51 protein-coding genes and 1 tRNA gene (2 of these 52 running past the window's edge) are annotated in these 54841 nt (G+C 70.5%); 24 read left to right on the top strand and 28 right to left on the bottom strand.

Going from position 1 to position 54841, the window contains the following annotated elements; genetic code table 11:
• A protein-coding gene (locus ACFSC0_RS09960) for a coiled-coil domain-containing protein (protein ID WP_377283092.1) crosses the window boundary here: on the top strand, positions 1 to 136 show its 3' portion. Its footprint begins 989 nt before the window's first position; only the last 136 of its 1125 coding nucleotides appear in the window; its start codon lies off the left edge, out of view; the stop codon is at positions 134 to 136.
• Between the two features lie 63 nt (positions 137 to 199).
• On the opposite strand, the gene ACFSC0_RS09955 is transcribed toward ACFSC0_RS09960, so the two are convergent.
• The 4 genes from ACFSC0_RS09955 to ACFSC0_RS09940 all read right to left on the bottom strand — a co-directional run bounded on the left by ACFSC0_RS09955 (position 200) and on the right by ACFSC0_RS09940 (position 4531).
• Positions 200 to 289: transfer RNA gene (locus tag ACFSC0_RS09955), tRNA-Ser, on the bottom strand.
• A 272-nt stretch (positions 290 to 561) separates the two neighbouring features.
• A complete protein-coding gene (locus ACFSC0_RS09950) occupies positions 562 to 2250 on the bottom strand; it encodes a putative bifunctional diguanylate cyclase/phosphodiesterase (RefSeq protein ID WP_377355140.1) in 1689 nt (562 codons plus the stop codon).
• Positions 2251 to 2513: 263 nt separating this feature from the next.
• Positions 2514 to 2984, bottom strand: coding sequence for a ribonuclease E activity regulator RraA (rraA, locus tag ACFSC0_RS09945; protein WP_377283094.1), 471 nt, complete (start codon positions 2982 to 2984; stop codon positions 2514 to 2516).
• Complete coding sequence (locus ACFSC0_RS09940; RefSeq protein ID WP_377283095.1) at positions 2981 to 4531, bottom strand: class I adenylate-forming enzyme family protein; 1551 nt, start codon at positions 4529 to 4531, stop codon at positions 2981 to 2983. The genes rraA and ACFSC0_RS09940 overlap by 4 nt, the downstream gene beginning before the upstream one ends.
• A gap of 178 nt (positions 4532 to 4709) precedes the next feature.
• Between ACFSC0_RS09940 and ACFSC0_RS09935 the strand changes: the two genes are divergently transcribed.
• The 3 genes from ACFSC0_RS09935 (at position 4710) to ACFSC0_RS09925 (ending at position 8029) form a co-directional block, all read left to right on the top strand.
• On the top strand, positions 4710 to 6182 hold the full coding sequence (locus ACFSC0_RS09935) for an AMP-binding protein (protein ID WP_377283096.1): 1473 nt from the start codon (positions 4710 to 4712) through the stop codon (positions 6180 to 6182).
• 234 nt (positions 6183 to 6416) lie between these two features.
• Positions 6417 to 7604, top strand: coding sequence for a thiolase domain-containing protein (locus ACFSC0_RS09930; protein ID WP_377283097.1), 1188 nt, complete (start codon positions 6417 to 6419; stop codon positions 7602 to 7604).
• Positions 7605 to 7606: 2 nt separating this feature from the next.
• Positions 7607 to 8029, top strand: a complete 423-nt coding sequence (locus ACFSC0_RS09925; RefSeq protein WP_377283098.1) for a Zn-ribbon domain-containing OB-fold protein — start codon at positions 7607 to 7609, stop codon at positions 8027 to 8029.
• Positions 8030 to 8119: 90 nt separating this feature from the next.
• Here the strand turns inward: ACFSC0_RS09925 and ACFSC0_RS09920 are convergent, their stop codons facing one another.
• Entirely contained in the window at positions 8120 to 8707 is a 588-nt protein-coding gene (locus ACFSC0_RS09920) for an AAA family ATPase (RefSeq protein WP_377355178.1), read from the bottom strand.
• Positions 8707 to 9933, bottom strand: a complete 1227-nt coding sequence (locus ACFSC0_RS09915; protein ID WP_377283099.1) for a CaiB/BaiF CoA transferase family protein — start codon at positions 9931 to 9933, stop codon at positions 8707 to 8709. The genes ACFSC0_RS09920 and ACFSC0_RS09915 overlap by 1 nt, the downstream gene beginning before the upstream one ends.
• Before the next feature lie 96 nt (positions 9934 to 10029).
• Here ACFSC0_RS09915 and ACFSC0_RS09910 point away from each other — a divergent pair, with 96 nt between their 5' ends.
• Together ACFSC0_RS09910 and ACFSC0_RS09905 are read left to right on the top strand one after the other, a co-directional pair.
• Positions 10030 to 11196: an acyl-CoA dehydrogenase family protein gene (locus ACFSC0_RS09910; RefSeq protein WP_377283100.1), complete on the top strand. Its 1167-nt coding sequence runs from the start codon at positions 10030 to 10032 to the stop codon at positions 11194 to 11196.
• A complete protein-coding gene (locus ACFSC0_RS09905; RefSeq protein ID WP_377283101.1) occupies positions 11193 to 11978 on the top strand; it encodes an enoyl-CoA hydratase/isomerase family protein in 786 nt (261 codons plus the stop codon). The genes ACFSC0_RS09910 and ACFSC0_RS09905 overlap by 4 nt, the downstream gene beginning before the upstream one ends.
• A gap of 137 nt (positions 11979 to 12115) precedes the next feature.
• Here the strand turns inward: ACFSC0_RS09905 and eda are convergent, their stop codons facing one another.
• The 5 genes from eda to pyk form a co-directional block, all read right to left on the bottom strand.
• Positions 12116 to 12739 (bottom strand): bifunctional 4-hydroxy-2-oxoglutarate aldolase/2-dehydro-3-deoxy-phosphogluconate aldolase, encoded by a 624-nt coding sequence (gene eda / locus ACFSC0_RS09900; protein WP_377283102.1) that lies wholly within the window; start codon positions 12737 to 12739, stop codon positions 12116 to 12118.
• Positions 12736 to 13710, bottom strand: coding sequence for a glucokinase (glk, locus tag ACFSC0_RS09895; RefSeq protein ID WP_377283103.1), 975 nt, complete (start codon positions 13708 to 13710; stop codon positions 12736 to 12738). The genes eda and glk overlap by 4 nt, the downstream gene beginning before the upstream one ends.
• Positions 13707 to 15521, bottom strand: a complete 1815-nt coding sequence (gene edd, locus ACFSC0_RS09890) for a phosphogluconate dehydratase (protein ID WP_377283104.1) — start codon at positions 15519 to 15521, stop codon at positions 13707 to 13709. The genes glk and edd overlap by 4 nt, the downstream gene beginning before the upstream one ends.
• Before the next feature lie 18 nt (positions 15522 to 15539).
• Positions 15540 to 16223 carry a 6-phosphogluconolactonase gene (gene pgl, locus ACFSC0_RS09885; protein WP_377355139.1) on the bottom strand — a complete coding sequence of 228 codons (684 nt, stop codon included), beginning with the start codon at positions 16221 to 16223 and terminating at the stop codon, positions 15540 to 15542.
• Between the two features lie 104 nt (positions 16224 to 16327).
• Positions 16328 to 17746: a pyruvate kinase gene (gene pyk / locus ACFSC0_RS09880; RefSeq protein ID WP_377283106.1), complete on the bottom strand. Its 1419-nt coding sequence runs from the start codon at positions 17744 to 17746 to the stop codon at positions 16328 to 16330.
• A gap of 150 nt (positions 17747 to 17896) precedes the next feature.
• Here pyk and ACFSC0_RS09875 point away from each other — a divergent pair, with 150 nt between their 5' ends.
• Entirely contained in the window at positions 17897 to 19693 is a 1797-nt protein-coding gene (locus ACFSC0_RS09875) for a glycoside hydrolase family 15 protein (RefSeq protein ID WP_377283107.1), read from the top strand.
• 34 nt (positions 19694 to 19727) lie between these two features.
• On the opposite strand, the gene ACFSC0_RS09870 is transcribed toward ACFSC0_RS09875, so the two are convergent.
• Positions 19728 to 21230: an MFS transporter gene (locus ACFSC0_RS09870; protein ID WP_377283108.1), complete on the bottom strand. Its 1503-nt coding sequence runs from the start codon at positions 21228 to 21230 to the stop codon at positions 19728 to 19730.
• 210 nt (positions 21231 to 21440) lie between these two features.
• Here ACFSC0_RS09870 and ACFSC0_RS09865 point away from each other — a divergent pair, with 210 nt between their 5' ends.
• The 5 genes from ACFSC0_RS09865 (at position 21441) to ACFSC0_RS09845 (ending at position 25007) form a co-directional block, all read left to right on the top strand.
• The gene (locus ACFSC0_RS09865; protein WP_377283109.1) at positions 21441 to 21959 is read left to right on the top strand and encodes a DUF2267 domain-containing protein; all 519 of its coding nucleotides are present in this window, start codon (positions 21441 to 21443) and stop codon (positions 21957 to 21959) included.
• A gap of 223 nt (positions 21960 to 22182) precedes the next feature.
• The gene (locus ACFSC0_RS09860) at positions 22183 to 22395 is read left to right on the top strand and encodes a hypothetical protein (protein WP_377283110.1); all 213 of its coding nucleotides are present in this window, start codon (positions 22183 to 22185) and stop codon (positions 22393 to 22395) included.
• Between the two features lie 74 nt (positions 22396 to 22469).
• Positions 22470 to 23942, top strand: coding sequence for an MFS transporter (locus ACFSC0_RS09855; RefSeq protein WP_377283111.1), 1473 nt, complete (start codon positions 22470 to 22472; stop codon positions 23940 to 23942).
• A gap of 64 nt (positions 23943 to 24006) precedes the next feature.
• A complete protein-coding gene (locus ACFSC0_RS09850) occupies positions 24007 to 24651 on the top strand; it encodes an SRPBCC family protein (protein WP_377283112.1) in 645 nt (214 codons plus the stop codon).
• Positions 24651 to 25007, top strand: coding sequence for an ArsR/SmtB family transcription factor (locus ACFSC0_RS09845; protein WP_377283113.1), 357 nt, complete (start codon positions 24651 to 24653; stop codon positions 25005 to 25007). Before ACFSC0_RS09850 ends, ACFSC0_RS09845 begins: the two co-directional genes overlap by 1 nt.
• Before the next feature lie 3 nt (positions 25008 to 25010).
• Here ACFSC0_RS09845 and ACFSC0_RS09840 read toward each other — a convergent pair whose 3' ends face one another.
• The 3 genes from ACFSC0_RS09840 to zwf are packed head-to-tail and all read right to left on the bottom strand — an operon-like array spanning position 25011 to position 27256.
• Positions 25011 to 25451: an NUDIX domain-containing protein gene (locus ACFSC0_RS09840; protein WP_377283114.1), complete on the bottom strand. Its 441-nt coding sequence runs from the start codon at positions 25449 to 25451 to the stop codon at positions 25011 to 25013.
• A gap of 4 nt (positions 25452 to 25455) precedes the next feature.
• Entirely contained in the window at positions 25456 to 25770 is a 315-nt protein-coding gene (locus ACFSC0_RS09835) for a hypothetical protein (RefSeq protein ID WP_377283115.1), read from the bottom strand.
• Between the two features lie 16 nt (positions 25771 to 25786).
• Positions 25787 to 27256, bottom strand: coding sequence for a glucose-6-phosphate dehydrogenase (gene zwf / locus ACFSC0_RS09830; protein WP_377283116.1), 1470 nt, complete (start codon positions 27254 to 27256; stop codon positions 25787 to 25789).
• A 161-nt stretch (positions 27257 to 27417) separates the two neighbouring features.
• Between zwf and otsB the strand changes: the two genes are divergently transcribed.
• Genes otsB through ligD form a run of 3 tightly spaced genes read left to right on the top strand, consistent with a single transcriptional unit; the run spans position 27418 to position 32250 of the window.
• Entirely contained in the window at positions 27418 to 28167 is a 750-nt protein-coding gene (gene otsB / locus ACFSC0_RS09825) for a trehalose-phosphatase (protein ID WP_377283117.1), read from the top strand.
• Positions 28164 to 29564 (top strand): alpha,alpha-trehalose-phosphate synthase (UDP-forming), encoded by a 1401-nt coding sequence (gene otsA, locus ACFSC0_RS09820; RefSeq protein ID WP_377283118.1) that lies wholly within the window; start codon positions 28164 to 28166, stop codon positions 29562 to 29564. Before otsB ends, otsA begins: the two co-directional genes overlap by 4 nt.
• A 31-nt stretch (positions 29565 to 29595) precedes the next feature.
• Positions 29596 to 32250 carry a DNA ligase D gene (gene ligD, locus ACFSC0_RS09815; protein ID WP_377283119.1) on the top strand — a complete coding sequence of 885 codons (2655 nt, stop codon included), beginning with the start codon at positions 29596 to 29598 and terminating at the stop codon, positions 32248 to 32250.
• Positions 32251 to 32392: 142 nt separating this feature from the next.
• Here the strand turns inward: ligD and ku are convergent, their stop codons facing one another.
• The 5 genes from ku to ACFSC0_RS09790 all read right to left on the bottom strand — a co-directional run bounded on the left by ku (position 32393) and on the right by ACFSC0_RS09790 (position 40890).
• Positions 32393 to 33334, bottom strand: a complete 942-nt coding sequence (ku, locus tag ACFSC0_RS09810) for a non-homologous end joining protein Ku (RefSeq protein ID WP_377283120.1) — start codon at positions 33332 to 33334, stop codon at positions 32393 to 32395.
• Positions 33335 to 33382: 48 nt separating this feature from the next.
• Positions 33383 to 34900 (bottom strand): carboxylesterase/lipase family protein, encoded by a 1518-nt coding sequence (locus ACFSC0_RS09805; RefSeq protein WP_377283121.1) that lies wholly within the window; start codon positions 34898 to 34900, stop codon positions 33383 to 33385.
• A 226-nt stretch (positions 34901 to 35126) separates the two neighbouring features.
• Positions 35127 to 38354, bottom strand: a complete 3228-nt coding sequence (locus ACFSC0_RS09800; protein WP_377283122.1) for an error-prone DNA polymerase — start codon at positions 38352 to 38354, stop codon at positions 35127 to 35129.
• 150 nt (positions 38355 to 38504) lie between these two features.
• Entirely contained in the window at positions 38505 to 40175 is a 1671-nt protein-coding gene (locus ACFSC0_RS09795) for a Y-family DNA polymerase (RefSeq protein WP_377355138.1), read from the bottom strand.
• Complete coding sequence (locus ACFSC0_RS09790) at positions 40093 to 40890, bottom strand: ImuA family protein (protein ID WP_377283124.1); 798 nt, start codon at positions 40888 to 40890, stop codon at positions 40093 to 40095. The genes ACFSC0_RS09795 and ACFSC0_RS09790 overlap by 83 nt, the downstream gene beginning before the upstream one ends.
• Positions 40891 to 41098: 208 nt before the next feature.
• Between ACFSC0_RS09790 and ACFSC0_RS09785 the strand changes: the two genes are divergently transcribed.
• Genes ACFSC0_RS09785 through ACFSC0_RS09775 form a run of 3 tightly spaced genes read left to right on the top strand, consistent with a single transcriptional unit; the run spans position 41099 to position 42023 of the window.
• Positions 41099 to 41467, top strand: coding sequence for a hypothetical protein (locus tag ACFSC0_RS09785; protein WP_377283125.1), 369 nt, complete (start codon positions 41099 to 41101; stop codon positions 41465 to 41467).
• The gene (locus ACFSC0_RS09780) at positions 41464 to 41739 is read left to right on the top strand and encodes a DUF5985 family protein (RefSeq protein ID WP_377283126.1); all 276 of its coding nucleotides are present in this window, start codon (positions 41464 to 41466) and stop codon (positions 41737 to 41739) included. The genes ACFSC0_RS09785 and ACFSC0_RS09780 overlap by 4 nt, the downstream gene beginning before the upstream one ends.
• Positions 41736 to 42023, top strand: a complete 288-nt coding sequence (locus ACFSC0_RS09775) for a DUF5985 family protein (protein ID WP_377283127.1) — start codon at positions 41736 to 41738, stop codon at positions 42021 to 42023. Before ACFSC0_RS09780 ends, ACFSC0_RS09775 begins: the two co-directional genes overlap by 4 nt.
• Positions 42024 to 42266: 243 nt before the next feature.
• Here ACFSC0_RS09775 and ACFSC0_RS09770 read toward each other — a convergent pair whose 3' ends face one another.
• The 3 genes from ACFSC0_RS09770 to ACFSC0_RS09760 are packed head-to-tail and all read right to left on the bottom strand — an operon-like array spanning position 42267 to position 43968.
• Positions 42267 to 42884, bottom strand: a complete 618-nt coding sequence (locus ACFSC0_RS09770) for a DUF1190 domain-containing protein (protein ID WP_377283128.1) — start codon at positions 42882 to 42884, stop codon at positions 42267 to 42269.
• Positions 42885 to 42891: 7 nt separating this feature from the next.
• Positions 42892 to 43305, bottom strand: coding sequence for a DUF350 domain-containing protein (locus tag ACFSC0_RS09765; protein WP_377283129.1), 414 nt, complete (start codon positions 43303 to 43305; stop codon positions 42892 to 42894).
• Positions 43306 to 43320: 15 nt separating this feature from the next.
• Complete coding sequence (locus tag ACFSC0_RS09760) at positions 43321 to 43968, bottom strand: DUF2491 family protein (RefSeq protein ID WP_377283130.1); 648 nt, start codon at positions 43966 to 43968, stop codon at positions 43321 to 43323.
• 111 nt (positions 43969 to 44079) lie between these two features.
• On the opposite strand from ACFSC0_RS09760, the gene ACFSC0_RS09755 reads away from it, so the two are divergent.
• The 4 genes from ACFSC0_RS09755 (at position 44080) to ACFSC0_RS09740 (ending at position 47980) form a co-directional block, all read left to right on the top strand.
• Positions 44080 to 44739: a YjfI family protein gene (locus tag ACFSC0_RS09755; RefSeq protein WP_377283131.1), complete on the top strand. Its 660-nt coding sequence runs from the start codon at positions 44080 to 44082 to the stop codon at positions 44737 to 44739.
• Between the two features lie 14 nt (positions 44740 to 44753).
• Positions 44754 to 45521, top strand: a complete 768-nt coding sequence (locus ACFSC0_RS09750) for a PspA/IM30 family protein (RefSeq protein WP_377283132.1) — start codon at positions 44754 to 44756, stop codon at positions 45519 to 45521.
• Positions 45522 to 45690: 169 nt separating this feature from the next.
• Positions 45691 to 46854 carry a glutathionylspermidine synthase family protein gene (locus ACFSC0_RS09745; RefSeq protein ID WP_377283133.1) on the top strand — a complete coding sequence of 388 codons (1164 nt, stop codon included), beginning with the start codon at positions 45691 to 45693 and terminating at the stop codon, positions 46852 to 46854.
• Positions 46855 to 46909: 55 nt separating this feature from the next.
• Positions 46910 to 47980, top strand: coding sequence for a hypothetical protein (locus ACFSC0_RS09740; RefSeq protein ID WP_377283134.1), 1071 nt, complete (start codon positions 46910 to 46912; stop codon positions 47978 to 47980).
• On the opposite strand, the gene ACFSC0_RS09735 is transcribed toward ACFSC0_RS09740, so the two are convergent.
• The 5 genes from ACFSC0_RS09735 to ACFSC0_RS09715 form a co-directional block, all read right to left on the bottom strand.
• Positions 47977 to 48330, bottom strand: coding sequence for a hypothetical protein (locus ACFSC0_RS09735; protein WP_377283135.1), 354 nt, complete (start codon positions 48328 to 48330; stop codon positions 47977 to 47979). The two genes, ACFSC0_RS09740 and ACFSC0_RS09735, sit on opposite strands and share 4 nt — an antisense overlap.
• Positions 48331 to 48559: 229 nt before the next feature.
• Positions 48560 to 50140 carry a phosphoglycerate dehydrogenase gene (gene serA, locus ACFSC0_RS09730; protein WP_377283136.1) on the bottom strand — a complete coding sequence of 527 codons (1581 nt, stop codon included), beginning with the start codon at positions 50138 to 50140 and terminating at the stop codon, positions 48560 to 48562.
• A gap of 92 nt (positions 50141 to 50232) precedes the next feature.
• Entirely contained in the window at positions 50233 to 51417 is a 1185-nt protein-coding gene (locus tag ACFSC0_RS09725) for a phosphoserine transaminase (RefSeq protein WP_377283137.1), read from the bottom strand.
• A gap of 108 nt (positions 51418 to 51525) precedes the next feature.
• Positions 51526 to 51855 carry a hypothetical protein gene (locus ACFSC0_RS09720; protein ID WP_377283138.1) on the bottom strand — a complete coding sequence of 110 codons (330 nt, stop codon included), beginning with the start codon at positions 51853 to 51855 and terminating at the stop codon, positions 51526 to 51528.
• Between the two features lie 158 nt (positions 51856 to 52013).
• Complete coding sequence (locus tag ACFSC0_RS09715) at positions 52014 to 52355, bottom strand: hypothetical protein (RefSeq protein ID WP_377283139.1); 342 nt, start codon at positions 52353 to 52355, stop codon at positions 52014 to 52016.
• Between the two features lie 153 nt (positions 52356 to 52508).
• Here ACFSC0_RS09715 and ACFSC0_RS09710 point away from each other — a divergent pair, with 153 nt between their 5' ends.
• Together ACFSC0_RS09710 and ACFSC0_RS09705 are read left to right on the top strand one after the other, a co-directional pair.
• On the top strand, positions 52509 to 54410 hold the full coding sequence (locus ACFSC0_RS09710; RefSeq protein ID WP_377283140.1) for an ATP-binding protein: 1902 nt from the start codon (positions 52509 to 52511) through the stop codon (positions 54408 to 54410).
• Between the two features lie 130 nt (positions 54411 to 54540).
• On the top strand, positions 54541 to 54841 hold the 5' portion of the coding sequence (locus ACFSC0_RS09705; RefSeq protein ID WP_377283141.1) for a hypothetical protein. It continues 119 nt past the right edge of the window; 301 of the gene's 420 nt are visible here — the first part of the coding sequence; it begins with the start codon at positions 54541 to 54543; its stop codon lies beyond the right edge, outside the window.

The following is a 54841-nucleotide window of genomic DNA, read 5'->3' as shown; positions in this document are numbered from 1 at the left end:
CGCGGAACGCGCCGACCTCGACATGCGCTTCGACCGCCTGCAGGCCAACTTCCGCGCCTCGCTCAACGCCTCCAGCTACGGCTACGGCTACGGCGAAGCGCCCAACCTCTTCGACTACCTCTTCGGGCTCCGCTAGGCGCGGCGTGCGGGCGGCGCAGAGGCGTCGCCCGCCGGTTTCACGAGATCATCCGGTGCGGAATGGCGGAGAGGGAGGGATTCGAACCCTCGATACGGTTACCCGTATGCCGCATTTCGAGTGCGGTGCTTTCAACCACTCAGCCACCTCTCCTCAGGGCGTCTGCGAGGCCGCGCGAGGGCGGCCGCTGAGCGAAGGCGCGGAACCTAGCCATGAGGCCCGCCCCGCGCAAGTGTTCTGGAGAGTCGCAGGGTTAACGGCTTCCCTCCCCTTCAGGGGAGGGTGGCCCGGAGCGCAGCGACGGGACGGGTGGGGGAGTCCGGGACCTGCGAGGCGGTGGTGGACCAGCGTCTGGGCGGCGCGTCCCTTCCCCACCCCGGTCGGCTGCGCCGACTCGGCCCTCCCCTGAAGGGGAGGGAAGGGATCTAGGCCGCCGCGGAGGTCTTGCGGCGGGTCTTGAGCAGGGCGTCGATGTCCTCGGGCTCGCCGGGGCGGCCGAGGAAGTAGCCTTGCAGCTGGTTGCAGCCGGCGCTGACCAGGGCGGCGTGCTGGTCGGCGGTCTCGACCCCTTCGGCGGTGACCTCCAGGTCGAGGGCCTGGGCGAGCTGGATCATCGCCCGGACCAGTTTCTCCACCTCGGCGTTGCCCAGGTTGGAGACGAAGGAGCGGTCGATCTTGATCCGGTCCACCGGATAGAGGTGCAGGTAGCTCAGCGACGAATAGCCGGTGCCGAAATCGTCGAGGGCCAGGGTGAAGCCGAGCTCGCGCAGGGTGCGCAGGAGGCTCTGGGTCTTCTCGTCGTCCTGCAGCAGGGCGCCTTCGGTGATCTCGATCTCCACCTTGTGCGGGTCGATGCCGGCCTCGGCCATGATGGCGCAGGTGCGCTCCAGGAAGTCCGGGCGCGACAGCTCCACCGGGGAGACGTTGACCGACAGGATCAGCTCGGGCCAGCGCCGGGCGGCCGTGCGGCAGGCCTCGCGCATGATGAACTCGCCGATCTCGTGGATCAGGCCGCTCTCCTCGGCCAGCGGGATGAACACCGCCGGCGAGACCATGCCGCGCCGCGGGTGGTTCCAGCGGGCCAGGGCCTCGACGCTTTCCAGGCGGCCGTCGGCGGCGAACCTGGGCTGATAGTGGACCTGCAGCAGCTCGTCGGACAGCGCCTCACGCAGCTCGACCTCCATCTGCTGACGCAGCCGCGCCTTCTCGTCCATCTCCTCGCCGTAGATGGTGTAGCGGCCGCGGCCCTCCTCCTTGGCCCGATAGAGGGCCAGGTCGGCCTGGCGGATGGCCTCGTCGGAATCGGTGAAGTCGTCGTCGACGATGGAGACGCCCACCGAGCAGGACAGCACGGCCTGGCCCCCGGCCAGCTCGAGCCGGCCGGAGAGCGCGTGGACGATGCGGTCGGCGAGGATCTGAACGCCTTCTCGGCCCTCGGCGCTGGGCGCGACGATGGCGAACTCGTCGCCGCCCAGCCGGGCGACGGTGTCGGTCTTGCGGCAGCAGGCGGCCAGCCGCTGGGCGGCCTCGCGGATGAACTCGTCGCCCGCCTGGTGGCCCAGGGTGTCGTTGACCTGCTTGAAGCGGTCGAGGTCGATGCAGAACACCGCCACCACCCCGCCGGAGCGGGCCAGGTTGTTCATGGCCATCGACAGGCGGTCGTGGAACAGCGCCCGGTTGGCCAGGCCGGTCATCGGATCGTGCAGCGACAGATGCTGGGCCTGGGCCTCGCTGGCCACCAGTTCCTCGGCGACGCGGCGGGTGCGGCGGTACATCCAGTAGCCCCAGCCGGCCAGGAAGCCGGCGATGCCGGCGACCAGCGGCGCCATGCGGGCGAGGACGTCGTAACCCAGGGTGGAGGAGCGCCAGGTGAGGTATTCGCCCGGCGCGATGGCCGCGGCCAGCCGCCCCGGCTCCGGCCGGTCGGCCAGGCGGGCGTCCTTCAGCGCCGGCTGAACCGCCTGGGGCGGCGCCGCGCGTACGGCCGTCTCGACCAGCCGCTGTTCGCGGCGGTCGGCGGCGTGGTTCACGGCCAGCCCGAGCACCATCGTCGCCCCGAACAGGGCGACGATGGCCAGGACGCTGGCGCCGAGCAGCGGCGCCAGAAGGGTCATCCCGGCCGAGCTGGAAGTGCGCGCCTCATGCGCCATCCAAAGGGTCTCCCCTGCCCATGGCGCGTTTGTGGACCAGACGAGCTTAAGGAACGTCTAAAGAATCGCGGACGCCTGCGACTCTTTGTGCACTCCGTTAGTCATGGGCTCGGGCAAATACTCAAAAAGTGGAAGGAGTTGATACCTCCTTCACCTCAGAGTTCGTTAGGGTAAACGCGGAGATAATCTCCAGATCAGCGACAACATTCACCGGTGTTGCTTTAGGCTTAGTCGGCCGGCAGCACGGCGACTCCGTCGGCATCGGCGTAGAGCATGTCGCCCGGCACGAACACCACGCCGCCGAAGGCCACCGGCGTGTCGATCACGCCCTCGCCGCGCTTGATGCTGCGCTTCGGATTGGAGCCCAGCGCCTTGACCCCCAGCTCGATGCCGGCGAGCACGGAGGCGTCGCGGACGCAGCCGTTGACGACCACGCCGGCCCAGCCGTTGGCGGCCGCGTCGGCGGCGATGGCGTCGCCCACCAGGGCGCAGTGCATGGACCCGCCCCCGTCGATCACCAGCACCTGCCCCAGGCCCGGCTCGGACAGCACCTCCCGCACCTTGGAGTTGTCCTCGTGGCAGCGGACGGTGCGGATCGGGCCGAAGAAGGCGGCCCGGCCGCCGAAGTCGCGGAACGGCGCCACGCAGACCTCGATGGCGCCCTCGTGCTCGTCGCAGAGATCGGCGACGGCCTTCACTGCGCGCCCGCCTTGGCCTGGTACTCGTCGCGCAGCTCGCGCTTCATCACCTTGCCGATGTGGCTGCGCGGCAGGCTCTCGACGATCTTCAGGTCGGCCAGCCGCTGGGTCTTGCCGAGCCGGCCGTTGACCCATTCCAGCAGGTCCTTCGCCGCCACCTCCTGGCCCGGTTTCAGCGCCACGAAGGCCACCGGCGTCTCGCCCCAGCGCTCGGAGGCCACGCCGACCACCGCGCTCTCCAGCACCGCCGGATGCTGGGCCAGCTCGGCCTCCAGGTCGGACGGGTAGATGTTGAAGCCGCCGGAGATGATCATGTCCTTCTTGCGGTCCATGAGGGTCAGGAAGCCGTCCTCGTCGAAGCGGCCCACGTCGCCCGTGCGGATGTAGCGGAGCCCCTCGGGGCTGAACCACTCCGTCTCCTTCGTCTTCTCAGGCTGGTTGTGGTAGCCGACCATCATCGCCGGCGAGCGGCCGACGACCTCGCCGATCTCCCCTTGCGGGACCTCCTTGCCGTCCTCGCCGATCAGCCGGATGTCGTGGCCCGGCAGCGGCCGTCCCACGGTGTGCAGCTTGTTGGGGAACTCGTGGGCCGCCAGCATGCAGGACCCGCCGCCCTCCGTCATGCCGTAGAACTCGATCAGCCCGCCCGGCCAGCGGCGCAGCACCTCGGCCTTCAGTTTGGCGCTGAACGGGGCGCTGGTGGCGAACTTCAGCCGGTAGCTCGACAGGTCGTACTTGTCGAAGTCCGGGTGGGCCATCAGCCGGCGGTACTGCACCGGCACCAGCATGGCGTGGGTCGCCCGGTGCTTCTCCGAGAGCTTCAGGAACTCGTCGGCGTCGAACTTGGGCATCAGCACGGCTGTGCCGCCCTGGGCCACCGTGGGCAGGAAGCTGACCAGCGTCGTGTTGGAGTAGAGCGGCGTCGAGATCATCGTCACCGACTCCGCATTGTAGTGGCCGCGGCGGATCTGGCTCCAACGCATCCGGTGCGGCTGGATGATCCCCTTGGGCGCGCCGGTGGTGCCCGACGAGTAGATGATGTTGAAGCCCTGGTCCGGCTGGATCTCCACCGGCTCCGGTTTCGCGCCCTCCGGCGCCAGCCACTCGGCGAACGGCTGGCCGGCCGAGGAGCCGTCGAGGGCCACGCGCTTGACCGTGATCTTGTCCGCCACCGGCTCCAACAGCTTGGCCACGCCCTCGTCGAGGAAGAAGACCTTGGCCCCGCAGTCCGTCAGCATCATCGCCAGGCTCTCGGGCGTGGAGGACGGGGCGAGCGGCGCGACCGCGGCCCCGGCCCGCAGGGTTCCGAGGTAGACCGCGCCGTATTCGATGGAGGTGGTGGCGCAGACCGCGGCGACGTCGCCGTTCCTCACCCCGTCCCGCTGCAGGGCCGCGGCGATGCGGTCCATCAGGGGATCGAGCTCGGCGTAGCTCAGCTGGCGGCCGGTCTGCACCAGGGCCGGGTGGCCGGCGCGCTCCTTGGCCTGTTCCCGGATCACGTCCGGAAGCGTGCCGAAGTCCTGGGCGAGAAGGTCCTGAAGCGACATGGAAACTCCGCGGGCTGACGTCGCGGCCCTCTTAGCGAAGGCGGGCCGGAAGGCCAAACGGCGCTTGCGGCAGGCGCCCTCCCCCAGGGTAAGGTAGCGCCGGCCCGATCCATTGCGGGCCTCTAGTGCAGATTCATGCGTTCGCGGGACCACCGCGGCATTGGGACGGGAACGATTGATGTCCGAAGAGATGATTTCGCTCGGCGCGAAGTTGAAGCAGACCGCCCTGGAACAGCCCGACAAGCCGGCGGTGAGCTGCGGGAGCGCCAGCCTCACCTACGCCGAGCTGCACCGGCGGACCAACCGCCTGGCGCGGGGCCTGAAGGCGCTGGGGGTCAAGCACGGCGACCTGGTCACCCTGGGCCTTCGCAACAGCATCGGGTTCGTGGAGGCCAGCTGGGCGATCTGGAAGGTCGGCGCGACGCCGCAGCCGGTCTCCTTCCGCTCCCCCAAGGCCGAGCTGCAGGCCATCGTCGAGCTGGCCAAGAGCCCCATCGTGATCGGCGAGTTCGGCTTCGAGCTGGACCGGCCGATGGTCACGGTGGCCGACATCGCCGCCAGGTCCGACGATGACAGCGACGTGCCGGACGAGACCGCGCCCTGCCTGAAGGCGCCGACGTCCGGCGGCTCCACCGGCCGGCCCAAGCTGATCCTGGCCGGCCAGCCGGGCGTCGCGGCCAAGGTGAGCCCCGAGGTCGGCGGCTGGCAGCTGACCCGCGAGTCCATCGCCCTGTTGCCCGCGCCGCTCTATCACAACGCCGGCTTCGGCATGATGATCAGCGCCATCAACATGGGCGCGCATCTGGTGTTGATGGAGCGGTTCGATCCCGAGGCAACGCTGGCCGAGATCGAAACGCGGAAGGCGACCTGGGTCTACCTCGTGCCGACCATGATGAACCGCATCTGGCAGCTGCCGGAGGAGGTCCGCCGCAGGCACGACATCTCCTCGCTCAAGACCCTCTGGCACCTGGCCGCCCCCTGCCCGGCCTGGCTGAAGGAGGCCTTCATTCGCTGGGTCGGCCCGGAGGTGGTGATGGAGCTCTACGCCGGCACCGAGGCCCAGGCCTCGACGGTGATCTCCGGCGCCGAGTGGCTCGAGCACCGCGGCAGCGTCGGCAAGGTGCGGATGGGCGAGATGAAGGCCTTCGACGAGGCCGGCAATCCGTTGCCGCCGCGCGAGATCGGCGAGATCTACATGCGCCGGCCGGAAGGCGCGCCGCCGTCGTACAAGTACGTCGGGGCCACGGCCAAGACGCTGCCCGGCGGCTGGGAGAGCCTGGGCGACATCGGCTGGTTCGATGAGGACGGCTACCTCTATCTCGCCGACCGGCGCACCGACATGATCCTGGTGGGCGGCTCCAACGTCTATCCGGCCGAGGTCGAGGCGGCGCTGGAGGAATTCCCCGGGGTGCTGGGCTGCGCGGTGATCGGCCTGCCGAACGACGACCTCGGCAACACCGTCCACGCCATCGTCCACGCCCGGCCCGAGGTCACCGAGGAAGCGCTCCGCGCCCACCTGAAGGACCGGCTGGTCACCTACAAGCAGCCGCGCTCGTACGAGTTCACCGACGAGCCCCTGCGCGACGACGCCGGCAAGGTGCGCCGCACCGCCCTGCGCGATGCACGCATCAAGAAGACGGAGGCCGCGTGATCTTCCCTCCCCTTCAGGGGAGGGTGGACGCAAGCGCAGCGAAGCGGACGGGTGGGGGAGTCATGGATTGCAGGAGCTGTGGTCGGCAGGCGCCTCGCCGGCGCTCCACTCCCCCACCCGGCCCCTTCGGGGCCACCCTCCCCTGAGGGGAGGGAAAGACTGACTTTACTTCCGCCCCCCACGGGCTAAGCCGTACGCCATTCAAAGCCGTCGATAATTCAGGGAAGGGATTTCATGAGCATAAAGGGCAAGGCCTACATTATGGGGGCCTTCGAGCATCCCCTACGGGACGCCCCCAACCATTCCACGCCGCAGCTCCACGCCGAATGCGCCAAGGGCGCGCTGGAGGACGCGGGCCTCACCAAGGACGACATCGACGGCTACTTCTGCGCGGGCGATGCGCCCGGCTTCGGCGGCATGTCGATGATCGACTACATGGGCCTGAAGAACGTGCGGCACATGGACTCCACCGAGACCGGCGGCTCGTCCTACCTGATCCACGTCAACCACGCGGCCCAGGCGATCGCCGAGGGCAAGTGCAAGGTGGCGCTGATCACCCTGGCCGGCCGGCCGCGGCAGGCGCAAGGCGGCCGCTGGGGCGGCGGCGGCGGCGGCGGCGGCCTGACCGACGGCCCGCCCGAGAACGGCTTCGAGAACATCTACGGCGGCTCGACGCACAACACCTACGGCATGTGCGCCATGCGCCACATGTACGAGTACGGCACCACCAGCGAGCAGCTGGCCTGGATCAAGGTCGCCGCCTCGCACCACGCCCAGTGGAACGAGCACGCCATGCTGCGTGACGTGGTCACCGTCGAGGACGTGCTGAACTCGCCGATGATCGCCGACCCGCTGCACCGGCTGGACTGCTGCGTCGTCTCCGACGGCGGCGGCGCGCTGATCATGACCACCCCGGAAATCGCCAAGAGCCTGAACCGCCCGAAGGTGAAGGTGATCGGCGCCGGCGAGGCGCCGAAGGGCCCGAAGGGCGGGCGCGACCTGGACCTGACCCACTCCGGCGCGGTCTGGTCGGGGCCCATCGCCTTCGAAGAGGCCGGCGTGAAGCCGTCCGACATCAAGTACGCCTCGATCTACGACAGCTTCACCATAACCGTGCTGATGCAGCTCGAGGACCTGGGCTTCTGCGAAAAGGGCCAGGGCGGCAAGTTCGTCGCCGACGGCAACCTGATCTCGGGCGTCGGCAAGCTGCCGTTCAACACCGACGGCGGCGGCCTGTGCAACAACCACCCCACCAACCGGGGCGGGATCACCAAGGTCATCGAGGCGGTCCGCCAGCTGCGCGGCGAGGCCCATCCGAAGGTCCAGGTGCCCAACTGCGACCTGGCCATCGCCCACGGCACCGGCGGCTCGCTCGGCACCCGCCACGGCTCGGGGACTGTCATCATGGAACGGGAGGCCTAGGAATGACCGACGCGACCACCAAAGAGCGCCCGGCCACGCTGGGCCGCAAGATCCCCGCCCCGGCGGTGACCATCGAGAGCAAGCCCTTCTGGGACGCGGCCAAGGAAGGCCGCTTCCTGCTGAAGAAGTGCGCCGAGTGCAACCAGGCCCACTGGTATCCGCGGGCGCTCTGCCCCTTCTGCTTCTCGGACAAGACCGAGTGGGTCGAGAGCCCGGGCGAAGGCGTCATCTACACCTACTCGGTGATGCGCCGCTCGCCGACCGGCCCCTACGCCATCGGCTACGTCACCCTCGACGAGGGCCCGGCGGTGCTGACCAACTTCGTGGACGTCGGCCCCGACGACCTGAAGATCGGCATGCGGGTGAAGGTGAAGTTCCAGGACACCGACGGCGGCCCGCCGGTGCCGGTGTTCCGGCCGGTCTAGGGGGCGAGCGCCCCCTCCACCGCCTTCGGCGGTCCCCCTCCCCCGCTGCGCGGGGGAGGATCTGAACGTCCTCGCTCCTCCCCCGTAGCGTCAGCGTACGGGGGAGGTGGCTCGGCGCGTCGGCGCCGAGACGGAGGGGGCGCTACTCGCCAGTTCCCTGACCAACGCCTCCGCCTGAGCCGGCCGCGTCAGGCGATGCACCGTCAGGTGCGACCACTTCGGATCGGAGATGCGCTGCGCGTACTCGCGCTTGCGGCGGTGATACGTCGACCAGGCCCAGCGGATGGGGTGCTCCGGGCTGAGCCACATGCGCCAGTTCTCGCGGTTGCCGGTGCCGGGCCAGAGCTCCTTGCCGTCCAGCGCGCGGACGATCGAGCGGCGGATCACCCGGCGCATGACCACCCCGCGCGGAAGATCGAGCCAGACGAGGTCGGTGGCGCGGCTCCAGACGGCGTCGCGCACCGCCCCGTAGTTGCCGGCCAGCACCCAGGCGTCGGCCGCGATGGCGGCGTCCACGCGGCGCTTGAACTCGGGCACGTCGGTGGCGTTCAGCCCCACCCACCCCGGCTGCCAGTTGATCGCGTCCAGCTCGATGAAGGGCACGTCCAGGGCGCCGGCCAGCCGCTCGGCCAGCGTCGACTTGCCCGAGCCGGACGTGCCCACCACCGCGATGCGCATCACTCGGCCGCGGGCAGCTCCGCCTCGATCTCCGCCAGGACCTCGGCGGTGTGCTCGCCGAGCCTGGGCGGATGCCGGCGGATGTTCGACGGGGTCTTCGAGAACTTCACCGGCGGCTTCATCTGCTTGTAGTAGCCGACCTCCGGGTGGAGGTACTGCTGGAAGAAGTCGACCGCCTTCAGGTGCGGGTCGTCTTCAAGATCATCGAGCCGGTTCAGCTTGCGGACCGGGATGCTGAGCGGCTTGAGCATCGCCAGCCACTCCTCGGTGGTCCGCTCGACCGTCACCGTCTCGACCAGGGCGTATAGCTCGCGCGTGTGACGGGCCCGCGTCGCCCAGTCCGCGAAGCGGGGGTCCTTGGCGACGGTCTCGCCCCAACCGGCGATCTCGAAGAACTGGTCCCACTGCGCGTCGGTATACGGAAGAAGCCCGATGTAGCCGTCCTTGGTCTTGAACGGGCGGCGGTTCGGATTGACCACCCGGGTGTAGCCCCATTGGCCGATCGGCGGCTCGAACACCTGGTCGTAGTAGTGCTCGACGAGGGTGAAGCTGGTCATGCACTCCAGCATCGGCACCTCGACGAACTGGCCCTCGCCGGTGCGCTGCTTGTGGAACAGGGCCGCGGTGACCGCCTGGGCCATGAACAGGCCCGAGGCCTTGTCGGCCACCAGGGTCGGCAGGATGCGCGGCTCGGGGTTGCCGTCGGTGCGGCTCAGGAGGTCGCCGAGGCCGGACGCCGCCTGGATCAGGTCGTCGTAGGCCGGCTCGCCGGCGTAGGGCCCGTCCGAGCCGTAGCCGGCGGCATGGACGTAGACGATGTCCGGCTTGATCTGCCGGACGCTGTCGTAGTCGAGCCCGAGCCGCTGCAGCCCCTTGTAACGGACCGAGGCGGCGATCACGTCGCAGCTCCTCACCAGCCGCTTGATCTTCTCCACCGCCTTGGGATCGCGCAGGTCCAGGAAGACCGAGCGCTTGTTGCGGTTGATGGTCAGGAAGATGGGGCCCATGTCGCGCGGGGCGTCCCCCGGCACGTGGCCGGCCCAGCGCATGATGTCGCCGCCGTCGCCACGCGAGGAGCCCGGATCTTCCAGCTTGATCACCTCGGCGCCCTGGTCGGCCAGGATCTGGGTCGCATAGGCCCCGAACACGACGCTGGTCATGTCCAGGATGCGAACGCCCCGTAGCGGGCCTGTGGCCTCCTCGGCCAATTCCTTCTTTGCGACCACTAACTCCCTCCCATTGTACCGGCCGGTCTGGCGCCGGCGCTCGTCATGGCTACGATGCCGCAAAGACCGGCTCAAGCCGCAAACGGAGGGTGCCCCTTGGACTTCGAACTTTCCGAAGAACACCGGATGCTCAAGGACTTGGTGGCGCGGTTCGTCCGCGACGAGCTGTTGCCGCTCGAGCCCAAGGTCCTGGAGCGCGAAGCGGCCGGCGGCGGCCTGGGCCTGGGCGAAGCCGAGCGCAAACGGCTGGACGAGGTCTCCCGGGAGCTCGGACTCTGGGGCCTCGACGCGCCCCAGGACATCGGCGGATCCGACCTGCCGGCCGTCGCCATGGTCGGCGTCAACGAGGAGCTGGGGAAGTCGGTCACCCCCTACACCCTGCCGCCGGACAGCCCGAACCTTCGGATGATGATGGCCACCGTCACCGAGCGGCAGCGGGAGGCCTATCTCGCCCCTTACGTCCGCGGTGAGACCATCTCGGCCATCGGCATCTCCGAGCCGGGGGCCGGGGGCGATCCCATGAGCATGAGCACCCGGGCGGTGCGCGACGGCGACGACTGGGTGATCAACGGCCGCAAGATCTGGATCAGCCGCGCCGAGGAGGCCGACTTCACCATCCTGATGGCCATCACCAACAAGAGGGAGGGCGCCCGGCCGGAGATCTCCGCCTTCCTGGTCGACCGCGACAACCCGGGCTTCAAGGTGCTGCGGCGCATCCCGATGATCGGCGGGGCGGCGACCTACGAGGTGGCGCTGGAGGACTGCCGGGTCGAGGGCTGGAAGCTGCTGGGCCAGGAGGGCGCCGGCTTTGCGCCGATGCAGATCCGCCTCGGCACCCGGCGGATCGAGATGGCGAGCTGGTCCATCGGCATGGCCCAGCGGGCGCTCGACATGATGATCGAGTACGCGCCGCAGCGGAAAACCTTCGGCGTGCCCCTATCCGAGCGGCAGGCGATCCAGTGGTGGGTGTCGGACGCGGCGACCCAGATCCACGCCGCCCGGCTGATGACCTACCACTGCGCATGGAAGCTCGACCGCGGCCAGGACGTGCGTAACGAGATCTCGATGATCAAGGCCTTCGCCACCGAGATGGCCTACGAGGTGGTCGACCACGCCATGCAGATGTTCGGCGCGATGGGCATGACCAAGGAGCTGCCGCTGCAGCTGATGAGCACCAAGCTGCGCACCATGCGCATCTACGACGGCCCCACCGAGGTCCACAAATGGGTGGTGGGGCGCAACCTTCTGGGGACCCGGCGATGAAGGACAAGTACGGCGACAACATCACGGTGACCCTGCACCCCGGCCACATCGCGGAGGTGGTCATCGACCGCCCGCCCAACAACCACGTCTCGGTCACCCTGATGCACGAGCTGGCGGACGCCCTGGAGGACCTGGACAAGGAGCCCGGCTGCCGGGCCAGCGTCCTGCGCACCGAGGGCAAGGCGTTCTGCGCCGGCGCCGATCTCGTCGCCCGCGACGGCGACCACGGCATCGAGAACGAGACGGGCAACCCGCTCTACGACGAGGCGGTGCGGCTCTATGCGATCGAGAAGCCGATCGTCATCGCCGTGCAGGGGGCGGCGGTCGGCGCGGGGCTGGGCCTGGCGCTGGTGGGCGACTTCCGCGTCGCCGCCCACGAGGCGCGGTTTGCGGCCAACTTCACCCGGCTGGGCTTCCACCCGGGCTTCGGCCTCACCCACACCCTGCCGCGCCTGATCGGGGCCAACCGCGCCAGCCTGATGTTCCTGACCAGCCGGCGGGTGAAGCCGGACGAGGCGCTGGCCTGGGGCCTAGTGGACCAGGTCGTGAACCTGGGCGAACTGCGCGACTCGGCCTTCGCCCTGGCCCGCGAGATCGCTGAGAACGCCCCCCTCGCCGTCGTCGCCACCCGCAAAACCCTCCGCGGCGAGCTCTCCAGGGCCGTGCGCGAGGCCACCAACCGCGAGTTCGTGGAGCAGGCCTGGCTGCGCAAGACCGAGGATTTCGCCGAAGGCGTGCGCTCGGTGAACGAGCGGCGCGTGGGGAACTTCCAGGGGCGGTAAGGCTCTAGACCTCTCCCTCCCGTCGGGAGGGAGAGGGTTGGGTGAGGGAGGGCGCAGGGCCGCTCCAGACGCCGGTGGATGCGGCGAGGCCCCCCTCACCCAACCCTCTCCCCCCGCTGAGCGGGGGGAGAGGTCTCTTAAGCCGCTTTCGCCTTCAGACCCGACGCGGCCTTGGCGAGTTCGGTGATCCGGGCCCAGTCGCCGGCGCGCACCGCATCCGCGGGCGCGACCCAGCTGCCGCCGACGCAGGCGACGTTGGAGAGGGCGAGGTAGTCGGCAGCGTTGGCCGCATCGATCCCGCCGGTGGGGCAGAACCTGGCGTCCGGGAACGGGCCGGCGAAGGCCTTCAGGGCGCCGACGCCGCCCACGACGTTCGCCGGGAACAGCTTGAAGCAGGTAAAGCCGTGCTTGAGCCCCCACATCAGCTCGGTGGCGGTGGCGACGCCCGGCAGCAGGGGGATCGGCCCCTCAGGCCCCTCGCCGTCGATCAGCCCGGGGCTGACGGCGAACTTCGCGCCGGCCTCGGCGGCGGCCTTGCGCTGCTCGCGGCTGGTGACGGTGCCGACCCCGGGGACCGCCTCCTTCACCTCGGCGGCGATGCGGCGGACGGACTCCATCGCCGCCGGCGTGCGCAGGGTCACCTCCAGGGCGAAGAGGCCGCCGGCGACCAGGGCGCGCGCGAGCGGGACGGCGTGGTCGGCCTCCTCGATCGTCAGCACGGGCACCACGGGCGCGAGCGCCAGGACCTCTTCGATCTTCAAAAGCCGCCCCTTTCCAGCTGCTCCAGCTCCCGGGCCGCGCCGACCAGCGCGGCATAAGGATGGACCATGACGAAGGTGGGTATGGACCTAACGTATTCCGTTAAGCGACCCTTGTCCTCGAACCGGGCCCGGAAGCCGCCGGCGACGATGCGCTCGAGCAGCCGCGGCGCGATGCCGCCCGAGACGTAGACTCCGCCGCGGGCGCCGTAGGTCAGCGCGAGGTCCCCGGCCACCCCGCCGAGCACGTCGCAGAAGCGGTCGAGGGCGGCGGCGGCCACCGGCTCGCCGGCCTGGCCGGCCGCGAACACCGCCCGCTCGTCCGACAGCTCGGCGTTCTTCAGCGCGATGTCCGACAGCGCGCAATAGAGGTCGTAGAGCCCCTGGCCGGACAGCACCCGCTCGATGGACACGCGGCCGTACTTGGCCTTCAGCCGCCGCCAGATCTCCACCTCGGTCTCGTCGTAGGGCGAGAAGCCCGCATGCCCCCCCTCCGTCGCGACCGAGACCTCGGTGTGCGGCTTGCGGGCCAGGGCCGCCACGCCGAACCCGGTGCCCGCGCCGAGCACCACGATCGGGCAGTCGACGGAGCCCTTCACCGACGGGCCTATCTGGCGCAGGTCTTCCGCGCCGAGCCGGGGGGCGGCCATCGCCTGGGCGGCGAAGTCGTTGATCAGGCTGACCGCCTCGAACTCGAAGGCGATCACCAGGTCGGTCTCGGAGATGCCCCAGTCGAGGTTGGTGAACTGGATCTCCCCCTCCACCACCGGGCCGGCGACGGCGATGGCCGCCCGGGTCGGCCGCCGCTTGCCGGCGGTGGTGGCGAGGTATTCCTCGATGATCTCGGCCAGGGAGGAATAGTCCTGGCAGGCGTAGGACTTGGGGAAGCGGATGTGGCCTTCCTCGTCCACCAGGGCGAAGCGGGCGTTGGTGCCGCCCACGTCCCCCACAAGGCCGCGCGCCGCGCCCTTCACGCCGCGGCCTCGAACAGGCTGCAGGCGCCCTCTTCGGCGGGGCCGGCGACGGCGCGCATCCACCCGAACATCTCGCGGCCGAAGCCGTAGGCGTGCGGCGCGGCCGTGGCGGGCGGTCGGCTCATCAGCTCCCGCTCGTCGACCCTGATCTCCAGCCGGCCCGCGCGGGCGTCGAGCCGGATGACGTCGCCGTCCCGCACCCGCGACAGCGGCCCGCCGCCCTTGGCCTCCGGCGTCACATGGATCGCCGCCGGGACCTTGCCCGACGCGCCGCTCATCCGCCCGTCGGTGACGAGCGCCACCTTGAAGCCCTTGTCGAGCTGGACGCCCAGCGCCGGCGTCAGGCTGTGCAGCTCGGGCATGCCGTTGGCCCGCGGACCCTGGAACCGGACCACGGCCACGAAGTCGCGGTCGAGCTCGCCCCGCTTGTGTGCGGCCAGCAGGTCGTCCTGGTCGTCGAACACCAGCGCCGGCGCCTCGACGACCAGGTGCTCGGGCTTGACCGCCGAGGTCTTGATGACGCCGCGGCCGAGCGGGCCCTCGACGAGACGCAGCCCGCCCTCGCTCTGGAAGGGATCGTCCACCGGCCGTAGCAGGTCGCGGTCGAGGGAGACGGCCGTGCCCTCCCGCCAGACCAGCTTGCCGTCCTGCAGGAAGGGCTCGGTCTGGTAGCGGCGAAGGCCCGGCCCGGCGACGGTCATGACGTCGTCGTGGGCCAGGCCCGCGTCCAGCAGCTGGCGGGTGACGAAGGCCATTCCGCCGGCCGCATGGAAGGCGTTCACGTCCTCCGAGCCGTTCGGATAGACCCGCGCGATCAGCGGCGTGACGCGGCTGAGCTGGTCGAAGTCGTCCCAGGTGATCTGCACGCCCGCGGCCCGGGCCATGGCCACCAGGTGCAGCGTGTGATTGGTCGACCCGCCCGTGGCCAGGAGGCCGGCCAGGGCGTTGACGATGCTCTTGACGTCCACCACCCCCGACATGGGCGCATAGGCGTTGCCGCCGTCGCGGATCTCCACCGCCCGCTTGGGCGCGGCGGCCACCAGGGCGTCGCGCAGCGGCGTGTTGGGCGTCACGAAGGCCGAGCCGGGCAGGTGCAGCCCGGTCATCTCCATCATCATCTGGTTCGAGTTGGCGGTGCCGTAGAAGGTGCAGGTGCCGGGGCCGTGGTAGGATTTCATCTCCATGTCCAGCAGCTCCTCGCGGGTCGCCTTGCCCTCGGCGTAGAGGGCCCGCACCCGCGCCTTCTCGGCGTTCGACGCCCCCGAGGTCATCGGCCCGCCCGGGACGAAGATCACCGGCAGGTGGCCGAACGACAGGGCTCCGATGAACAGGCCCGGCACGATCTTGTCGCAGATGCCCAGCATCAGGGCCGCGTCGAACGCATCGTGGGTCAGGGCGACCGCGGTCGCCATGGCGATGACGTCGCGGCTGAACAGCGACAGCTCCATCCCCGGCCGCCCTTGCGTGACGCCGTCGCACATGGCCGGCACCCCGCCGGCGAACTGGGCGGTCGCGCCGATCTCGTGCGCCGCCGCCTTGATGATGGCGGGGAACCGCTCCAGCGGCTGGTGGGCCGAGAGCATGTCGTTGTAGGCCGAGACGATGGCGACGTTCGGCGCGAAGGGGTCGCGCATCCGCTGCTTGTCGCCCTCGCCCAGGGCGGCGAAGGCGTGGGCGAAGTTGGCGCAGGACAGCTTGGCCCGTCCGGGGCCGGCGCGCCGCGCCGCCTCCATCCGCTCGAGATAGGCGGCGCGCGACTCGCGGCTGCGATGGGCGATGCGCTCGGTGACCTCCTGGACGACCGGATGCATGGCGGCTCCCACTTCAGTTCAAGGCGACCACAGGATGCGGACGGGCGCGCGTTCTTGGCGCAAGAGCGCGCCGACGGGAAGCTCTTCCCCGGCGAGCGCCCGCTCGACCACCCGCTTCTTGGCCTCCCCAGAGATAAGCACGATCAGACCCCTCGCATCAGTCAACGCGGCTAGGGTCAGGGTGATCCGCGGCAGCGGCGGCGCGCCGTGCGGCTCGGGCACGCCCAGCGCCCGCCGGCCCGAGCCGAGGTCCAGGCCTTCCGCCAGCGCCGGGCTGCCCGGGAACAGCGAGGCGATGTGCCCATCCTCGCCCATGCCCAGCAGCACCGCATCGAACGGGGCCATGCCCGTCAGCGCCGGCTCGGCCGCGCGGGCGGCGGCGTCCGGATCCGGCGCGTCCGACCAGAGCGGGACGAGGTGCGACTTGGCCGGCTCGCCGACCATCAGGTGCTCGCGCACCAGCCGCTGGTTGGAGTGCTCCGAGCTCGGCGGCACGAGCCGCTCGTCGCTGAGAGTGACCACCACCCGGGCCCAGTCCAGCCGCGCGGCGCCGAGCCGCCGGTAGACCGGCGCGGGCGAACTCCCGCCCGTCCCGACGAAGGTCGCCCGGGCGCGTTGCTTCAGCCCGTCGGCCAGGTTCCGCTCGATGGCCGCCGCCGCCGCCTCGGCCGCGGCCGTCCTGTTGGCGTAGGTCTCGATCATGCTGGCTGAACGCACGCCCTTCGGCGACGGGTTTCGGCGTCCCGGCGGGGAAGAACGACCAAGCTCATTGGGACGACGCTGCCTGTCACCGGCGGCCATACAGCTCACCGCCTCGGCGTGTGGGCGATGCGCATGATGTTGGCGGCGCCGGGCGAGCCCATCGGCAGGCCAGCGAGGATCAGGATGCGGCGGCCGGGCGGCGCCAGCTTCATGGCCACGGCCTGTTCCACGGCTGCGCGGGCCAGGGCCTCCGGATCGTCGATCTGCGGCACGACCTTGGACTCCACCCCCCAGACGAGGGCGAGGCGGCGCGCCGTGCCGACGTGCGGCGTCAGCGCCAGGGAGGGCTGCAGCGGCCGCTCGCGCGCGAGCCGCAGGGCGGTCTGGCCGGTGGTGGTGAAGGCCACCAGGCAGGAGATGGACGCCGCCTCCGCGGCCCGCCGGGCGGCGGCGACCAGGGCGTCGGCGTCGACGTCGCGCACCGGGAATTCGGCGGCCATCAGCTCGGGCCAGCGCGGGTCGCGCTCCACCCGGGCGATGATCTTGTCCATCATCTCCACCGCCTCCTGCGGGAACATCCCCGCGGCGGTTTCGGCGGACAGCATCAGGGCGTCGGCGCCCTCGTAGACCGCGCCGGCGACGTCCGAGGCCTCCGCCCGCGTCGGGGTCGGCGAGGCGGTCATCGATTCCAGCATCTGGGTCGCGACGATCACCGGCAGGCCGCGGCGGCGGGCGGCGCGGATCAGCTCCTTCTGGGCGACGGGCACCTCCTCGGGCGCCAGCTCCACGCCCAGGTCGCCCCGGGCGATCATCACCGCCTCGCAGAGGTCGAGGATCTCGTCGAGCGCCTCCAGGGCGGCGGGCTTCTCGATCTTGGCCAGCACCCCGGCGCGGCCGTCCGTCAGCCGGCGCAGCTCGGCCATGTCGGACGCGCGCTGGACGAAGGACAGGGCCACCCAGTCCACCCCCTGGTCGAGGGCGAAGACCACGTCCTCGCGGTCCTTGGCCGTCAGCGCCGGGATCGGGATCGCCAGTCCCGGCAGGTTGAGGCCCTTGTTGTTGGACAGGCCATGGCCGGCGACCACCCGGGTCTCGGCGAAGTCGCGTCCGTGCTCGAGCACCTTCAGCTTCACCTTGCCGTCGTCCAGCAGGATCAGCGCGCCTTCCTTCAGCGCGGCGAACACCTCCTTGTGCGGCACGCCCACGCGGTTGGCGTCGCCGGGCTCCTTGGACATGTCGAGCCGGAACCGCTGACCGGCCTTGAGCGCCACCGCTCCGCCGGCGAAGGCGCCCAGTCTGAGCTTGGGGCCCTGCAGGTCGGCGAGCACCGCCAGGTGGCGGCCGACCTTGGCCTCGGCGGCCCGGACGGCGGCGATGGTCTTGCCGTGGTCCTCGTGGGTCCCGTGACTGAAGTTGACGCGGAAGACGTCGGCGCCGGCCCGGGCCAGCTGGACCACCTTGGCCGGGTCGCGGCTGGCCGGCCCCAAGGTGGCGACGATGCGGGCCCTGCGAGCGCGGATCATGCGTCCCTCCGAAATGGCGAGGGGCTCTATTGAACGGCCCGGCCTTCCCATGCAATCCGGATCGAACCCTCCGCCCTTGCGTTTTGCGCCCATCGCGAGAAAAGCAGGGCCGGGGGCGGCCTCGATCCAGCTAGCTTGAGTGTGCGCCGAATGGCCCAGAGCCTCGACCTGTTCCCGATCGGCAACTGCATGGCCAGCGCCCTGATCGACCGCGCCGGCCGGTTCGTGTGGAGCTGCGCGCCCCGGGTCGACGGCGATCCCTTCTTCTGCGCCCTGCTCAGCGACGCCGACCCGGCCGCCGAGACGGCCCAGGGGATGTGGAGCATCGACGTCGAGGACGTGCGCCAGATCCGCCAGACCTACCTGCGCAACACCCCGATCCTGTCCACCGAGATCGAGGACATCCACGGCGGCACGGTCGAGATCATCGACTTCTGCCCCCGCTACTACCGATCCGGACGGATGTACCGGCCGCTGGCCTTCGTGCGCCTGGTGCGGCCGGTGGCCGGCACGCCGCGCGTGCGCGTGCGCCTGCGGCCCATGGCCAACTGGGGCGAGAAGCGCGTGGAGGTCACCCGCGGCTCGAACCACATCCGCTACGTCGGCGGCGAAGTCACCTTCCGCCTGACCACCGACGCGCCGGTCTCGCACATCGAGTGCGAGCGGCTGTTCCGCCTGGAAGAGCCGCTAACCATGTTCCTGGGGCCCGACGAGAGCTTCGAGGGCGACGTGGCGGTCGCCGCCTCCCAGATGCTGAAGGAGACCACCGACTACTGGCGGCGCTGGGTGCGCACCCTGTCGGTGCCGCTGGATTGGCAGGACGTGGTGATCCGCGCGGCCATCACCCTGAAGCTCTGCACCTACGAGGAGACCGGGGCCATCGTCGCGGCCCTGACCACCTCCCTGCCCGAGCACGCCGAGAGCGGCCGCAACTGGGACTACCGCTACTGCTGGCTGCGGGACGCCTACTACGTCGTCCAGGCGCTAAACCGGCTGGGCGCCGTCGACATCCTGGAGAACTACCTCGTCTACCTGCGCAACCTAGTGGACTCGGCCAAGGGCGGCCACGTGCAGCCGGTCTACGGCGTGGGGCTGGAGCCCTCGCTCACCGAGTGGATCGCGCCCCACCTGCCCGGCTACCGCGGCATGGGACCGGTGCGGGTCGGCAACCAGGCGCACGAGCACCTGCAGCACGACGTCTACGGCCAGATCATCCTGTCGACGACCCAGGCCTTCTTCGACGAGCGGCTGCTTAGGCCGGCGACGCTGGACGACTTCCGGGCCCTGGAGCCGATCGCCCAGCGGGCCTACGAGCTGCACGACCAGGCCGACGCCAGCCTGTGGGAGTTCCGCGGCCGCGAGGCGGTGCACACCTATTCGTCGGTCATGTGCTGGGCGGCGGCCGACCGGCTGGCCAAGGCCGCCGACAGGCTGGGCCTGGTGGACCGCGCCGTCTACTGGCGCGAGCGGGCGGACGCGATGCGCGCCACCATCGAGTCCCGGGCCTGGAACGAGGACCTCGGGCGGTTCGCCGCCACCTTCGACGGCGACGAACTGGACGCCAGCTTGCTGCAGCTGATCGACGTGCGGTTCGTGCCGCCCCAGGACCCGCGCATGGCGGCGACCGTGGCGGCGGTGGAGAAGGGCCTGCGCCGCGGCTCCTACATGCTGCGCTACGCCATTCCCGACGACTTCGGCGAGCCGCAGAGCGCCTTCAACATCTGCACCTTCTGGCTGATCGAGGCCATGCACCTGGCCGGCCGCACCGAGGAGGCGCGGCAGCTGTTCGAGGAGATGCTCAACCGCCGCACGGTCGCCGGCCTGCTCTCGGAGGACATCTCCTTCGAGGACGGCGAGCTGTGGGGCAACTACCCCCAGACCTATTCGCTGGTCGGCCTGATCAACTGCGCCATGCTGCTCAGCCGGCCCTGGACGGCGGTGCGGTGATCGACCTCTCCCCCCGCTCGGCGGGGGGAGGAGGTCACTCCGCCGGCGCGACCACCGCCCCGCCGGCGGGCGCCTCCGCGACCGGCGCGCGCCCCGTCCCCCGCCGGGCTTCGAGCTCGGCGCGGATCTCGGCGTGGCGGGCGCGGGTGATGCGGTAGCGGGCGTAGAAGACGGCGGCCAGCAGGCCCGGGACGGCGGCGATGGGCCCCTCGACCATAGCCAGCTTGAAGAGCACGTCGTCCGGCACCTGGCCGGGAGTGGCCTTGGCCGGGAAGGCGATCAGGTCGAGGGCGACGCCGGCCAGGAACTGGCCGAACGCCATGTCGATCTTCGCGAACAGGGCGCGGGTCGAGTAGAGCACCCCCTCCTGCCGGTGACCGTGCTTCAGCTCGTTCTCGTCGGCGATGTCGGCCAGCACCGACATCACGCTGATCTGGATGATCGCGGTGAAGGTCAGCGAGGCCAGCGAGAACAGCAGCAGGGCGATGGTCAGCTGCATGGTGGCGTTGGGCGGCATCAGCCCCACCATCCGCAGCACGATCGGGATGGCCGGGATCGCCGCCAGGCCGATGCAGCCGATGACGATGGTGGTCCGCTTGTCGAGCTTCTGGTGCAGCCGGGTCACCAGCCCGCCGCCGAGGATCGCCCCGCCGAGCGCGCCGAGGACGAACCAGCGCAGCTGCTCGGACGTCAGCTCCCAGAAGAAGGTGTTCACATAGAGGGTGAGCCCGGCCCGCAGGCCCAGCGTCAGCGACAGGAAGAAGTAGGCCACCAGCAGCCAGGCGTAGTTGCGGTTGGTGATCGCCTTGCCGAGGTCCTTGAGGAACTCGAAGGGACTGAACTTCGGCAGGTCGGCCGGCGGCTGCGGCAGGGTCGGGATGCGGTCGCGGGTGAACCAGGCCGAGGCCAGCAGCAGGGCCAGGGCGATCCCCGCAGAAAACAGCGCGAAGGGCGGGTAGGCGTGCGGGTTCAGCAGGCCGCGCGAATACTCCGGCGTCGCGCGGAAGAAGACGCTGAGGGCGATGAAGGCCATCACCATCGCGGCCACCCCGCCCATCACCGTGTTGTAGCTCATGATCCGGGTGCGCTCGGTGTAGTCGGCCGAGAGCTCGCCCCCCAGCGCCAGGTGCGGCGTGTGGTAGGCGGCCATGAACACCCGCAACGTCACCACGAAGGTGAAGAACCAGGCGAACAGCCAGACGTGCTCCAGCCCCGGCGGCGGATTGAAGATGGCGACCAGCGACAGGGCGATCGGCAGCGGGGCGGCGTACATGAAGGGGTGGCGGCGGCCGAGCCGCGAGCGGGTGCGGTCCGACAGCGAGCCCATGATCGGATCGGCGAAACCGTCGAGGATCAGGCTCAGCGACACCGCCGCGCCCGCCAGGGTGGCCGAGAGGCCGAGCACCTGGTTGTAGAACAGCATCGCGTAGCTGCCCATGCCGAGCAGGACGATGTATTCGGCGCTGGTGCCGAGGCCGAAGAAGAACTTGGTCCTGAACGGAATCCGGCCGTCGTCCGGCGTTGCCTGAGGCGTCAATTCACCACCCTAACGAATGATCGTGCGCCTGTGCGCCGACCGGTTTTGCGCCCCGTGGCCCGGGATCTACATCTCACCTTCACTCGCCGAACGTTGTCAGACAAGGCGTGCGCGTCCGTCTGTCGCGGCCGCGGCGGGAGCGCCGGAACACCCGTCTTGAGCCTCTTGTTGTCCTGCTGATCCCCACGCCACGGACGATCGGAGGATGACATGAGCGCCAACGGCCTCGAGGTCTTCGATAAAACCCTACAGACGACGCACATCTGGCTCGACGAGGTGATGGCCGCCATCGGCCCCGACAGGAAGGTGGCCTGGAAGGTGCTGTCCACCGTCCTGCACAAGCTGCGCGACCGGGTTCCCGTCGAGTTGGCCGCCCACCTCGGCTCGCAGCTGCCGCTGCTGGTGCGCGGCGTCTACTACGACCAGTTCCAGCCGGCCCGCCAGCCGACCGCCTGCCGCTCTTACGATGAGTTCTGCGCCGAGGTCGCCGAGTGGCTGCAGGACACCCGGCCGGTCGATCCGCAGCTGGCCGTGCGCACCGTCTTCGCCGTCCTGTCCCGGCACATCCCGGAGGGCCAGATCTCCAAGGTGCAGGATGCGCTGCCGCGCGACCTGCGCGAGGCCTGGCGCTCGGCCGCAGAGTTCGTGCAGCCGCCGCCCGCCCAGGGCCAGGCCGGCCGCTACACCGCCGCCGGAACCGGCGCCGAAGGCGAGGCGCGGCCCTTCTGACCACCGCCGTCGAGAATTCGTGAAGGCGCGCAGGAACAAGCCCGCCCCTTCCGCATTTCCCGCCTAGCTCGCCGTCGTGAACGGTGGGCTGAACAGACCGGCCCGGCGACGCCCCCCCGACTACCAGAGGCCGGGCCGGTCACCTTCCTCCCCAACTAACCGTCGATCATCAACGATCGGTTGCTGGGCTCGCGCGGCGGACTCGCGCTACCCAACCGCGGTCATGCCGAACCGACAGCTCGCTGTTTTCGCCCGTGGCGCCAGGTGGGTCCTGCTGGATGAAGGCTCCGCCGAGCTTGGGCTCTTCGACAGTCAGATCCAGGCGCTGGACCGGGCGAACGAATATGTCCGCCGCGCGGGCGAGCCGCGGTACGTGATCATCCAGAGCGACGAGGGCTGGTGCGAGGCGCTGCTCGCGCCTCAGGCGGCGGACTGAGCCTCCGGCTTCACCGTACCGGGCCGTCGATATACAACCGGGTGCGGGGCGTCCGCCCGCACGCGGGGTAAGACATGAGTGAAGCGGCCGGCCTGCCCGCCCAGACTGCGAAGCCCGAAGCGGTCTCCCCGATCCCCTCCCTCTGGACCAAGCTGGCCTACGGCTTCGGCTCGGTGGCCTATGGGGTCAAGGACAACGGCTTCAGCTACCTGCTGCTGCTGTTCTACAGCCAGGTGGTCGGCCTCGATGCGCGCCTGGTGGGGCTGGCGATCACCATCGCGCTGGTGCTCGACGCGCTGTCTGACCCGATCGTCGGCTACTGGTCCGACAACTTCCATTCGCGCTGGGGACGGCGCCACCCGTTCATGTACGGCTCGGCCATCCCGGTCGCGGCCAGCTATTTCCTGCTGTGGGCGCCGCCCAGCGGCCTCAGCCAGGGCGCGCTCTTCTGGTACGTCCTGGTGCTGGCGGTCGCCATCCGCACCTTCATCACCTTCTACGAGACGCCGAGCTCCGCCCTCGGCCCGGAACTGACCGAGGACTACGACCAGCGCAGCTCGCTGATGAGCTTCCGCTACTACTTCGGCTGGACCGGCGGCAACGCCATGTCGGTGATGATGTTCCTGGCGCTGTTCCCGGCGTTCTCGACCGCGGCGATCCCCAACGGCCAGTTCAACCGCGACGCCTACGCGGCCTACGGGATCATCGCCTCTGTGCTGATCTTCGTCGCCATCGTCATCTCGGCGGCCGGCACCCACTCGCGCATCGTCCACCTGAAGCCGCCCCCGCCCAGGCGGAGGCTGACGCTCGGCACGATCTTCAGGGAGATGTTCGAGACGCTCGCCGACCGCTCCTTCATCGCCCTGTTCATCGCCGCCATGCTGGGCGCCGTGGCCTCGGGGCTGTCCGCCGCCCTCTCCTTCTACTTCCTGACCTACTTCTGGGGGTTCTCGCCCCAGCAGAACGGCCTCATCACCCTCGGCGTCTTCGTCTCCGCGATCCTGGGATCGGCGCTCGCGCCCGTCGCGACCCGCACCCTGGGCAAGAAGCGCGGCGCGATGATCATCGGCTTGATCGCCTTCATCGGATCGCCCCTGCCCATCGTCCTGAGGCTGGCGGGCGTGCTGCCGGACGACCCGAACTTCAATTTCTGGCTGGTCCTGGTGGCCGGGACGATCGACGTCGGTCTGATCATCTGCTTCCAGATCCTCTCGGCCTCGATGCTGGCCGACCTGGTGGAGCAGGCCGAGCTCAAGACCGGACGGCGCAACGAGGGCGTGTTCTTCGCGGCCTCGACCTTCATCCGAAAGGTGGTCAACGGGCTCGGGATCATGACCGCCACCTTCGTGCTGGCGGCCGCCCAGTTCCCCACAGGCGCCGACCCCAGCCAGGTTTCGGACGAGACGCTGTTCCGCCTGGGCGCCTACTACGTGCCCACCATCCTCACGCTGTGGATGGCGATGATGGCGGTGATGTTCGCCTACAAGCTCGACCGCGCCGGGCATGAAGCGAACCTCCGCAAGCTCGCCGAGGCCCGCCGCCGCTAGCATATTAGTTGAATCTAATATAAGCACGGCCTGATAGAATGGTTGAAGTCAGGAGGCCGAGCCCATGATCGACGTCTCGCAACATCTGGGGGCGCTGGTCCGCGAAGTGAGCAGTCGGGAGGTCGACGGGCGACCTGCGCGGGTGGTCACGGCGACCCGCACCTACGACACCGACGTCGAGGACCTCTGGGACGCCCTGACGAGCGCCGAGCGGATACCGCGATGGTTCCTGCCGATCAGCGGCGAACTGAAGCTCGGCGGACGCTACCAGCTGCAGGGTCAGGCCGGCGGCGAGATCCAGCGGTGCGAACCTCCCCGACTGCTCGGTGTGACCTGGGAGAACGGCGGCGACGTCAGTTGGGTCACTGTCAGGCTCGAAGCGGAAGGCGAGGCCCGCACCCAGCTCACGCTCGAGCACGTCGCCCATGTGAAGCCGGAGTTCTGGGACCAGTACGGACCCGGCGCGGTCGGGGTCGGCTGGGAACTGCTGTTCGTCGGCATGGCGCTCCACCTGCGGACCGGCGAGCAGGTCGACAGCAACGCCTTCGAAGCCTGGACGCTATCGGAGGACGGCAAGCGTTTCATCCGCGGCTCGAGCCAGGGCTGGGGCGATGCGGCGTTGCGCGACGGCGCCGACCGCGCATGGGCCCAGGCCGCCGTCGCGCGGACCAGCGCCTTCTACACCGGCGAGCCGTCGCCCGACGCCTGATGCACGCCTTCGACGTCCTCGGCGATCCGGTTCGCCGCCGCATACTGGAGCTGCTGGCGGGCGGCGAGCACGCCTCCGGGGAGATCGTGTCCGTGATCCAGGCGGAGTTCGGCATCACGCAGTCGGCTGTCTCCCAGCACCTGCGGGTGCTGCGCGACAGCGGCTTTGCGCGCGCACGGGTCGACGGCGCGCGGCGGGTCTACACGGTCGATCCCGCCCCGCTGAAGGAGGTGGACGACTGGCTGGACCGCTTCCGCAGCTTCTGGTCCCCCAAGCTCGAGGCCCTCGCCACCGAGGTGGCGCGCGGCAAGCGCAGGCGGGCGATGGAAGCCAAGGGCGGCGATCCGAAGGACTGAACCTCAGGCCAGTCCCGCGAGCGCGGAGCGCAGCTGGGCCGCCACAAGCTCGGGCAGACAGCGGGCGGGCGCGTCCCCCGCGGCGACCCATTCGAAGCGGTCGTGCTCGGCGTCGAGAACCACCATCGCTTCGGCCGGCGCCTCAGCGGCGTAGACGCACCAGTCGCCGGCGCCGTCGCAGACTCGGCGGATCGGCAATTCCAGGCCGGTCTCCTCCCGCAGCTCGCGGGCGGCGGCCAGGTCCGGATCCTCTCCAGGCTGCCGCGCTCCGGCCGGCGGGGTCCAGGCCCAGTCGCCCTCGAACTCGGGGCCGCCGTGCGCCCGGTGCAGTAGGAGAACCTCCAGCCCTCCTCCGCTGCGGCGATAGACGACGACGCTGGCCCCGAACGGCGGCTCCTTCGCGATCGGGAGCCCGTCGTAGGTGGTCGCCGTCGCGGGCGCCACGCGCCTACCCCAGCTCCTCGAAGCTGGTCGGCGGCTTGGTGTGCTGGAGGATGTCCTCGTGCTCGCCCAGCCGCACCGCGCGGGCGACGTTGAGGCGGATGTAGAGTTCGCTCGCGCCGTAGCGCTCGGACATGTTGCGCGACAGGCCCCCCGCCAGCGTCAGGCTCAGCGCCGTGCCGCAGCAGACGATCTCCGGCGCGCCCTCGTCCTCGCGCACGAAGACGAAGTTGCCGGCCGTGGCCGGCAGCGCCGCGGGGTCCGCCCGGCGGAAACGGTAGGCCGCGCCCGAGGCGCCGCGCAGGTCGATGAAGTCGCTCACGGCAGGTCCCTACTCGTCAATCATACCAGGCCCGGCCCGACCGCTCGATGAGCGCGAACGCGCCGGCCGGTCCCCAGCTGCCGGCGGCGTAGGGTTTGGGGGCCATTCGTGAGTCGGTCCAGCTCGAAGCGACGCCGTCCACCCATTCCCAGGCCCGCTCCACCTCGTCGCGGCGCACGAACAGGGTCGAAGAGCCGCAGATGACGTCCAGCAGCAGCCGCTCATAGGCGATGCGGCGCCGGAAGCCCGGGCCGGAATAGGTGTGCAGCAGCGACAGGGACAGCGGCAGGGACTGCAGCCGCAGCCCGCCTTGCGACAGGCCCGGCGCCTTGTTCATCAGCAGCAGCTCGATGTCCTCGTCCGGCTGCAGGTCGATGACCAGCCGGTTGGGCGTCAGGTCCGCGTGGGCCGCGTCCTCGAAGATCGAGTGGGGCACGCTCTTGAACTGGATGGCGATCTGGGTGCGCCGCTCCGGCAGCCGCTTGCCGGTGCGCAGGAAGAAGGGCACGCCGGCCCAGCGCCAGTTGGCGATGTCGGCCCGAAGCGCCACGAAGGTGTCGGTGTCGCTGGCCTGACCCCGCTCGGTCTCGTAGGAGGCGACCGTCTGGCCGCCGACCACGCCGGCCACGTACTGGCCGCGCACGCTGTTCATGGCGGCGTCCGCCCGGGTGAACGGGCGCAGCGACTTCAGCACCTTGACCTTCTCGGTCCGCACCGAGTCCGGCTGCAGGTCGCTGGGCGGCTCCATGGCCACCAGGCAGAGCAGCTGCAGCATGTGGTTCTGCACCATGTCCCGCAGGGCGCCGTATTCGTCGTAGTAGGGCCAGCGCTCGCCCACCCCTTCCGTCTCGGCGACGGTGATCTGCACGTGGTCGATGGTCTGGTTGTTCCAGAGGGGCTCGAAGAAGATGTTGCCGAACCTGAGGGCCATCAGGTTCTGCACCGTCTCCTTGCCGAGGTAGTGGTCGATCCGGAAGATCCGGTCCTCGCTGAACACGTCGCCGACCGTGGCGTTGATCGCCCGCGAGCTCTCCAGGTCGCGGCCGATCGGCTTCTCCAGCACGATCCGCGCCTCTGGGCCGGCGAGGCCCGACAGCTCCAGCGCCCGGCAGACCCGGCCGTAGAGGCTGGGCGATAGGGCCAGGTAGAAGATCGGTCGGCGCGCCTCCCCCACCGCCGCCTTCAGCGGCGCCAGGCCCTCGGCGTCGGCGGCGTTGGCGCCCACATAGTCGAGCCGGTCGGCGAACCGCTTCCAGACCTTCTCGTCCAGGCCGTCCGGCGCGGCGCGGGCGGCGATCGCCTTGCGGGCGGCCTCCTGGAAGGCCTCGCGGGTCATCTCCGTCCGGGCGGTCGCCACCAGCCTCAGCCGGTCCGGCAGCAGGCCGTCGGCGTCGAGGAAATACAGCGAGGGCAGCAGCATCCGCTGCGCCAGGTCGCCCGTCGCGCCGAAGAGGACGAGCACGTCGGCGAGGGCGGTCTCGGCCATGGGTCACCTCTTGTTGATCGGAAGCGCCGCGGGCGCCGCGGGCCTGCTAGCACGTGGCGAGCCAACGCCAAATGCGGCTGCGAAGTTCACGCCCGCCAACCTTGACTATGGATCGGCCGCGACCTTGATGCGTTAGGGATGCCGGAGGGGCGACCGTAGGCATGAACGATCACGACACGATCACCGCAAATCGACCGCCGGCGGCGCTGTCGCTCGAGCGCACGGCGCTGTTCCTGGACCTGGACGGCACCCTGGCGCCGATCGCCTCGCGGCCGCAGGACGTGAAGCCGAACCCGAGGGTCACGCGGCTGATCGAGCGGCTGAACGCGGGCCTGGAGGGCCGCCTGGCCGTGCTGAGCGGCCGCACCCTGGCCGACGTGGACCGCATCCTGGAGCAGCGGGTGAAGGCCGTCGCCTCGGTGCACGGCCTGATCCGCCGCACGGGCGAGGGCGAGATCCTAGACCGCACGCCGCATCCCGGACTGGGGACGGCCCACGAGGCGTTCCGCGAATTCGCCCAGCGGGACTCCGGCCTGATCGTCGAGGACAAGGGGCATAGCGTGGCCCTGCACTACCGGCTGGCGCCCGGCTTCGCCGAGCAGGCGCTGGAGCTGGCCCAGGCTCTGGCCGGCCGCACCGGCCTGCTGCTGCAGCCGGGGCATATGGTGGTCGAGCTGCGCACGCCCGGCCCCAGCAAGGGCGATTCCCTGCGCCAGTTCATGGCCGGGCCGCCGTTCAGCGGGTCCATTCCGGTGTTCGTCGGCGACGACCTGACCGACGAGCCGGCCTTCCGCGCCGCCGCCACCCTGGGCGGCTTCGGCGTGCTGGTCGGCCCGGCCCGGCCGACCGCCGCCCGCTGGCGGATGGCCGACGTCAACGCCGTGCTCGCCTGGCTGGAGGCCGCGCGATGAGCCGCCTGATCGTCGTCTCCAACCGCGTCACGCCGCCCGCCGCCAAGGGCGAGGAGAGCGTCGGGGGCCTGGCCATGGCGCTGGCCGCGGCGCTGCGCGAGTACTCGGGCATCTGGTTCGGCTGGAGCGGCAAGACCACGCCGGAGTTCACCGGCCAAATCCAGATGCAGAAGGCCGAGGGGGTGACGGTCGCCACCGTCGACCTCGAGGAAGCCGACTACCAGGAGTACTACAACGGCTTCGCCAACAAGACGCTCTGGCCGCTCTGCCACTATCGCATCGACCTGGCGGCCTACGACCGCGCCTTCGGCGAGGGCTACGAGCGGGTCAACTGCCGGTTCGCCGAGACCCTGCGGCCGCTGGTCGAGCCGGACGACCTCATCTGGGTGCACGACTACCACCTGATCCCGCTGGGGCGGGAGCTGCGGCGGCTCGACGTGAAGAACCGCATCGGCTTCTTCCTGCACGTGCCCTGGCCCGCCCACCAGTTGGTCGCCACCCTGCCCCGCCACCGCCAGCTGGTGCAGTCGCTGTTCGACTACGACCTCGTCGGCTTCCAGACCGAGGAGTATCTGCAGGCGTTCGAGGAATACGTCGTCGCCGAGGCCGGCGGCGAGCGGCTGCCGGGCGGGCGGCTGCGCGCCTTCGGCCGGACGATGCAGGTCGGGGCCTTCCCGATCGGCATCGACGCCGCCGAGTTCGCCGACCTCCAGCGCTCGCCGCGGGCGCGGCGGACGCACGACATCATGGCCGCGCACACGGTGTTCCGCAGCCTGGTCGTCGGCGTCGACAGGCTGGACTACTCCAAGGGACTGGAGGAGCGGTTCCTCGGCTTCGAGCGGTTCCTGGCCGACCACCCCGAGCTGCGCCGCGAGGTGCTGTTCCTGCAGGTGGCGCCGGTCAGCCGCGAGGGGGTGGAAGCCTACCAGGAGATCCGCGCCCGCCTCGACGCGCTCTCCGGACGGATCAACGGCGAGTACGCCGACCTCGACTGGAATCCGATCCGCTACGTCAACCGCAACTACCGCCGCGACGAGCTGGCCGGCCTCTACCGCGCCGCGCGGGTCGGGCTGGTGACCCCGCTGCGCGACGGGATGAACCTTGTGGCCAAGGAATTCGTGGCCGCGCAGAACCCGGAGAACCCGGGCGTGCTGATCCTCTCCCGGTTCGCCGGCGCGGCGAACCAGATGAAGGAGGCCCTGCTGATCAACCCCAACAGCCCCGAGGAGATCTCCGAGGCGCTGATGCGGGCGATGGCGATGGAGCTTCCGGAGCGAATCCGCCGCTGGCGCGCTCTTTACGAGAACGTGAGCCGTGAGGACGTCACCGCCTGGCGGGACAGCTTCGTCCACGCCCTCGAAGGCCTGGAGGTGAGACGGACCGCGCTCGCCAGCTAGGCGCGCACCGCGCCGTTTGGAGAGGGGCCGGATGGCGTCGCCGAAGCTCGCCAAGTACCGCGCGATGCGCGACTTCACCAAGACCGCCGAGCCGTCGGGAGACGTGGGCGTCGCCCCCTCGAACCGGCTGCGGTTCGTCATCCAGAAGCATGCGGCCAGCCGCCTCCACTACGACTTCCGCCTCGAGCTCGACGGCGTCTTCAAATCCTGGGCGGTGACCAAGGGCCCCTCGCTCGACCCGCACGACCGGCGCCTGGCCGTGGAGGTCGAGGACCACCCGCTCGACTACGGCGACTTCGAGGGCACCATCCCCAAGGGCCAGTACGGCGGCGGCTCGGTGATGCTGTGGGACCGCGGCTACTGGGCGCCGGAGCCGGGGACCAACCCGCACGCCGCCCTCGCCAAGGGCGACTTCAAGATCGTGCTGGACGGCGAGCGGCTGAAGGGCGGCTTCGTGCTGGTGCGGATGAAGGCCGACCGCGAAGGCGGCCGGAACGCCAGGAACAACTGGCTGCTGATCAAGCACCGCGACGAGTTCGCCGTCGAAGGCGAGGAGGGCCAGATCACCGAGCGCGAGACGACCTCCGTCGCCTCCGGCCGGACCATGGACCAGATCGCCGCCGGCAAGGGCAAGGGGCCCAAGCCCTTCATGCTTTCGGGCAAAAAGGCGCGGCCGGCCGACGACGTCTGGCAATCCAACCGCGCCGACGTGCCCGAGGCCCGGCCGAAGGCCGCCGCGCTGGCCGCCCCCCCGCCGCCGAAGCTGAAGGCCGCCGCCCTGCCGGGCTTCGTGCCGCCGCAGCTGGCCAGGTCCGTGGACCGGCCGCCGCCGGGCGCCGGCTGGGCCCACGAGATCAAGTTCGACGGCTATCGGCTGCAGCTGCGCGTGGAGAACAAGAAGGCCGCGCTGAAGACCCGCTCGGGCCTCGACTGGACCCCCAAGTTCAAGGAGATCGCCGCGGTCGGCGCGGCCCTGCCCGACGGCCTCTACGACGGGGAGGCGGTGGCGCTGGACCAGCACGGCTCCCCCGATTTCCCCGCCCTGCAGGCGGCGCTGTCGTCGGGCAAGACGCAGGACCTGGTGTTCTTCGTCTTCGACGCCCTGTTCCTGGAGGGCGAGGACCTGCGCGATCTGCCCCTGCGCGAACGCAAGGCCCGGCTGCGGCCGGTCGTCGAAGCGGCCGAGGCCAGGCTGAAGGCGCGCATCCGCTACGTCGACCACTTCGAGACCGGCGGCGATGCGGTGCTGCAGAGCGCCTGCCGGATGAACCTGGAGGGGATCGTCTCCAAGCGGCTCGACGCGCCCTACCGCTCCGGCCGCTCCGACACCTGGCTGAAGTCCAAGTGCCGCGGCGGCCACGAGGTGGTGATCGGTGGCTGGACCGGCGAGAAGGGCCAGCTGCGCTCGCTGCTGGTCGGCGCCCACAAGGAGGGCCGTTTCGTCTACATCGGCCGGGTCGGGACCGGCTTCGGCGCCGCCAAGGTGAAGGCGGTGCTGCCCAAGCTCGCGCCCCTGGAGACCGACAAGAGCCACTTCTCGGGCCCCGGCGCGCCGAAGAAGGAGCCCAACGTCCACTGGGCCCGGCCCGAGCTGGTCGCCGAGATCGAGTTCGCCGGCTTCACCGGGGAGGGCAAGGTCCGCCAGGCCGCCTTCAAGGGCCTGCGCGCCGACAAGCCCGCCGACGAGGTGGAGGCCGAGATCCCCGCCCCGGTGGAGGAGGTGGAGCTGGCCCAGCCGGAGCCCGCCGCCAGCCCCAAGGGCAAGGCCGCGCCGAAGGCCAAGGCGGCGCCTGGCCCCGTCATGGGCATCGTGATCTCCAACCCGGACAAGCCGCTCTGGCCGAGCGCAGCCGGGGACGATGCGCCGGTCACCAAGCTGGACCTCGCCCGCTACCTGGAAGAGGTCGGGCCGTGGATGATGGAGCACATCAAGGGCCGGCCCTGCTCGATCATCCGGGCGCCCGAAGGCATCGGCGGCGAGCAGTTCTTCCAGCGCCACGCCCACAAGGGCGCCTCGGCCCTGCTCTCCGAGGTCAAGGTGTTCGGCGACCACAAGCCCTACCTGCAGGTGGACCGCATCGAGGCGCTGATCGCGCTAGCCCAGGTCGCCGCGGTCGAATACCACCCCTGGAACTGCCAGCCGTTCGCGCCCGAAGTCCCCGGCCGGCTGGTGTTCGACCTCGACCCGGGGCCGGACGTGCCCTTCACCCGGGTGATCGAGGCGGCCCACGACATCAAGGGCCGGCTGGAGAGCCTGGGCCTCGAGACCTTCTGCAAGACCACCGGCGGCAAGGGCCTGCACGTGGTCACCCCGCTCGCCAAGACCCGCGCCAAGATGGACTGGCCCACGGCCAAGGCCTTCGCCCAGAAGGTCTGCCAGGTGGTCGCCGCCGACGCCCCGGACAAATACCTCGTCAACATGAGCAAGAAGCTCAGGGGAGGCCGGATCTTCCTGGACTATCTGCGCAACGACCGCATGTCGACGGCCGTCGCCCCGCTCTCGCCCCGCGGCCGCGAAGGGGCGACGGTGTCCTTCCCCATCCCCTGGAGCCAGGTGAAGCCCGGCCTCGACCCGAAGAAGTACACCATCCGCACGGCGCCGAAGCTCTTGAAGAAGACCACCGGCTGGGAAGGTTGGTGCGACGCCGAACGGCCGCTGACCGACGCGATCAAGAAGCTCAAGTGACCTCTCCCTCCGCCACGCGGAGGGAGAGGGTTGGGTGAGGGAGGCCGCGGCGGCGGACCATGCCGAACGGCTCCACTTGTTCGAAACGCCCCCCTCACCCAACCCTCTCCCCCCGCCGAGCGGGGGGAGAGGTCTTCTTGATTCAAGCGCTCTTGCGCGCCGGCGGCTTCTTCGCGGCAGGCTTCTTCGCCGGGGCCTTCTTGGCCGCCGGCTTGGCCTTCGAGGCGGCGATCTTCGGCGGCTCGGCGGCCTTCTCGGCGGCGGCCTTGCGCGAGGTGGAGGCCGCCGGCTTCTTCGCAGGCGCCTTGCCGCCCGTCTGGCCGAGGCTGCGGCGCAGGGCCTCCATCAGGTCGATGACCTCGGCCTCCTTGGGCTGCTCGGGCTTGCCGACGGTGTGGCCCTTCTCCTTTTCCTTGATCAGGGCCCTGAGCGCGTCCTCGTAGCGGTCGTTGAACTTGGACGGATCGAACGGGCCCTCCTGCTGCTTGATGATCTGGGTGGCGATCTCGACCATCGCCTTGTCGGGCTTCACGTCGGGGATGTTGTCGAACACCTCGGCCGGGTTCTTCACCTCGCGGTTCGAGCGCAGGCTGTAGGCCAGGATCCCGAGGTCGCGCGGCTCGAGCGCCATCAGCCGCTCGCGCTGGTGCATGACCAGGCGCCCGAGCGCGATCTTGCCGGAGTTCTCCATCGCCTCACGGATGACGGTGAAGGCCTCGACGGCCATCTCCCCGTCCGGGACCAGGAAGTAGGGATCGTTCCAGTAGAGGCGGTCGATCTCGTCCTCGTCCACGAACCGCTCGATGTCGAGCGTGCGCGTGGTGGACAGGCGCACGTTCTTGATCTCCTCGTCGGTGATGACGACGTAGCGGCCCTTCTCGACCTCGTAGCCTTTGACGATGTCGCTGCGGTCCACGGGCCCCGTCTCCGGATCGGTGGGGATCATCCGGATGCGGTTGTGCGTCTGCTTGTGCAGCATGTTGAAGCTGACGTCGCCGCTGCGCGAGGTGGCGGTGTAGAGCGCGACCGGGCAGCTGACCAGCGACAGGCGCAGGTAGCCCTGCCAGGTCGGACGGGTGGCCATGAGACGTCTCCGCGACTTCCAGAGTCCGGAAACGCGGGCGTAGGCGAATCAGTTCGTGGGCAGGGCCAAGGTCGGCAGCAGGGCCGCCTCCTGGGCGTCGAACTTCGGGTCGCGGAAGCCCGTGCGGACGCCGCTCTGGTCCCCGAACTCCACCAGCTGGTCCTTGCCCGGCTGGTATTTCGGCCAGGCGACGTCGCAGGTCGGCGCGCCCGTCTTGGCGAAGGCCACCCAGCAGCCATGCATCAGCTTCGCCATGGCCCGATCCTCGTCCGTGATCGCCGACTCCGGGGTGCGGCGGCCCCAGTACTCGAACACGTACTGGATCTCGGCGGCGTGGGCGGCGGTGGTCATCGCCGGGCGGAACCGGCCGCCGACGTAGGAGAAGTGGTAGAGCCAGGCGGGCCGCCCGTCCGCCGCCTGCGCCGCGACCCAGCGGGCCGGCGCGCCGAACACCGCATCGGTGAAGGCCGCCCGCGGCAGGCGCTCGCCGCCCTGCGCCGCTTCGTCGGCGTAGGCTGGGCTCCCCGCCGCCGGGAAACGGGCCGCCGCGGCGGCGGGATCGGGCGGGCGCGGGCCCATCAGCGAGTCCTCGCCGCTGTTCCAGCCGATGATCAGCGGCACGTCGATCTCGCGGCCGGCCGCCAAGGCCTGGGTCGGGGTCTCCTTCACGAGCCGCCCGTCCGGGAAGGGGCCGTAACCGCCGCCGCCCTTGGCGATCAGCTCGTCGGCGGGCGCGGCGCGCAGCTGCTCGGCGCTGGCCGAGGCCCCTGGAAGGCCGAGCTTCTCGGCGACCGCCGCGCCTTCCTTCTCCTTCGTCGCGAGCCCGTCGGGCTCGAACCAGCCGCCGCCCGACTGGACGATGGCCTTGTGGAACAGGCCCTTCGCCTTGGGCGTGGCCAGCAGGTGCAGGATGCTCATGCCGCCGGCCGACTCGCCGAAGACGGTGACGTTGCCCGGATCGCCGCCGAACGCGGCGATGTTGCGCTTCACCCACTCCAGGGCCGCGATCTGGTCCATGAGGCCGTAGGAGCCCAGCGGCTCGCCGGCCCCGGCCGCCCTGGTCAGGGCCGGGTGGGCGAAATAGCCGAGCGGCCCCAGCCGGTAATTGATGCTCACCACCACCACCCCGTCGCGGGCGAAGTTCTGGCCGTCGTAGACCCATCCCGCCCCGGCCGTGTGCGCCCCGCCGTGGATCCACACCATCACCGGCGCCTTCTTCGCCTTCAGGGGCGCAAAGACGTTCAGCTGCAGGCAGTCCTCGGACGTGGGCCCGTTGGCGCCGCCGCCGTTGGGCGTTCCGTTGGCGTTCATCCGCTGCGGACAGGAGGGGCCGTTCTTGGTCGCGTCCCGCCGCCCCTCCCAGGCGATGGCCCGCTGCGGCGGGGCCCAGCGCAGCGGGCCGACCGGCGGGGCGGCGTAGGGCACGTTGCGGAAGATGTTGGCTCGCGTCGTCGCCTCGCCGACGAGCTCGCCGCTCTCGACCCGCACGATCGGCGCCTCGGCGCAGGCCGCGCTCCCGAGGGTCAGCGCCGCGATTCCGGCGATGAAGGCGATGGCGCGCCGCATGGTCTTCCGCTCCCCGTGTTCTGCGGTGGAGCTTTGCCGAGGCGGACGAGCCTGCGCAAGCGGTCCTTCCTCCCCTGCGAAGCGGGGGAGGGGGACCGCTCGCCGAGCGAAGCGAAGAGCGAGTGGTGGAGGGGGCGAGCCGCATCCACGGAACTGTGGCTTGCCCTCTCCACCACCCGCTCTTCGGCGGGCGGTCCCCCTCTCCCATGAATGGGAGAGGAAAGGGTCAGTGAAAGTCCCGGCTGCGGATCAGGCCGCCGTCGACCTTGGAGCGGACCCGCGGCGTCGTCTCGTCGTCGCGCAGCTGGGAGAGGGCGCTGGAGAGATCGACGAACTGGTCGGCGACGAGGTGGATGACCTCGCCTTCGCGCTGCAGCTTGCCGCGGACGATGATGAAGGAGGAGGTCATGACGAGCTTGCGGTGCCGCTCGAAGACATCCTTCCAGACGACGATGTTGGCCGGGCCGGTCTCGTCCTCGAGGGTCAGGAAGGTGACGCCCTTGGCGGTGCCGGGGCGCTGGCGGATCAGCACCAGCCCGCCGACGGCGACGCGCCGGCCGTTCGTCAGTTCCGTGAGCCTGGAGCAGGGCACGGCCCCCGCTTTCGCCAGCTGCTCGCGGAAGAAGGTCACCGGGTGGGCCTTCAGGGAGAGGCTGAGGGTCCGGTAGTCCTCGGCCACATGCTGCGGCAGGGCCATGTCGGGGAGGGTGACGCCCGCCTCGGAGACCCCCATGCGCGCCAGCAGCGGCGCGTCGGTCTCGACCTTGGCCTCGCCGGCCAGGCCCTTCACCGCCCACAGGGCGTCGCGCCGGGAGAGCCCGAGGCTGCGGAAGACGTCCGCCTCGGCCAAGAGCTCCAGCGTCCGCCGCGAGAGCCGGCCGCGGCGGGCCAGGTCGGGAATGGTGCGCGCGCCGGCGGTCCTGGCCTCGACCAGCCGGCGGACCTCCTCTTCCTTCAGGCCGCGGATCTGCCGAAAGCCCAGGCGCACGGCCTTCAGGGGCCCGGTGCGGCCGCGTGGATGCGGCGGCTCGTCCTTCACCTCCGCCGCCTCCTCCAGGGTGCAGTCCCAGTCGCTCGCCAGGATGCATGGGGCGCGGACCTCCACGCCGTGCTCGCGCGCGTCGCGGACCAGCTGGGCCGGCTGGTAGAAGCCCATCGGCTGGGAGTTGATCAGCGCCGCGCAGAAGGCGTCCGGATAGGCCCACTTGATCCAGGACGAGGCGTAGACCAAGAGGGCGAAGCTGATCGCGTGGCTCTCCGGAAAGCCGTAGGAGCCGAAGCCCTCGATCTGCTTGAAGCAGCGCTGGGCGAACTCCGGGTCGTAGCCGCGCGAGACCATCCCCTCGACGAACTTCTGCCCGTAGACCCCGACGCTGCCGTAGTGGCGGAAGGTGGCCATGGCCCGCCTAAGGCCGTTGGCCTCGGCGTCGGTGAACTTGGCCGCCTCGATGGCCAGCCGCATGGCCTGCTCCTGGAACAGCGGCACGCCCAGGGTCTTGCCGAGCACCTGTTCCAGCTCGTCGGGCGGCCCGTGCTCCGGCGCGGGCGCGGGGAAGTCCACCGGGTCCTTGCCCTCGCGGCGGCGCAGGTAGGGGTGGACCATATCCCCCTGGATAGGCCCGGGGCGGACGATCGCCACCTCGATGACCAGGTCGTAGAACCGCTTTGGTCTCAGGCGGGGCAGCATCGACATCTGCGCCCGGCTCTCCACCTGGAAGACGCCGACGGAGTCGGCGTGGGAGAGCATGTCGTAGACCTCCGGGACCTCCTGCGGGATGTCGGCCAGGTCGCGGATCTCGCTGCGGCCATGGTCGCCCCGGATGAAGTCCAGGCTCTTCCTCAGCGCCGACAGCATGCCGAGCGCCAGCACGTCGACCTTCATCAGGCCGAGCTCGTCGATGTCGTCCTTGTCCCACTCGATGAAGGTGCGGTCGGGCATGGCCGCGTTGCCGATCGGCACGGTCTCGTCCAGCCGCCGCTTGGTCAGCACGAAGCCGCCGACGTGCTGCGACAGGTGCCGCGGAAAGCCGATCAGCTCGGAGGCCAGGGCCACGGCCCGGCGGATCTCCGGGTTGTCGGGATCGAAGCCGGCCTGCCGCACGTGGCCCTCGGGCAGCTCGTGGCCCCAGCTGCCCCAGACGGTGTTGGCCATGGCCGCGGTGATGTCCTCGGTCAGGCCCAGGGCCTTGCCGACCTGGCGGATGGCCATCCGCGGCCGGTAGTGGATCACCGTCGCGGCGATGGCGGCGCGATGCCGGCCGTAGCGGGCGAAGACGTACTGCATCACCTCCTCGCGCCGCTCGTGCTCGAAGTCGACGTCGATGTCCGGCGGCTCGTTGCGCTCCTCGGAGATGAAACGGGAGAACAGCAGGTCCTGGTCCGGCTTGGTGGGATCGGCCGCAGTGACGCCCAGGCAGTAGCAGACCGAGGAGTTGGCCGCCGAGCCGCGGCCCTGGCAGAGGATGCCCTGGTCGCGGGCCCAGCGGACGATGTCGTGCACGGTCAGGAAGTAGTTGGGGTAGTCGAGCTTCTCGATCAGCTGGAGCTCGTGGCGGATGAGCCCCTTCACCTTCTCCGGCACGCCGTTCGGGTAGCGCCACTTCGCGCCCTCCCAGGCCAGGTCGGTGAGGTGCTGGATCGCCGTCTTGCCCGGCGGCACCGGCTCGTCCGGGTATTCGTAGCGCAGCTGGGAGAGGTCGAACCCCACCCGCTCGACGACCTCCAGGCTGCGCTCCACCGCGTCGGGGAAGCGGGCGAACAGGCGGGCCATCTCGGCCGGCGACTTCAGGTGCCGCTCGGCGTTGGCCTGGAGCCTGAGCCCCGCCTCCTGGATGGTGGTCTTCTCGGCGATGCAGGTCAGCACGTCCTGCAGCGGCCGTCGGTCGGGCCGGTGGTAGAGCACGTCGTTGGTGGCGACCATCGGCGCGCCCGCGCCCCGCGCCAGCTCGGAAAGGCGCGAGAGGCGCACCAGGTCGCGCGCGCCATAGGGCCGCGCGGCGGCGAGCCAGACGTTGCGCCGGAAGTCGCCGGCGATCCTTTCGAGGTCGCGCTCGAAGGCCTCGTCCAGCCGCGCGGGCGGGACGACGAGCAGCAGCTGCCCCTCCCCGTGGGCGGCGAAGTCGGCGTAGGTGAGCCGGCACTCGCCCTTCTTCGAGCGCAGCTGGCCGAGGGTGAGCAGCTTGGTGAGCCGCCCGTAGGCCTCCCGGTCCGAGGGGTAGCAGATCAGGCTGGGCGTCCCGTCGGCGAACTCCAGCCGGCAGCCGGTCAGCGCTCGGATGTTCCGGTCCTTGGCCTCGGCCCAGGCGCGGACCACGCCCGCCAGGGTGTTGCGGTCGCAGATGCCGATGGCGGCCATCCCCAGCCCCTCGGCCGTCGCCACCAGCTCTCCCGGGTGCGAGGCGCCCTTCAGGAAGGAGAAGTTGGTGGTCGTCTGGAGCTCGGCGTAGCGGGTCATGGGGCGCCCTCGACCTCTCCCCGCTTGCGGGGAGAGGGTAGGGTGAGGGGCGAGCCGGCGCAGCCGGCGAGACGGGGCGGCGCCGAGCCGGGGGAGAGGCCCCCCTCACCCAACCCTCTCCCCCCGCGGGGCGGGGGGAGAGGTCTGAAGTCAACCAAACAGCCCATGCAGCCACCATTTGGCCGGCTGGCCGGGTTCGTAGAGGCCGGCGCGGAAGAGCCAGTAGCGGGCGCCGTCCTCGTCCTCGACGCGGTAGTAGTCGCGTACGCGGGAGGGGGCGGCCTCCTCGATGGGGCGCTTCCACCATTCCTCGCCGATGCGCTCGGGGCCCTCGGCCCGGCGGACCCGGCGCAGGCGGCCGCGCCAGCGGAACTGGACGGGCGGATCGTCGGGGATCGGGGCCATGGCCTCGATCGGCTCGGGCCGGCGGAAGAGGCGCACGGGCCTGGGCCGCTCGGGGTCCCAGGGGGCCGCCTCGGGCGGCTGAGCCAGCGGCTCGGCGCGGCCGACGGCGAGCTCAGGGACGTGGCTCTCCACCGGGACGGCCTTCCAGACCCGGTCCTCGCCCAGGCGGTTGGCGAGCCGGTCGATCAGCGGGGCGAGGCCGTCCTCGGCGTCGCGGGCGGAATCGAGCCGCGCCTGGCGGGCGGTCATGGCCTCCACGCCCTCGGCGGCGAGGGTGACGACCTCGATCCCGAAGCCGGGGTCCACCGTCTCCAGCTTGGGCGCGAACAGCCGGGCGATGCGCCCCGCGTCCCGCCCGGCGACGGAGAGGCCGATGCGCAGGGGAACCGCCTGGCCGTCCAGCCGGTGGAAGGCGAGCTCGAAGCGGCGGGCGCCCTGCCCTTCCCGCTCGAGGCGCGCGCAGAGCTTTTCGGCCACGTCGAAGGCGACGCGGGCCAGGTCCTCCGGCGCGCTGATCGGCTCGGCGAAGGCGAGCCTGGCGAACCACGGGGTCGGCGGGCGGCGGAAGGCGAGCGCCTCCTCGGCCCGGCCGAGCGCCTGGTCGAGCCGGGTGAGGGCCTCAGCCCCGAACCGCTTGGCGAAGGGCGCGCGCGGCAGGGCGAAGATCTGCTCGAGGCGCTTCAGGCCCAGCCGCTCGAGCTGGGCGGCGACCTCCGGCTCCAGCCGCAGGGCCGCCGGCGGCAGGGGCGCGAGCAGCCCGGCCTGACCGCCGGGCGGCGCGATGGTCCCGTCCTTGCCGAAGTGGGCCAGCGCCCAGGCCGCGCCGGGCGTATCAGCGATGGCGCAGCGGAAGGAAAGGCCGTTCCTGGCCAGCCGGCCCTGGAAGTCGGCGACCAGCGCCGCCTCCCCGCCCCACAGGTGGGCCAGCCCCGCCACGTCGAGGACGAGGCCGTCCGGCGGGGCGGCCGCCACCGCCGGCGAGAAGCGCACGCACCAATCCACCAGCGCGGTCAGGGCCCGCTGGTCCGCTTCCGGCTCCACGTCGGCGAGCACGAGCTCGGGAACCAGCGCCAGGGCGTCGGTCCCCTTCTGGCCGGGATAGAGGCCGAGCCTCGCCGCCGCCGCGTCCACGGCGGCGACCTTGCGCACGCCCCGCACCGTCTCGATCAGGGCGAAGGGACGTTGCGCCCCCTCCGTCTCGGCGCTGGCGCGCCGAGCCACCTCCCCCGTTCGCTGCGCGACGGAGGAGGAGCTTGGGCGATCGGATCCTCCCCCGACGCGAAGACGACGGGGGAGGGGGACCAGCGAAGCCGGTGGAGGGGGCGCTGCCGCCTCAAGCGCTTCGGCGGAGGGGTTCCGCCGGCGCCAGTTCTCGATCGCCCAGTTCGGCGACCAGGCGCAGAGGATGCGTCCCATCCCGAGCCTCCTCAGGATCAAAGGTGAAAGCCCCCGCCGCCTCGAACACGAACGCGCCGGTGCGCCCGCCGCGGCAGCGCTCCAGCACGGCGCGCCACCGCGGCGCGCCCAGCCCCGGCTCGCCGGCCGGGGGCTGGCTGGGCTCGGGGGCGATGCGCCAGCGGGTGGCGGCGGCCGAGCCGGTCGCCTCGCCCGCCTTGTCGCCGCCGAACGGGCGGCGGCGGATGACGAAGCCCGCGCCGCCCCGCTTCTCGCAGGCCAGCTGCAGCCGGCGGCCGGCGACCAGGTCGACCGCCTCCACCTCGGCGAAGACGGCGGAAACGCCGGCCGTGGCCAGCGCGTCCTCCATCACCGCCAGGGCCTCGGCCTCGTCGCGGGCGCAGACCTGGATCAGCCGCTCGGCGGGGAAGCCCAGGCCCACCAGGCCCGGCGCATAGAGGTCGTCCCGCCGCACGATCCACACCCCCTCGCCCCGGCGGGCGAGCGGGGCGGCCATCAGGGCGGTGAAGGCGGCCGCGCAGGCGCCCGTCTCCACCTCCATCCCGTCGGAGACGATCTCGTGCCACCGGCCCAGCGGCAGCCCGCCGCGTGGGAACAGGGCGTCGATGCGGCTATCCCCGAACGGCAGGGACTCGGAGTCCTCCCGCCCGCCCGCCTCGATGGCGGCGATCTTCGCTCGCAGGGCGGCCAGGCCCTTGGCGCGAAAACCGGGCATGGGTAAGGGACTCCTTTTGTTCCATTTTTGTTCTAGTAACCTGCGGACCGGAGTCAAGGTTCCCCCGCCGCGCGCCGAGAGGCCTACGTCCGCATTCGACGCCGTGTTTCACGGTCGTCACATCCTTGTGAGCCGCACCGGGTGGCTTGCCTGCGCCTCGGGCACTAGGTTGCCGAGCTTCCCGAGCTGCCGTGGGGGGCGAGACGCATTGTCGGTCGATCAGGATCTTCTGACGTTCATACGCGAGCATATCCGCTCGGTGTGGGCCCTGGAGCTCCTGCTGCTCCTGAAACGGGATCCGGAGCGGCGCTGGACGCCCGACGAACTGGTGCGCGAGCTGCGCGCCAGCGGCCCCCTGATCGCCAACAACCTGGAGGCCCTCCAGCGCGCCGGCCTCACCGCCTGCGAAGAGGACGGCCGCTGCCGCTACGCCCCCGCCGCCGGCGTGCTCGACCGGCTGGCGAACGAGCTGGAGGCCAACTACCGTGAGCGTCCCGTGGCCCTCATCAACGTGATCGCATCACCTCCCGACAAGCTCCAGTCGCTGGCCGACGCGTTCCGGATCAGAAAGCCATGACCTCACCCCTCGGGCCGGCGGCCGTCTACTTCCTATGCCTGGCGACCAGCGCGCTCTGCGCGGGGCTGCTGCTGCGGGCCTTCTTCGCCTCCCGCTCCAAGCTGCTGCTGTGGACCGCGCTCGCCTTCGTCTTCCTGGCGCTGAACAACCTGTTCCTGGTGGGCGACCTGGTCGTCTTCCCGGGCGTCGACCTTTGGCCCTTCCGACAGGCGGCCTCGATCGGCGCCATCGCCATCCTGCTCTACGCCTTCATCTGGGAGACGGAGCGATGAACGGAGCCGATCCCTCCACCGTCGCCTTCATGGGCGGGGCGCTGACCGCCGGCTACGCGATCGCGGCCATCTTCTTCCTGAAGTTCTGGGCCCGCACGCGCGACCTGCTGTTCCTGGTGTTCGCCGCCGCCTTCGTGATGTTCGCCATCAACCAGGCCATCCCGGTGCTGATGGGCATCCCCCAGGAGGAGCAGAGCCCGGCCTACCTGTTCCGCCTGGCCGGCTTCGTGCTGATCATCATCGCCGTGCTGGTGAAGAACGCCGGCGGTCGCAAGGAGCCGTAGCCAGCCACATTCCTTTCCCATTCATGGGAAAGGGGGACCATGGGCCGAAGCCGGCGCAGGCCGGCTGAAGAGCGCATGGTGGAAAGGGCAAGCCCCAGACGCGGCGCAGCGGCGCGCTCCAATTCGCACATCTCCAACCTCGGAGCAGGCGGCTCGCCCCCTCCCCCACCCGCTCTTCAGCCGGCGTTCGCCGGCTTCGGCGGACGGTCCCCCTCCCCCGCTTCGCAGGGGAGGAAGGAGTCGCTACCCCCCAAACCCTCGGCTGCCGCCGCCGAAGCCGCCGCGGGAGACCACCGAGGTGCGGGACTGGACCTTCGGCGGGGCCTGGCGGACCCGGGCGGGGGGTTCGAGGGCGTCGCGGCTGATCACCGTGCGGCCGGTGCGGTAGTCGCGGCCCAGCGCTCCGCCCCAGCCGGTCGTGTAGCCGCCCCCGCCGTAGAAGCCGTCGCGGCGATAGAGGCCGGTCCCGCGGTAGTAGCGCCGCCCGCTCCCGTCCAGCATCTGGCCGATCACGAAGCCGGCCAGCAGCGGCGTGAAGAAGCTCGAGCCGCCGTAGCCGCGCGGCACGCACTGGCCCTGGCCGTAGACGTCCTCGCAGGACTGGGCGTCGGTGAACCTGGGCGCGTTCTTGTCGTCGGCGAGGGCGGCCTGGTAGCCGCGTTCGCACTCCTCGTCGGGGACGTCGTCGGCGGCCTTGCAGGCGTCGAGGGAGGCGTACTGCAGGGCCTCCACCTGCTCGCCCTGGCCGGCCGAGGCGTCCCACTGGGCGGCCGGCGGGGCGCCGTCGCAGGCGGTCAGGTTCAGGCTGGCCGCGCCGGCCAGCATGGTGGTCAGCTTCAGGGTCTTGGAGCGCTTGCTCATCGCCGCCTCACGACGTCATCGACGCGGCGTTCAGCACGCCCACGGCGATGGAGATGGCCATCAGGTAGATGGCGGTGGAGATCTCGCCCCGCTCGATCCGCGCCTTCACGTCCGGCAGGGCGACCAGGCGCACGATGGTGAAGGCGACGATCTGGATGACCCCGGCCAGCGCCGCCCAGGCGGCGAATTCGGGCAGGCTGACGGTCTGCGACAGGGCGGAGGCGAGCGGCAGGACGTAGCCGATCAGGGCGCCGGCCAGCGCCAGGGCCGCGGCCACATTGCCTTCCCGGATCAGCTGCCGCTCCCGGTAGGGGGTGACCAGCTGGTAGATGACCTTGAAGGCCAGGGTGAACAGCCCCGCCACGACGAAGGCGAGGGCGAAGGCCACGGCCCCCGTCCGGAACTCCACCAGGTCCAGCATCAGAGCGCCCCCCCTTTAGGCTTTGAATTCGCCCACCCCGAGGGGCAGGCCGATCATGATGTCGTGCGTCAGGTCGCCCTTCTCGGGCTCTACCGTGATCGCCAGCAGAAGTTCGCGACTCTCGCCCGGCAGGTCGCGGGCGAACAGCATGCAGGTCTGGAAGATCCGCGAATAGGGTGCGGTCGCCGCCCGGTCGTCGTAGACGTCTTCCCAGAAGGTCACCGGCGCCTGGTCGGCCGCCTCGTCCCCGAACCAGAAGCGGCGGTAGATTGGCAGGCCCTCGTCCTCGAAGTAGGGACCGCGCAGCCGTTCGGCCCACACGCGCTTGGCCTGCGAGCCGGAGGGATAATCGCTTTTCCACGGCACGAAGACGGTGAAGTCGTCGGCCAGCTGGCCCTCGCGGTCGTCGGAGACCGCCTGCAGCATCACGTGGTCGTCGGTGTAGAAGCGGTGGACGAAGGCGCCGTCGTCGAGGCCGATCAGCCCCTGGGCGGTGATCTCCAGCGTGTCGCGGTCGAGCGCGAAACGCAGGTCCTCGCCATGGCGGCGCCAGATCAGCGGATCGAGGATCACCGTGCGGCCGATGGTGACGTTGCGGATCACCGGCATGGCGCGCGCGGGCTCGGCCGGCTTCTTCCCCGCCCCGAACAGCTTGCCGAACATTGGGCTCTAGCGCCTCGCCTTAGGGTTTCGCACGTACGCCCCTTGCACCGCCTCAGCATGGTCCCGATCTAGGGCTTGTCAAGCGTTCATGGTACGCGTACCACGAACGCAATGTCGGAAAGGCCCGCCCGTGCCGTCGAACGAACCCGCGCCTGGCGCGAGGCCCGCAAGAAGGCCGGCTGGGTCAAGATCGAGGTCTGGGCGCCGGCCGCCTGCAAGGCCGACATTCAGAACGCAGTCCGCGCCATTGTCTACGAGTCCGCGCGCGGCCCCGAGTTGTCCCGCAACCCCAACCCCAAGGGCGTCACGACTATGGATCAGGTGATCGACACGGCGTGGACCATCCCGGCGCTGAAGGCGGCGCTGGACGGCAGCAACCTGCTGCGCGAGGGCGAGCTGACCGCCCAGGTGATCGAGGGCGCCGACCCGGTGCTGCTGGTCAAGATGCACGAATATGGGGACCTGCCGATCTACGTCTCGTCGGGGCCCCTGCAGATGGTGCTCTCCACCATCCTGTGGCCGGTGGACGAGCAGGAGGACCAGGCCGAGTTCAACATCTTCCTGCTGAAGGCCCAGAAGCTGGTGCCTCTGTCCAACTTCGGCATCAGCACCATCGAGGGCCGCGACTACTACGAGCTGTTCGGCGAGATCAGCGCGAAGACGACCCTGCAGACCATCATCATCGAGCTTCGGACCCTGGCCGAGAACGCCATCGACGCGGCCGGCGACCTGCGCGAATCCTTCCGCGCCTCAACGAAGTCCGCGGCCTAAGGAGAGCAGAGACGATGTCGATCTGGAGCAAACTGTCGGCGCTGTTCCGCGGCACGGCGCACGAAGGCGCCATGGCGGTGGTGGACGCCAACGCCCTGAGGATCCTCGACCAGGAGATCCGCGACGCCGACACGGCCCAGGCCAAGGCGCGCGACGACCTGGCCGCGCTGGTCGCCCGCCGGCGGATGCTGGAGACCGAGGCCAAGAACTTCGCCGACCAGGCCCGCAAGTACGAGGCCTCGGCCCGCGCCGCGCTCGCCAAGGGCGACGAGGCGCTCGCCCGCGAAGTCGCCCAGCGGATCGCCGACCTGGAGCGCGACGCCACCCAGAAGGCGACCCAGGTCGCCGAGATGCGCACCGCCGAGGAGAAGCTGCGCCAGATCATCGCCACCACCGACACCAAGATCGAGGCCCTGCGCCGCGAAATCGAGGTGGTGAAGGTCAACGAGAGCGTCCAGAAGGCGCAGGCCGCAGTGGTCTCCCGCTCCGGCAGCGCCGGGGCGACCCTCGGTTCGGCGGCCGACAGCCTCAAGCGCATCAAGGAGCGCCAGGCGGTGCGCGACGAGCAGTTCCGCGCCGCCGGCGAGCTCGAGGACCGCCGCACCGGCGCCGACCTCGACCGCAAGCTGCAGGAAGCCGGCATCCTGCCCGGCCACGTGGGCGCCGACGACATCCTCGCCCGCCTGAAGGCGCCGGAGCAGCCCGCGCCCATGCAGCTGGAGGCCCCCCGCCTGCAGATCGAGGACCTCGCCAAGGAACCCAGCCGCAGGGGCGAGGGCTGAGGACGGCCGCCACCCGTCTTTCCTTTCCCATTCATGGGAAAGGGGGACCGCCCGCCGAGGCCGGCGAGAGCCGGCTGAAGAGCGGGCTCGCGGCTCGCCCCCGCCCCTACCCGCTCTTCGCTGCGCTCGGCGGGCGGTCCCCCTCCCCCGCTTCGCAGGGGAGGAAAGGATGAAACGCCTCCCGCTCGCCCCCCGGCCCGACTGGAAGGCCAAGGCCGAGGCCGTGGGCTTCACCTGGCACCATGCGGACATGGGCCTCTACTGGGACGAGCGCGCCTGCTACGCCTTCTCGATGGCGCAGGTGGAGGACCACCTGGAGAAGGCGGCCGAGGAGCTGCACGGCCTCTGCCTCGAGCTGGTCGCCGAGGTGGTCGAGCGCGAGAGCCTGATGGAGAGGCTCGCCATCCCCGAGCCGATGCGCGACGTGGTGGCCGCCTCCTGGCGGGCGAAGGATCCGAGCCTCTACGGCCGGTTCGACTTCTTCTACGACGGCGCGGGCCCGCCCAAGCTCTACGAGTACAACGCCGACACCCCGACCAGCATCTACGAGGCGGCGGTCTTCCAGTGGCTGTGGCTCGAGGATGTGACCGGCGAGGGCCGGCTGCCGGCCAACACCGACCAGTTCAACGCCATCCACGAAAAGCTCGAGGCCCGCTTCGCTGCCATCTTCCCGGACGGCGGCTTCGTCCATTTCGCCTCCGTCGCCGACTTCGCCGAGGACCGGCAGACGGTGCGCTACCTTGAGGACGTCGCGGGCCAGGCGGGTATCGAGCCCAAGTTCGTCGCCATCGACCAGATCGGGGTGAACCAGGAGGGCCAGTTCGTGGACCAGGACGGTTTCCTGATCTTCGCCCTCTTCAAGCTGCACCCCTGGGAGATGATGTTCCGCGAGCCCTACGCGGTCCATCTGCCGACCACAGAGACGCTGTTCCTGGAGCCCGCCTGGAAGGGCGTGCTCTCCAACAAGGGCATCCTGCCGCTGCTGTGGGAGCGCCACCCGAACCATCCCAACCTGCTGCCGGCCTTCTTCGACGACGATCCCAAGGCCGCCGAGCTGGGCGCCAGCTACGTGCGCAAGCCGCTGTTCAGCCGCGAGGGCGCCAACGTCGAGCTGGTGGAGCGCGGCCGCAGGGCCGACGTGCTCGACCAGGGCTACGGCGCCGAAGGTTTCATCCGGCAGGCGCTCAAGGCCCCGCCGCGGTTCGGGGCCAACTACCCGGTGGTCGGCGCCTGGATGATCGGGGACGAAGCGGCGGGAATCGGCATCCGCGAAGACCGCAACCGCGTCACCCGCGACCGCTCCCGCTTCGTGCCGCACGTGATCCTCGACTGATTGACCGCGGCCGCCGCGCGCCGGAAGCTCCGCCTTGGACGGGGAGGCTGACGACATGCGCAAGTGGGCGGTGGCGATCGCGGCGGCGGCCTGGGCCGGCGCGGCCCAGGCGGAGGTGGAACTGGAGCCGGGCCGGCCGCTGCGGCTGGTGGGAGAGGTCGCCGCGCCGCCGGAGGGCGCGCCGCGGCGGTTCGTGATCGACGCCCTGATCGCCGAGGGCGAGGAGCCCTTCCAGAGCCGCATCGAGGGCTGGTTCGCCAGCCTCGATCCCACCGACGCCGGGTCCGGCGAGATCGAGGGGACCTGCGTGCAGGAGCGGTGCGCCCTTTCCGTGCGCCTGGGCGCCGGCGAGTTCGGCATCACCGGCGACCTGGCCGCAGGCGGCGCGGCCAGGGGCCAGGCCGCGCTGAAGCCCCACTGGAGCGACGAGCCGGCGCCTGCGCCTTCGGCGGTGACCTTCGCCGCGTTCGACGTCGAGGCGCCCGGCCTCGGCCGGCTGGCGCCCCGCGGGGCGATCGGCTCGCACGAACTTTCGGACCAGCTGGCCTGGGCCGGGATCGACCTCGGCTTCTCCAACCTCGACGACGAGGAGCCGGACGGGCGCGAGCGGAGCGGCCTCGCCGACTGGCAGGCGGCGCAGGGGCGGCCGCCGAGCGGGCTCTTGCTGCTGGCCGACCTGGCGGCGCTGAAGAGCCAGGCGGAGGCGGCCCGGCGGGCGGCGGGCTGGACTAAGGTGGAGGGCGCGCCCTGGGCGGCCGGCTATCCCGCGGCGGTCCTGCGGCCGGTGGCGGGCCAGCCCGGCCGCTTCGCCAGCGCCGATGGGCGGGCCGAGCTCGTCTGGACGCTGGACGCCCCCATGGACGAGGCCGGCTGGGACGCCCTGGTGGAGCGGGAGACCGCCGACACAGACGAGGACGAGAACCGCAGCTACACCCGCGTCAACGACGATCTGGAGATGACCGTCACCCGCGCCGGCGTGCGCCGCGTCAGCGTGTGGCTGAACCGCCCCGGCGGGCTGGCGCACATGGCCTACCGCTATCCGGAGGGCGACGAGGCGCTGGCCCGCTTCGAGCCGGTGCTGCTCCGCACCTTCCGCCTGCCCGACGACTTCGGGGCGGAGGACTAGTCCGGCAAGATTTCGTCCGGTTCCGGGTCGGTCTCGAACTGGACGGCGTCGATGTGGGCGTGGCCGAGCAGCCAGGCCTTGGAGAGGCGGTGGCCGCCGTCCATCAGCCGCCCGTCCGCCGAAAGGATCACGGGATAGGCCAGGTCCGCGGCCTGGATGCGCCGGGCGTGCTCGGCGACCAGGCGGATGGTGGGCGCGTGCTTCTCGCCGAACCAGCAGTCCTGCTCGAATTCCGGAATGTCGGCGATGGCCACCTTGCGGACCGGCAGCCCGGCGGAGAGCGTCCACAGCCGCTCGGTCCACCAGAGCGCCCGGCCGGCGGGCGTCATGCGGGTGTGCTTCTCGGGCATGGGGCGATGGCGCCCCGGGCGGCGGGCGAGGTCAAGCAACCCTTTCCTTTCCCGTTCATGGGAAAGGGGGACCGCCGGCCGAAGCCGGCGAAGGCCGGCTGAACAGCCGGTGGTGGAAAGGGCAGGCGGCAGCGCCGTGGATGGGGTTTCCCCTCTCCACCACCGGCTCTTCGCTTCGCTCGACCGGCGGTCCCCCTCTCCCGCAAAGCGGGAGAGGAAGGGTTCATCCCTAGAACCGCAGGGCGCGCGCTTCCTTGACGTGCGGCAGGGCCTGGATCTTGCCGAGCAGGGCCGCGTCGGGATCCTGGTCGACGCCCACGAGGCAGATGGCGTCCTCGCCGGCGGCGACGCGGCCGAGGTTGAAGGTGGCGATGTTGACGCCCGCTTCGGCCAGCAGGGCCCCGAGGTTGCCGATGAAGCCCGGCTTATCGAGGTTGTTGACGTAGAGCATGGTCGGCGCGAACGGCGCGTCGAGGTCCATGCCCTTGACCTCCACCACCCGCGGCGCGCCGGCGAGCAGGCTGCCGGCGAACGAGCGCTTGCCCTTCTCCGTGGTGATGGTGATGCGCACCAGGCTCTCGTAGACGGGGGAATCGTCCTGCTTGGACTCCGAGACGGTGATCCCGCGCTCCTTGGCCACCGCCGGCGCCGAGACCATGTTGACGTCCTCCAGCATCGGCCGCAGCACGCCCGACAGCGCCGCCGCGGTCAGCGGCCTGGTGTTGAGCGCCGAGACCTCGCCCTCGTAGGCGATGTCGATGGCCTTGATGCCGAAGTCGACCATCTGGCCGGCGAAGCCGCCCAGCTTCTCGGCCAGGGCCACGAAGGGCTTCAGGCGCGGAGCCTCCTCGGCGGTGACCGAGGGGCTGTTGAGGGCGTTGGTGACCGCGCCGGTCAGCAGGTAATCGCTCATCTGCTCGGCGACCTGCAGGGCGACGTTCTCCTGGGCCTCGACGGTGGAGGCGCCCAGGTGCGGCGTGGCGATGAAGTTCTCGGCGCCGAACAGCACGTTCTCCTTGGCCGGCTCCTCGACGAAGACGTCGAAGGCCGCGCCGCCCACGTGGCCTTCGTCCAGCAGCTTGCGCAGGGCCGCCTCGTCCACCAGGCCGCCGCGGGCGCAGTTGACGATCAGGACGCCCTTCTTGGTCCTGGCCAGGTTCTCGGCCGACAGGATGTTGCGGGTCTTGTCGGTCAGCGGGGTGTGCAGGGTGATGACGTCGGCGCGGGCCAGCAGCTGGTCGAGCTCGACCTTCTCGACGCCCATCTCCACCGCCCGCTCGGGCGACAGGAACGGGTCGTAGGCGACGACCTTCATCTTCAGGCCCAGGGCCCGGTCGGCGACGATCGAGCCGATGTTGCCGGCCCCGATCAGGCCCAGCGTCTTGCCGTACAGCTCGACGCCCATGAACCGGTTCTTCTCCCACTTGCCGGCCTGCGTGGAGAGGTCGGCGGCGGGCAGCTGGCGGGCGCAGGCGAACATCATGGCGATCGCGTGCTCGGCCGTGGTGATCGAGTTCCCGAACGGGGTGTTCATCACCACGATGCCGGCGGCGGTGGCGGCGGGGATGTCGACGTTGTCGACCCCGATGCCGGCCCGGCCGATGACCTTCAGCTTCTTGGCGGCGGCGGCGATGACGTCCTTGTCGGCCTTGGTGGCCGAGCGGACGGCCAGGCCGTCGTAGTCGCCGATGATCTTGAGCAGCTCGTCCTTGGAGAGGCCGGTCTTCACGTCGGCCTCGACGCCGCGCTGCTTGAAGATGTCGACGGCGGCGGGGGAGAGTTTGTCAGCGATGAGGACGCGAGGCGCCATGTGCGTGGTTCCGTTTGGCTGATCGGCCGCCCCGCGCGCTCAGGCGCAGGGCTGGCGTGAGTAGGGAAAGAGGGCCTGAAGCGCGGGCGCGCTCAGGCGGCCTGAAGGTCGGCGACGGCGGTCTCGAAGGCCCAGTCGAGCCAGGGCGTCAGCGCCTCGACGTCGGAGACTTCGACGGTCGCCCCGCACCAGATGCGAAGGCCGGCCGGGGCGTCGCGGTAGCCCGCGATGTCGTAGGCCACGGCCTCCTTCTCCAGCGCGCCGGCGAGCTTCTTGATGAAGTCCTGCTGGGCGGCGTCGGAGAGGCCGGAGACGCGGGGGTCGATGATCTTCAGGCACACCGAGGTGTTGGAGATCGTCGCCGGATCCTCGGCCAGGAAGGCGGCCCAGGGGGTGCGCTGCACCCAGGCGGCCAGGGCGGCCAGGTTGGCGTCGGCCCGGCGCTTCATCTCCGGCAGGCCGCCGATCGAGGCGGCCCACTTCAGCGCATCGACCGCATCCTCCACCGCCAGCATCGACGGGGTGTTGATGGTCGAGCCCTCGAAGATCTCGGCGTTGAGCTTGCCGCCCTTGGTCATGCGGAACAGCTTCGGCAGCGGCCAGGCCGGCGCGTAGCTCTCCAGCCGGGCGACGGCGCGGGGGCCGAGGATTAGGATCCCGTGCGCGGCCTCGCCGCCGAGCGCCTTCTGCCAGGAGAAGGTGACGACATCGAGCTTGGCCCAGTCCAGGTCCTGGGCGAAGGCGGCGCTGGTGGCGTCGCAGATGACGACGCCTTCGCGGTCGGCCGAGATGAAGTCGGCGTTCGGCACGCGCACGCCCGAGGTGGTGCCATTCCAGGTGAACACCAGGTCGGCGTCGGGGCGCACCTTGGAGAGGTCGGGCAGCTGGCCGTAGGGCGCCTCCAGCACCTCGGCGGGCAGCTTCAGTTGCTTGGTGACGTCGGTGACCCAGTCCTTGCCGAAGCTTTCGAAGGCCAGCAGCTGCACGGGGCGCGGGCCCAGCATCGACCACATGGCCATCTCGACCGCGCCGGTGTCGGAGCCCGGCACGATCCCGATCAGGTAGTCGTCAGGAACCTCGAGCACCTGCCGGGTGCGGTCGATGGCTTCCTTCAGACGCGCCTTGCCGAGCTTGGACCGGTGGGACCGGCCGAGCACGGCGGCTCTGAGGTTTTCGGGGGTCCATCCGGGGCGCTTGGCGCACGGGCCGGAAGAGAATTCGGGTCGAGCCGGGCGCATGGCCGGCTTCGGCGTGGTCGTCACTGCGATGTCTCCCATCCTTGCAGATGGGCAGCGCCCCGTTGGGAGGGCGTGGCCCGGGGCGGAGAGAACCCGAATCCGCCTTAAGGGCAAGTGAATTGTTGCTGCAGGTGCGAAACCGCCGCCTCAGGCCGGGCGTGCGCGCCCAGCCGTGGACCTGCGCTTGGACCAGTAGACCTGCGTCGCGACGAGGATGCAGGCCAGCACCAGCCAGCTGATGACGTTATTGGCCAGCATATAGCCCGCGTCCATGTGGCGCGTGGCGACCATATAGTAGGCGTGAAGTGAGAACTGCGCCGCCTGGAGGATCATCGCCGCGCCGAGGAAGAGGCTGGCGTAGCGGACGGCCAGCGCGAGGAACACCACTGCAAGCCCGCAGTCGATCAACAGGAGCACGACCTGCAGCCCCGCCCACTTGGGCATGGCCGCCTGGCACACGATGTAGAGTGCAGCCACGATCGCGTTGGCCGCGCCGCAGATTTTCTCCGCAGGCCCGCCTCTCCACCACGTGAAGGCGGCCACAAGCAACGTTGCGAGCGTGAGAAGATACATAGTTTGCGCCTCTAACTCTCATTAGAGGCGCAAACCTAGTTAAAGTCTTGCAACCTTAGCCGTTAGCCGACTTCGCGAACCGCGACGGTGGGCTCCTGCTCGGCGCGAGCCTGGGTGATGGTGATCTCGCCGCCCATCTTGGTGCGGATGCCCAGGCGCAGCTTGGCCTCGTAGAGGTCCGCGTGCATCGCCACCATGGTGCTGCGGGCTTCGCCCATCGCCTTCATGGCGTCGAGAAGCTTGGTGACCGCCTCGTCGCCGACGGAGCGCGAGAAGTTCAGCTCGTTACGAGCGGCGATCATTTCGCTCATCAGTTCAGCGGCCTCCGCGAGAGCGGCGTCCAGCTTGTCTTCGGTCGCGAACAGCTTGTTGGCGACCCGCTGCGCGACAAAAACCTTATCCATAGAACAGCTCCCGTTAACCTGGCGGGAACCAAGGTAAATGAATTGTTAAGCTTAAGGAAGCATGAATCGCGCGCGTCTATCGCGAAAGTTGCGGTGTGGTTCACCAGACACAGCGACGTTTGGTTAGGAACTCTCGCGTAAGACGTATTCACCATGGGCCCCGAGACCCCCACGACCGAGACGGGCGCCGCTGAGGCCGAAGCCCAGGGGGCGACGTTCCACGCCCGGGTGGCGAGCGTGGCCCTGGTCACCACCGTCGTGGTTCTCGTGGCCGCCTGCGTCACCTTCATGCTGCAGCAGTGGGCGGTGGCGCGGGAGCAGCTGCGCCACGGCCACGAGGCCGTCGCCCAGATCACCGCCAGCGCCGCCGCGCCGGCGCTCGCCTCGGGCGATCCCGTCTGGGCCGCCGAGGCCATCGGGGGCCTGAAGCACTCCGACCAGATCCTCTCCGCCAAGCTGGTGGACGCGCGCGGGAACGCGGTGGCGACCTATGTGGGCCCGAACGCCGAGGCGGGCGCCGCCTCCGGATCGGTGGTCGCCGCGCCCGTGCTGCAGCAGGGCAAGGCCATCGGCGAGCTGTCGATGACGGTGAAGAGCCCCTCGCTCTCGGCCATGCTGCCCCAGTTCATCGCCCTGACCGCAGCGCTGTTCTTCGGCGGGCTGGGCGTGGCCCTGTTCCTCGCCCGCGGCCTCGCGAGCCGGGTGATCGCCCCGGTGATGAAGCTCTCGGACGCCATGCGCCAGGTGGCGGAGGGCGGCGCGTTCGAGCCCGTCAACCTTAAGGCCAAGGACGAACTGTTCCAGAGCCTGACCAACAGCTTTAACCATCTGCTCCACAAGCTCGACCTACGCGAGCAGGACCTGAAGCGGACGCTGGACGAGCTGGTGGTCGCCAAGGAAGCCGCCGACGCGGCCAATGTGCTCAAGAGCCACTTCCTGGCCAACATGAGCCACGAGATCCGCACCCCGCTGAACGGCGTGCTGGCCATGGCCGAGGTGATGGCCATGGACAAGCTGCCCAAGGCCCAGCGCGAGCGCCTCGACGTGATCCGCCAGTCCGGCGGCCTGCTGCTGACCGTGCTGAACGACGTGCTCGACATCTCCAAGATCGAGGCCGGCAAGCTGACGCTGATCGCCGAGGACTTCGACCTCGAGGCCGCGGTCGCCCCGCTCAGGGACACCTGCGAGCCGCTGGCGGCCAACAAGGGCCTGGCCTTCGACTTCGAGGTCGCGCCGGCCGCCCGCGGAGCCTGGCGCGCCGACGCCGACCGCCTGCGCCAGATCCTGCAGAACCTGGTCTCCAACGCGATCAAGTTCACCGCCAAGGGCCGCGTCAGCGTCCGCTTCGACGTCGATGCCGCCGGCGCGCTGGTGGTCGTCGTGGCCGACACCGGCATCGGCATCGCGGCCGACAAGCTGCCGACCCTGTTCGACAAGTTCGTTCAGGCCGACAGCTCGGCGACGCGGGAATACGGCGGCACGGGCCTGGGCCTGGCCATCTGCCGCGAGCTGACCCAGATGATGGGCGGCGCCGTCGAGGTGGAGAGCCGGCCCGGCAAGGGCTCCACCTTCACCGTCACCCTGCCGATCGCCCGCGGCGTCTCGCCGGCGGCGGAGACCGACGGGCAGCCCTGCGAGCCGCAGCCGGAGGGCGGCCTGCGGCTGCTGGCGGCCGAGGACAACCTGACCAACCAGCAGGTGCTGGCGGCGGTGATGGCCGCACTGGGCATCGAGGTGGAGATCGTCCCCGACGGCGCGGCGGCGGTCGAGGCCTGGCGCAACGGCGCCTACGACCTGATCCTGATGGACATCCAGATGCCGGTCATGGACGGCATCCAGGCGGCCAAGACGATCCGCAAGATGGAGCGCAAACAGCGCCGCCCGCGCACCCCGATCGTGGCCCTGACCGCCAATGCGCTGTCGCACCAGGTGGAGGAATACCTGGCCGCCGGCATGGACGGTCACATCTCCAAGCCGATCGAGATCGCCAAGCTCTACGACGGCATCGTCCGCGCCCTCGCGCCGACCCAGCTCGACGCCGCCGCGGCCGCCTAGGCCCCTGCGCGGCGCCACCCCGCCTAGCTGAACGTCAGACAACGGCCGCCTCAGACCGCCTTCAGGCGCGTCGGTGTCTCCTTGCGCTCATCGTCGCCCCTGTGCGGGCGAGTGTTCGAGGAGAACCGTTATGAAGAAGATGCTCCTGTCCCTGGCGGCGGTCTCGGCGCTCGCCTCCGTCGCCCTGCCGGCGGCGGCCCAGCCGTGGGACGACCGCTACGACGACCGACGCTACGACGACCGTTGGGACAACCGCTGGGACGACCGGCGCGACCGCTACGAGGATCGTTGGGACGGCGACCGGCGCTTCGACGTGACCGACCGGCTGCAGGTGCGCATCGAGCGCTCCTTCCGCAACGGCCGCATCACCCGCCAGGAGTACTACAGCCTGCGCAATCAGGTCCGTGAGGTCGAACGCCTGGAGTTCGCCT

The organism is Phenylobacterium terrae (genome assembly GCF_042681205.1).
In the GTDB taxonomy this organism is placed as follows: domain Bacteria; phylum Pseudomonadota; class Alphaproteobacteria; order Caulobacterales; family Caulobacteraceae; genus Phenylobacterium; species Phenylobacterium terrae.
Note: the sequence above shows the minus strand (reverse complement) of the source record. Positions and strands in the feature narration are given on the sequence as shown.

What these genes read in the sequence shown, in the direction of transcription:
- ACFSC0_RS09950 (WP_377355140.1), bottom strand. Translation starts at nt 2,250, where the DNA reads ATGACCCTTCTGGCGCCGCTGCTCGGCGCCAGCGTCCTGGCCATCGTC.
- ACFSC0_RS09940 (WP_377283095.1), bottom strand. Translation starts at nt 4,531, where the DNA reads ATGTCGCTTCAGGACCTTCTCGCCCAGGACTTCGGCACGCTTCCGGAC.
- ACFSC0_RS09935 (WP_377283096.1), top strand. Translation starts at nt 4,710, where the DNA reads ATGTCCGAAGAGATGATTTCGCTCGGCGCGAAGTTGAAGCAGACCGCC.
- ACFSC0_RS09930 (WP_377283097.1), top strand. Translation starts at nt 6,417, where the DNA reads ATGAGCATAAAGGGCAAGGCCTACATTATGGGGGCCTTCGAGCATCCC.
- ACFSC0_RS09925 (WP_377283098.1), top strand. Translation starts at nt 7,607, where the DNA reads ATGACCGACGCGACCACCAAAGAGCGCCCGGCCACGCTGGGCCGCAAG.
- ACFSC0_RS09920 (WP_377355178.1), bottom strand. Translation starts at nt 8,707, where the DNA reads ATGCGCATCGCGGTGGTGGGCACGTCCGGCTCGGGCAAGTCGACGCTG.
- ACFSC0_RS09905 (WP_377283101.1), top strand. Translation starts at nt 11,193, where the DNA reads ATGAAGGACAAGTACGGCGACAACATCACGGTGACCCTGCACCCCGGC.
- edd (WP_377283104.1), bottom strand. Translation starts at nt 15,521, where the DNA reads ATGCATCCGGTCGTCCAGGAGGTCACCGAGCGCATCGCCCATCGCAGC.
- pgl (WP_377355139.1), bottom strand. Translation starts at nt 16,223, where the DNA reads ATGATCGAGACCTACGCCAACAGGACGGCCGCGGCCGAGGCGGCGGCG.
- pyk (WP_377283106.1), bottom strand. Translation starts at nt 17,746, where the DNA reads ATGATCCGCGCTCGCAGGGCCCGCATCGTCGCCACCTTGGGGCCGGCC.
- ACFSC0_RS09875 (WP_377283107.1), top strand. Translation starts at nt 17,897, where the DNA reads ATGGCCCAGAGCCTCGACCTGTTCCCGATCGGCAACTGCATGGCCAGC.
- ACFSC0_RS09865 (WP_377283109.1), top strand. Translation starts at nt 21,441, where the DNA reads ATGAGCGCCAACGGCCTCGAGGTCTTCGATAAAACCCTACAGACGACG.
- ACFSC0_RS09860 (WP_377283110.1), top strand. Translation starts at nt 22,183, where the DNA reads ATGCCGAACCGACAGCTCGCTGTTTTCGCCCGTGGCGCCAGGTGGGTC.
- ACFSC0_RS09855 (WP_377283111.1), top strand. Translation starts at nt 22,470, where the DNA reads ATGAGTGAAGCGGCCGGCCTGCCCGCCCAGACTGCGAAGCCCGAAGCG.
- ACFSC0_RS09850 (WP_377283112.1), top strand. Translation starts at nt 24,007, where the DNA reads ATGATCGACGTCTCGCAACATCTGGGGGCGCTGGTCCGCGAAGTGAGC.
- ACFSC0_RS09845 (WP_377283113.1), top strand. Translation starts at nt 24,651, where the DNA reads ATGCACGCCTTCGACGTCCTCGGCGATCCGGTTCGCCGCCGCATACTG.
- zwf (WP_377283116.1), bottom strand. Translation starts at nt 27,256, where the DNA reads ATGGCCGAGACCGCCCTCGCCGACGTGCTCGTCCTCTTCGGCGCGACG.
- otsB (WP_377283117.1), top strand. Translation starts at nt 27,418, where the DNA reads ATGAACGATCACGACACGATCACCGCAAATCGACCGCCGGCGGCGCTG.
- otsA (WP_377283118.1), top strand. Translation starts at nt 28,164, where the DNA reads ATGAGCCGCCTGATCGTCGTCTCCAACCGCGTCACGCCGCCCGCCGCC.
- ligD (WP_377283119.1), top strand. Translation starts at nt 29,596, where the DNA reads ATGGCGTCGCCGAAGCTCGCCAAGTACCGCGCGATGCGCGACTTCACC.
- ku (WP_377283120.1), bottom strand. Translation starts at nt 33,334, where the DNA reads ATGGCCACCCGTCCGACCTGGCAGGGCTACCTGCGCCTGTCGCTGGTC.
- ACFSC0_RS09805 (WP_377283121.1), bottom strand. Translation starts at nt 34,900, where the DNA reads ATGCGGCGCGCCATCGCCTTCATCGCCGGAATCGCGGCGCTGACCCTC.
- ACFSC0_RS09800 (WP_377283122.1), bottom strand. Translation starts at nt 38,354, where the DNA reads ATGACCCGCTACGCCGAGCTCCAGACGACCACCAACTTCTCCTTCCTG.
- ACFSC0_RS09795 (WP_377355138.1), bottom strand. Translation starts at nt 40,175, where the DNA reads ATGGGACGCATCCTCTGCGCCTGGTCGCCGAACTGGGCGATCGAGAAC.
- ACFSC0_RS09790 (WP_377283124.1), bottom strand. Translation starts at nt 40,890, where the DNA reads ATGCCCGGTTTTCGCGCCAAGGGCCTGGCCGCCCTGCGAGCGAAGATC.
- ACFSC0_RS09780 (WP_377283126.1), top strand. Translation starts at nt 41,464, where the DNA reads ATGACCTCACCCCTCGGGCCGGCGGCCGTCTACTTCCTATGCCTGGCG.
- ACFSC0_RS09775 (WP_377283127.1), top strand. Translation starts at nt 41,736, where the DNA reads ATGAACGGAGCCGATCCCTCCACCGTCGCCTTCATGGGCGGGGCGCTG.
- ACFSC0_RS09770 (WP_377283128.1), bottom strand. Translation starts at nt 42,884, where the DNA reads ATGAGCAAGCGCTCCAAGACCCTGAAGCTGACCACCATGCTGGCCGGC.
- ACFSC0_RS09765 (WP_377283129.1), bottom strand. Translation starts at nt 43,305, where the DNA reads ATGCTGGACCTGGTGGAGTTCCGGACGGGGGCCGTGGCCTTCGCCCTC.
- ACFSC0_RS09760 (WP_377283130.1), bottom strand. Translation starts at nt 43,968, where the DNA reads ATGTTCGGCAAGCTGTTCGGGGCGGGGAAGAAGCCGGCCGAGCCCGCG.
- ACFSC0_RS09755 (WP_377283131.1), top strand. Translation starts at nt 44,080, where the DNA reads ATGTCGGAAAGGCCCGCCCGTGCCGTCGAACGAACCCGCGCCTGGCGC.
- ACFSC0_RS09750 (WP_377283132.1), top strand. Translation starts at nt 44,754, where the DNA reads ATGTCGATCTGGAGCAAACTGTCGGCGCTGTTCCGCGGCACGGCGCAC.
- ACFSC0_RS09745 (WP_377283133.1), top strand. Translation starts at nt 45,691, where the DNA reads ATGAAACGCCTCCCGCTCGCCCCCCGGCCCGACTGGAAGGCCAAGGCC.
- ACFSC0_RS09740 (WP_377283134.1), top strand. Translation starts at nt 46,910, where the DNA reads ATGCGCAAGTGGGCGGTGGCGATCGCGGCGGCGGCCTGGGCCGGCGCG.
- ACFSC0_RS09735 (WP_377283135.1), bottom strand. Translation starts at nt 48,330, where the DNA reads ATGCCCGAGAAGCACACCCGCATGACGCCCGCCGGCCGGGCGCTCTGG.
- serA (WP_377283136.1), bottom strand. Translation starts at nt 50,140, where the DNA reads ATGGCGCCTCGCGTCCTCATCGCTGACAAACTCTCCCCCGCCGCCGTC.
- ACFSC0_RS09725 (WP_377283137.1), bottom strand. Translation starts at nt 51,417, where the DNA reads ATGGGAGACATCGCAGTGACGACCACGCCGAAGCCGGCCATGCGCCCG.
- ACFSC0_RS09715 (WP_377283139.1), bottom strand. Translation starts at nt 52,355, where the DNA reads ATGGATAAGGTTTTTGTCGCGCAGCGGGTCGCCAACAAGCTGTTCGCG.
- ACFSC0_RS09710 (WP_377283140.1), top strand. Translation starts at nt 52,509, where the DNA reads ATGGGCCCCGAGACCCCCACGACCGAGACGGGCGCCGCTGAGGCCGAA.